The organism is Pseudoalteromonas sp. UBA2102, assembly GCF_002331165.1.
GTDB classification, from domain to species: Bacteria; Pseudomonadota; Gammaproteobacteria; order Enterobacterales; family Alteromonadaceae; genus Pseudoalteromonas; species Pseudoalteromonas atlantica.
Genome location: NZ_DCYU01000001.1, coordinates 1 through 43,701 on the forward strand (window position 1 = coordinate 1; position 43,701 = coordinate 43,701).

The 43,701-nt window shown below is 40.3% G+C and carries 36 protein-coding genes and 1 pseudogene; 20 read left to right on the top strand and 17 right to left on the bottom strand.

Annotated features, from left to right (window positions below):
- From B2R65_RS00005 to hisG, 6 genes are all read right to left on the bottom strand, one after another.
- The coding region (locus tag B2R65_RS00005; protein ID WP_286739836.1) for a HisA/HisF-related TIM barrel protein at positions 1-497 on the bottom strand (497 nt) is incomplete at its 3' end.
- 33 nt (positions 498-530) lie between these two features.
- Complete coding sequence (hisH, locus tag B2R65_RS00010; RefSeq protein ID WP_286739837.1) at positions 531-1,121, bottom strand: imidazole glycerol phosphate synthase subunit HisH; 591 nt, start codon at positions 1,119-1,121, stop codon at positions 531-533.
- Positions 1,118-2,179 carry a bifunctional histidinol-phosphatase/imidazoleglycerol-phosphate dehydratase HisB gene (gene hisB, locus B2R65_RS00015; RefSeq protein ID WP_024031732.1) on the bottom strand — a complete coding sequence of 354 codons (1,062 nt, stop codon included), beginning with the start codon at positions 2,177-2,179 and terminating at the stop codon, positions 1,118-1,120. The genes hisH and hisB overlap by 4 nt, the downstream gene beginning before the upstream one ends.
- Positions 2,176-3,285 (bottom strand): histidinol-phosphate transaminase, encoded by a 1,110-nt coding sequence (hisC, locus tag B2R65_RS00020; RefSeq protein ID WP_286739846.1) that lies wholly within the window; start codon positions 3,283-3,285, stop codon positions 2,176-2,178. The genes hisB and hisC overlap by 4 nt, the downstream gene beginning before the upstream one ends.
- Entirely contained in the window at positions 3,275-4,576 is a 1,302-nt protein-coding gene (gene hisD / locus B2R65_RS00025; protein ID WP_286739848.1) for a histidinol dehydrogenase, read from the bottom strand. The genes hisC and hisD overlap by 11 nt, the downstream gene beginning before the upstream one ends.
- Positions 4,577-4,581: 5 nt before the next feature.
- Positions 4,582-5,481 carry an ATP phosphoribosyltransferase gene (gene hisG, locus B2R65_RS00030; RefSeq protein WP_004586378.1) on the bottom strand — a complete coding sequence of 300 codons (900 nt, stop codon included), beginning with the start codon at positions 5,479-5,481 and terminating at the stop codon, positions 4,582-4,584.
- Positions 5,482-5,916: 435 nt separating this feature from the next.
- Here hisG and B2R65_RS00035 point away from each other — a divergent pair, with 435 nt between their 5' ends.
- Positions 5,917-6,165 carry a hypothetical protein gene (locus tag B2R65_RS00035; RefSeq protein WP_004586377.1) on the top strand — a complete coding sequence of 83 codons (249 nt, stop codon included), beginning with the start codon at positions 5,917-5,919 and terminating at the stop codon, positions 6,163-6,165.
- A 58-nt stretch (positions 6,166-6,223) separates the two neighbouring features.
- Here the strand turns inward: B2R65_RS00035 and B2R65_RS00040 are convergent, their stop codons facing one another.
- Together B2R65_RS00040 and B2R65_RS00045 are read right to left on the bottom strand one after the other, a co-directional pair.
- Entirely contained in the window at positions 6,224-8,161 is a 1,938-nt protein-coding gene (locus B2R65_RS00040; protein WP_286739869.1) for a cytochrome c/FTR1 family iron permease, read from the bottom strand.
- A 133-nt stretch (positions 8,162-8,294) separates the two neighbouring features.
- Positions 8,295-9,578, bottom strand: coding sequence for a cation:proton antiporter (locus B2R65_RS00045; RefSeq protein WP_256846251.1), 1,284 nt, complete (start codon positions 9,576-9,578; stop codon positions 8,295-8,297).
- Between the two features lie 493 nt (positions 9,579-10,071).
- Here B2R65_RS00045 and B2R65_RS00050 point away from each other — a divergent pair, with 493 nt between their 5' ends.
- From B2R65_RS00050 to B2R65_RS00070, 5 genes are all read left to right on the top strand, one after another.
- A complete protein-coding gene (locus tag B2R65_RS00050) occupies positions 10,072-12,252 on the top strand; it encodes a M4 family metallopeptidase (RefSeq protein WP_286739873.1) in 2,181 nt (726 codons plus the stop codon).
- Between the two features lie 74 nt (positions 12,253-12,326).
- The gene (locus tag B2R65_RS00055) at positions 12,327-14,180 is read left to right on the top strand and encodes a M20/M25/M40 family metallo-hydrolase (RefSeq protein WP_286739875.1); all 1,854 of its coding nucleotides are present in this window, start codon (positions 12,327-12,329) and stop codon (positions 14,178-14,180) included.
- Positions 14,181-14,278: 98 nt separating this feature from the next.
- Positions 14,279-16,195 carry a DNA repair helicase YoaA gene (locus tag B2R65_RS00060; protein ID WP_029772969.1) on the top strand — a complete coding sequence of 639 codons (1,917 nt, stop codon included), beginning with the start codon at positions 14,279-14,281 and terminating at the stop codon, positions 16,193-16,195.
- A 9-nt stretch (positions 16,196-16,204) separates the two neighbouring features.
- Positions 16,205-16,909 carry a tRNA (adenosine(37)-N6)-threonylcarbamoyltransferase complex dimerization subunit type 1 TsaB gene (tsaB, locus tag B2R65_RS00065; RefSeq protein WP_154944697.1) on the top strand — a complete coding sequence of 235 codons (705 nt, stop codon included), beginning with the start codon at positions 16,205-16,207 and terminating at the stop codon, positions 16,907-16,909.
- Between the two features lie 68 nt (positions 16,910-16,977).
- Positions 16,978-17,307 (top strand): hypothetical protein, encoded by a 330-nt coding sequence (locus B2R65_RS00070; RefSeq protein WP_286739881.1) that lies wholly within the window; start codon positions 16,978-16,980, stop codon positions 17,305-17,307.
- A gap of 64 nt (positions 17,308-17,371) precedes the next feature.
- Here B2R65_RS00070 and B2R65_RS00075 read toward each other — a convergent pair whose 3' ends face one another.
- The gene (locus B2R65_RS00075; protein WP_286739883.1) at positions 17,372-18,661 is read right to left on the bottom strand and encodes an alkaline phosphatase; all 1,290 of its coding nucleotides are present in this window, start codon (positions 18,659-18,661) and stop codon (positions 17,372-17,374) included.
- 580 nt (positions 18,662-19,241) lie between these two features.
- Between B2R65_RS00075 and B2R65_RS00080 the strand changes: the two genes are divergently transcribed.
- The 3 genes from B2R65_RS00080 (at position 19,242) to rnd (ending at position 23,043) form a co-directional block, all read left to right on the top strand.
- Positions 19,242-20,093, top strand: coding sequence for an alpha/beta hydrolase (locus tag B2R65_RS00080; RefSeq protein WP_286739886.1), 852 nt, complete (start codon positions 19,242-19,244; stop codon positions 20,091-20,093).
- 115 nt (positions 20,094-20,208) lie between these two features.
- Entirely contained in the window at positions 20,209-21,861 is a 1,653-nt protein-coding gene (fadD, locus tag B2R65_RS00085) for a long-chain-fatty-acid--CoA ligase FadD (RefSeq protein WP_004586367.1), read from the top strand.
- A gap of 51 nt (positions 21,862-21,912) precedes the next feature.
- Positions 21,913-23,043, top strand: coding sequence for a ribonuclease D (gene rnd / locus B2R65_RS00090; RefSeq protein ID WP_286739891.1), 1,131 nt, complete (start codon positions 21,913-21,915; stop codon positions 23,041-23,043).
- A gap of 190 nt (positions 23,044-23,233) precedes the next feature.
- Here the strand turns inward: rnd and B2R65_RS00095 are convergent, their stop codons facing one another.
- Positions 23,234-24,919, bottom strand: a complete 1,686-nt coding sequence (locus B2R65_RS00095; protein WP_286739894.1) for an RluA family pseudouridine synthase — start codon at positions 24,917-24,919, stop codon at positions 23,234-23,236.
- A 70-nt stretch (positions 24,920-24,989) separates the two neighbouring features.
- Positions 24,990-25,886, bottom strand: a complete 897-nt coding sequence (locus B2R65_RS00100) for a LysR family transcriptional regulator (protein WP_286739897.1) — start codon at positions 25,884-25,886, stop codon at positions 24,990-24,992.
- A 134-nt stretch (positions 25,887-26,020) separates the two neighbouring features.
- Between B2R65_RS00100 and B2R65_RS00105 the strand changes: the two genes are divergently transcribed.
- Complete coding sequence (locus tag B2R65_RS00105; protein WP_286739900.1) at positions 26,021-26,743, top strand: outer membrane protein; 723 nt, start codon at positions 26,021-26,023, stop codon at positions 26,741-26,743.
- A gap of 85 nt (positions 26,744-26,828) precedes the next feature.
- On the opposite strand, the gene minE is transcribed toward B2R65_RS00105, so the two are convergent.
- From minE to minC, 3 genes are read right to left on the bottom strand one after another with little or no spacing between them, the layout of a single operon-like run.
- The gene (minE, locus tag B2R65_RS00110) at positions 26,829-27,092 is read right to left on the bottom strand and encodes a cell division topological specificity factor MinE (protein WP_004586362.1); all 264 of its coding nucleotides are present in this window, start codon (positions 27,090-27,092) and stop codon (positions 26,829-26,831) included.
- A 1-nt stretch (position 27,093) separates the two neighbouring features.
- Complete coding sequence (minD, locus tag B2R65_RS00115) at positions 27,094-27,903, bottom strand: septum site-determining protein MinD (RefSeq protein ID WP_024031716.1); 810 nt, start codon at positions 27,901-27,903, stop codon at positions 27,094-27,096.
- 5 nt (positions 27,904-27,908) lie between these two features.
- Positions 27,909-28,616 (bottom strand): septum site-determining protein MinC, encoded by a 708-nt coding sequence (gene minC / locus B2R65_RS00120; RefSeq protein WP_004586360.1) that lies wholly within the window; start codon positions 28,614-28,616, stop codon positions 27,909-27,911.
- Between the two features lie 155 nt (positions 28,617-28,771).
- On the opposite strand from minC, the gene B2R65_RS00125 reads away from it, so the two are divergent.
- Together B2R65_RS00125 and B2R65_RS00130 are read left to right on the top strand one after the other, a co-directional pair.
- Positions 28,772-29,059 carry a YcgL domain-containing protein gene (locus B2R65_RS00125; RefSeq protein ID WP_286739915.1) on the top strand — a complete coding sequence of 96 codons (288 nt, stop codon included), beginning with the start codon at positions 28,772-28,774 and terminating at the stop codon, positions 29,057-29,059.
- Positions 29,052-30,068: a lytic murein transglycosylase gene (locus B2R65_RS00130; RefSeq protein ID WP_286739916.1), complete on the top strand. Its 1,017-nt coding sequence runs from the start codon at positions 29,052-29,054 to the stop codon at positions 30,066-30,068. The genes B2R65_RS00125 and B2R65_RS00130 overlap by 8 nt, the downstream gene beginning before the upstream one ends.
- A 53-nt stretch (positions 30,069-30,121) precedes the next feature.
- Here the strand turns inward: B2R65_RS00130 and B2R65_RS00135 are convergent, their stop codons facing one another.
- From B2R65_RS00135 to B2R65_RS00145, 3 genes are all read right to left on the bottom strand, one after another.
- Complete coding sequence (locus tag B2R65_RS00135; RefSeq protein WP_004586357.1) at positions 30,122-30,673, bottom strand: GbsR/MarR family transcriptional regulator; 552 nt, start codon at positions 30,671-30,673, stop codon at positions 30,122-30,124.
- 154 nt (positions 30,674-30,827) lie between these two features.
- Positions 30,828-33,245: a TonB-dependent receptor gene (locus B2R65_RS00140; RefSeq protein ID WP_286739918.1), complete on the bottom strand. Its 2,418-nt coding sequence runs from the start codon at positions 33,243-33,245 to the stop codon at positions 30,828-30,830.
- A gap of 210 nt (positions 33,246-33,455) precedes the next feature.
- On the bottom strand, positions 33,456-34,727 hold the full coding sequence (locus tag B2R65_RS00145; RefSeq protein WP_286739919.1) for a Xaa-Pro dipeptidase: 1,272 nt from the start codon (positions 34,725-34,727) through the stop codon (positions 33,456-33,458).
- 152 nt (positions 34,728-34,879) lie between these two features.
- Here B2R65_RS00145 and B2R65_RS00150 point away from each other — a divergent pair, with 152 nt between their 5' ends.
- The 8 genes and pseudogenes from B2R65_RS00150 to B2R65_RS00185 all read left to right on the top strand — a co-directional run.
- Entirely contained in the window at positions 34,880-36,721 is a 1,842-nt protein-coding gene (locus B2R65_RS00150; RefSeq protein ID WP_286739921.1) for a DUF885 domain-containing protein, read from the top strand.
- Positions 36,722-36,816: 95 nt separating this feature from the next.
- Positions 36,817-37,329: a YcgN family cysteine cluster protein gene (locus tag B2R65_RS00155; protein ID WP_286739923.1), complete on the top strand. Its 513-nt coding sequence runs from the start codon at positions 36,817-36,819 to the stop codon at positions 37,327-37,329.
- The gene (locus B2R65_RS00160; RefSeq protein ID WP_286739924.1) at positions 37,329-37,841 is read left to right on the top strand and encodes an RNA methyltransferase; all 513 of its coding nucleotides are present in this window, start codon (positions 37,329-37,331) and stop codon (positions 37,839-37,841) included. The genes B2R65_RS00155 and B2R65_RS00160 overlap by 1 nt, the downstream gene beginning before the upstream one ends.
- Before the next feature lie 90 nt (positions 37,842-37,931).
- On the top strand, positions 37,932-38,819 hold the full coding sequence (locus tag B2R65_RS00165; protein WP_273603512.1) for a substrate-binding periplasmic protein: 888 nt from the start codon (positions 37,932-37,934) through the stop codon (positions 38,817-38,819).
- 84 nt (positions 38,820-38,903) lie between these two features.
- The gene (locus B2R65_RS00170; RefSeq protein ID WP_055254170.1) at positions 38,904-40,157 is read left to right on the top strand and encodes a sugar MFS transporter; all 1,254 of its coding nucleotides are present in this window, start codon (positions 38,904-38,906) and stop codon (positions 40,155-40,157) included.
- Positions 40,158-40,404: 247 nt separating this feature from the next.
- Positions 40,405-42,294: a methyl-accepting chemotaxis protein gene (locus B2R65_RS00175; RefSeq protein ID WP_286739928.1), complete on the top strand. Its 1,890-nt coding sequence runs from the start codon at positions 40,405-40,407 to the stop codon at positions 42,292-42,294.
- Between the two features lie 3 nt (positions 42,295-42,297).
- On the top strand, positions 42,298-43,395 hold the full coding sequence (locus B2R65_RS00180) for a GGDEF domain-containing protein (RefSeq protein WP_286739930.1): 1,098 nt from the start codon (positions 42,298-42,300) through the stop codon (positions 43,393-43,395).
- A pseudogene (locus B2R65_RS00185) lies at positions 43,392-43,701 on the top strand (DsbA family protein); the annotation flags it as partial. The gene B2R65_RS00180 and the pseudogene B2R65_RS00185, both read left to right, overlap by 4 nt.

Consider the following 43,701-nt stretch of genomic DNA (forward strand, 5'->3'; position numbering starts at 1 on the left):
TCAATAACGCCCAAGCTTACATAAAAATCTACAAGCTCAAGTAAACCAAACTCAGATTCACTTAACCAACCATGGGTTGCAGGTGCCCAGCCCGTGGCTGTTTTATTTACATCAAGGGCAATAACAAAGTGCTCGGCGCCAAATTGTTCAATCCAGGCTTTTACTTGCTCGCGTTTTTCTACCGCCATAGAACCAATAACAACTTGGTTAGCACCGGCTTTTAGCCAATCGCTTACATCTTGCTCTGAGCGAATACCGCCGCCCACTTGATACGGTACGTTAAGCGCTTTCGTTGCAGCTTGGATATGTTGCCACTGTTTTTTACTTGGATCGCGTGCGCCTTCTAAATCTACAAGGTGCAATTTACCTGCGCCGCTGTCGGCGTATTCTTTTAACCGTGCGCCAAGCTCAAAAGGGTAAAACTGAGCGGTGTCGTACTTACCTTGGTATAAACGAACAATTTGATTTTGTAATACGTCTAATGCTGGAATAATCACAAATAATCTCTTTATTGTTGGTTAATGGGCCGTTTATAACTGCCAATCAACAAAATTTTGTAATAAACGTGTGCCTACTTTTGCACTGCGCTCTGGGTGAAATTGCATGCCAGCGTAGTTGTCTTTTGCAACAATGGCTGAAAAGGTTTGGCCGTATTCGCCGCTTACAAGTGTTGCATCGTTTACGGTGTGCGCAAAGCTATGTACAAAGTACACTTGCTCGTCTTGTGTTAACCCTTTAGTAAGTGCATGCTCTTTATTAATGCTTAAGTTATTCCAACCCATATGCGGCGACGTTAAACTGCCAACATCAAGGGCTTTTACTTGGCCTGGTATTTTACCTAAGCATTGTACGTTACCTTCTTCGGTGCTTTCGCACAGTAACTGCATACCTAAGCAAATACCCATAAGAGGGCGCTGGTATTCGTTTATAGCTTGTTGCCAGCCGTTATCTACAAGGCGTTTCATGGCAACAGATGCATGTCCAACGCCTGGTAATATTGCACGCTCAAAACCAGCTAATTGCTCTGGTGAGGTAATGACTGTTGGCATTTGACCTAAACGTTCAAAGGCAAAACGAACTGAATTTATATTGGCACACCCGGTATTAATTATGGCAATCATAAACATCCCTTAGAGCTGGCTGTTTGTTGGGTCGTGTCTTGTGCTACTGCCATACGAAGGGCACGTGAAAACGCTTTAAATAAGCCTTCTACTTGGTGATGACAGTTACCGTCGCTCACCGATAAAATAAGGCTAATAGCGGCATTATCGCTTAAGCTTTTGAAAAAGTGCTCAACCATTTGTACGTCTAAATCGCCGGCTTTTTCGCGGCTAAAGTTAGCGTTTAATACAAATGAAGCGCGGCCCGATAAATCAATTTGTGCCTCTGCTTTACACTCATCCATAGGTAGCGCAAAACCATAGCGCGCTATTTGCGATTTAGTACCCAGCGCTTGTTTAAGCGCAACACCTAGGGCAATACCAATGTCTTCAACAAGGTGGTGCTCGTCTATGTGTAAATCGCCTTTCGCTTTAATATTTAGACCAATGTTGGCGTGGGTGCGAATTTGATCAAGCATATGATCAAAAAAGCCAAGGCCTGTTTCAATGCTACCGTTTTTAGTTTGATCTAGGTTTATGGCTACATCAATTTGGGTTTCTTTGGTGTTACGCGTAACACGGCCTTCGCGATTGGCAGTTGTAAGCTTTGTAACAATGGCAGGCCAGCTACCATCATACAAAATGCCTTCACAACATAAGTTTTGAGCAAGGCCAATATCGGTCTGGCGATCGCCAATCACGTATGAGCGAGCTAAATCAACTTTGCCAGAGCGCATAAGCTCAGTTAATAAACCTGTTTTAGGTTTACGGCAATCACAGTTTTGCTCGTCAAAGTGTGGACAAATCAATACTTCATCAAAGCTAATGCCTTGGCTTTGCAGTATGTCCATCATTTTATCTTGTGCTATATCAAAGTCAGCAGTCGGGAAGCTGTCTGTGCCTAAGCCATCTTGGTTAGATACCATTACTAAGCGGTACCCTGCGGCTTGTAACTGTAATAATGCCGGGATAACACCAGGTAAAAACGCTAATTTTTCTAGGCTGTCTACCTGTTTGTCGGTGATTGGCTCTTCAATTATGGTGCCGTCACGGTCAATAAATAAATAGGGGTTACTCATGATACTTCTTGTCCTGATAAAAGAGGTGAGGTTGCTGGCTTATCAAGGCCATCTAACCAAATTTTTACTTGCTCAAGTTCTTGCTCATTACCAATGGAGATACGAAGCCAATCGTCTTCACCGTATAGGGTAAACGCGCGCATCACTAAACCTTGTTCAAGTGCTACTTTAAAGTAGTTTTTGTCGGCTAATTTTAAGGTAACAAAGTTACCTTCACCAGTGAGAATTTTTAATGCAGCTGGGGATGCGTTTAACCACTGTACAAGCTTAGCTTTTAAACTATTTAAAATAGTCACTTGTCGGCGCATTGATGTAATTGCATCAGGCGCTATGGCTTGTGCTGCAATACTTGCTACCACACCCGATATCGGATACGGCGCAATCACTTTACGAATAGGGGCAAGTAAACTTTCTTGTGCAAGTGTAAAACCGGTTCTTAACCCTGCAAGCGCAAACGCTTTAGATAAAGTGCGCAGTACCACTACATTACTATATTCGTTAATCAGCGCTGTAGCACTTTGCTCTGGGCAAAACTCAATATAGGCTTCATCAACAATAACTAAGGCTTTACCGGCAAGCGCTGTTGCCAGTGCTTTTACTTTTTCAAGGGGGGTTATGCTACCGGTTGGGTTATTTGGATTACAAATAAACACCAATTTTGAGCTGTCCACTGCCTCAACTATTTCATCAACACTGCCATCAAGTAATAACGCTTGGGTTAAGCCATTGATTGCAACGTTGTGCGTATCAGCGGTTACTTTGTACATACCGTAGGTTGGCAAAAATAACGCAATGCTATCTTTTGCAGGTTCGCAGTAGGTACGTACCAAAAGCTCAATGCCTTCATCGGCGCCGCGCGTCATTAATACGTTTTCGCTTTCAAGCTCTGCATACGCAGCATAGCGGTCAATAACCAATTGCGGTTGTGGATCTGGGTAGCGATTTAAATCTTCAATACTCAGTTCAATATTTTTAGCGTACGGGCTTTCATTGGCATTTAACCACGTTGACCCTGTTAGCTTTTCACTTTTAGCAGAGCTGTAGGCAGCAAGGGCTGCAATATTTTGTGGTAATAAGCTAGTCGCTTGTGCGCTCTCATTGCTCATTTTTAATTGCCTCTAAACGAATTGAAACCGCATTTGCGTGTGCATCAAGGCCTTCTGCATCTGCTAGTGGCAAAATAGCTTTTGACAGCTGTGTTAGGCCAATTTTACTTATAGTTTGTACAGTGTAAGTGCGGAAAAAATCAAGCAAGTTTAAGCTTGAATAGGTTGCACTGTAACCGTAGGTAGGTAACACGTGGTTAGTACCCGATGCGTAATCGCCCGCTGATTCTGGCGTGTAGTCGCCAACAAATACCGAGCCTGCATTTTTTACTTTATCTAAGTAAGGTGTTGAATCTGCTAATTGCAAAATTAAGTGCTCAGGGCCATATTGCGCTGATACGTCAAATGCTTGCTCAACAGAGTCGACTAAAATAAGTGATGAATTAGCCAAAGCTTGCTCGGCTGTATCTTTGCGGCTTAATTTAGCAAGCTGGAGTGTAAGTGCCTGCTGCGTTTGCTCAATGATACTTTCGCTGTTACACAATAAAATTACTTGCGAGTCTGCGCCGTGCTCAGCTTGCGAGAGTAAATCTGCGGCTATAAATTCTGGATTTGCACGCTCATCTGCAATCACTAATACTTCAGAGGGGCCTGCAGGCATATCGATTGCCATACCAGGAATTGTTTGCGCAACAAGCTGTTTGGCCATCGTTACAAAGCTATTACCTGGGCCAAAAATTTTGTTCACTTTAGGCACTGATTCGGTGCCGTAGGCCATTGCGGCTATAGCACCTGCGCCACCACTTTCAATTAAAGTTGTAATGCCACATAACTTAGCTGCATATAATATCGCAGGGTTAATGCTTTCATCACCTTGCACAGGTGTTGCAAGTACGACGGTTTTTGCACCACTTAATTGTGCAAGTACACCTTGCATAATAACCGATGATGGCAGTGGAGCACTGCCACCTGGTACATAAATACCCACAGCTTCGATGGCCTGATATTTCAGTTCACATTCAACGCCAGGTTGGGTTGATAACTTAATATCTTTAGGCAATTGCGCTTCGTGAAAACGTTTAACGTTTGCATAAGCGGTGTCAATTGCGTATTTAAGCTCTGCGCTTAGTGCCTGCTCTGATGCGTTTATTTCATCAAGCGGTACACGTAAACGAGGGTTAGCTCTATTATCAAACTTTTTAGCCATATCAAGTAAGGCTTTATCACCTTGCTCTTTCACATCGCTCATAATTGTTTGGCATATAGCTTCAACCTTTGCGCTGGCAGAAACCGCAGGGCGCATTAGCGCCGCTGCTTGTACTTGTGAAGATTCCTCATTCCAACGAAGCATGGTACTTACTCCATCATTTTTTCAATTGGCATTACTAAAATAGAGTTAGCGCCTAGGGCTTTAAGCTGCTCCATTGTTTCCCAAAATAATGTTTCGCTGCTTACCATGTGTAGCGCTACGTACTCTTCGTTACCAGCAAGTGCAAGTAGAGTAGGTTGGCCAGAGCCTGGTAAAATTTCGCAAATTTCATCAAGTTTAGTTTTTGGCGCGTGTAGCATAATGTATTTGCTTTCTTTAGCCTGTTTAACACCACGAAGGCGCGGCATAAGCTTATTGATTAGTGCTAGTTTGTCTTCATCTTGCAGGTCTTTATTTTGAATTAAACACGCGTTTGATTCTAAAATTGTATCACCTTGAATCAAGCCGTTCGCTTCAAGCGTTGCACCGGTAGAAACTAAATCACAAATTGCATCTGAAAGACCGGCACGTGGGGCTACTTCTACTGAGCCTGTAAGCATTACAGTGCTTGCATTAATGCCTTCGCGCTTTAACCACTGCGTTAAAATTTCTGGGTAGGTTGTTGCAATACGTTTGCCTTCAAACCAGCTTTTATCACGTGGGCCAAGCTCTTGTGGCCATGCAAGTGCAAGGCGGCAGTAACCAAAGTCTAGTTTTGCTAGTTTGCTAACTTCGCTTGGTACACCTTGGCGTTCGCGTTCGGCTTGTACTTCTACTAGTACGTTTTCGCCAACAATACCTAAATCACAAACACCGTCCATTACTAAGCCCGGAATATCGTCATCGCGCACACGAAGTACGTCAATTGGCATATTGGTTGAGTGTGCAATTAAGCGTTGCTCACGTAGGTTTAATTTAACACCTAGTTGCTTTAGTAAATCTTGACAATCTTTAGACAGGCGACCGCCTTTTTGGATGGCGATACGTAGACGATTTGTGTTACTCATTATTCATTTTCCTTTAATTTAAAAACTAAAAACCCCGAGGGGAACCTCAGGGCGAAAATGAATCAATGTGTTTTGAATCGCCAGAGGTTCCTTTTAGGAATAACCTCTCAGCGAAAGACCTGACAGGTTATTCCGGTGAATGGTGGTGATGATGTACTGTTGTCAGGTTTAAGCGCATTTTTGTATCCTATTTTGCTTACCGCTATTTAGTGAGCGTTAAGCTTTAATCTGTTTCAATAAATTTCGCATTCATAAAAACATAAACCGTCTAGCTAAGGCAAGTTTTTTTTTACCAAATTAAAGCATATCTTATAACTGCCGATAATATTGAGAGCTAAACAGTATTTTTAGTTGTTTTAATGTTTAAATTGTAGGCAAATTGGGCTTTGTTGGTCAATTTATCTAATTTTTAATAAACAAGTTAAGGAGGGGAGTATGGATATAATGATCCCTTTTTTAGGGAAAATTTCACGGTTAGAGCTTGAGCCTAAAAGTACATTTCATATTGCAGGTGTGCAAAATATGCCGCAAGCGCAAAAAATTAAGCTTGAAAATGAAAAAAAGCAGACGCTCAACAAAAAAAGATTAGCGCAGGCGCAGGGCAAGAAAAGTGCAAGTGCAGCTAATGAAAAAGCAATTACTGTAGATGACGAAGGGAATAAACATTTAGATACGTGGGCATGAGCTAAACCCTTAATAGTAAAAAGCCACGTACAACTTTTTACTATTAAGGATGTGTTTGCTAGCGTTTTTTAGCTTTAATAATGTAAAAGCTAAATATAACAGCTACGGTAAGTTGCGCTATAAAGCCTTGCCACGTAGATTTTAAACCCAGTAGTGCAATATCAAAGTTTATCGGCATTACACTAATCGCGACTAAATCAGCCTCTTGTAATGCAATGACAGCTTTACCCATTAATACAAAGGCAAGTGCAAATACTAAATACGTTGTATACGCAAAAAACTTAGCAATAGGTAACTTAATCGAATATTTAACTAACACCCATGCAATAAGCGCTAATAAAACCACACCCAATGCAAAGCCCATCGCAACCGATGAATACTGTGCTTGCGAGCTTTGCGTTAATAACGACTGATAAAATAATACCGTCTCGAACACTTCACGATATACCGCTATAAACGAGAGGCCCGCGAGCCCCCACAGTGTGCCAGACTCTAATCGCGTATTAATATTTTGCTGAATATATGCCTGCCACTGCTGAGCACTGGTTTTACTGTGCATCCACACCCCAACATATAGCAAAATAATAGCTGCAAATAGGGCGCCTATACCTTCCATAACTTCGCGGCTTGCACCACTTATTTGTATTAATGTTTGCGCTACTGCCCATGTTAAGCCTCCTGCTATGAGGGCCAATACCCAGCCAATATGAACGTATTTAAGCGCATCCTGGCGTTTGGTTTTTATAAGTAAGGTCATTAGCGCAATAACAACTAATAGTGCCTCTAGGCCTTCGCGCAGCAAAATAACTAAACTGGCTGATAGCAAGGCGCCATCGCTGAGTGTGGTGTCATTAAGTAGGTTGTTTGCTTTTGTTAATTGTGCAAGTACAGCATTAACTTGCGCACTGACAAGCTCGGTGTTTTTTTCATTTTTGAATGTGTTACGTAAGTTCATCAATTGTACTTCAATGCTTTTACGCAAGCTTTCATCGTATGCATTTAAGTTATTTTCTATCAGCTCAAAGCCATCTAAATAGGCACTGATAGCCAGTTCGCTGGCTTTTGCATATTCACCATTAGCATGTGCATTTTGCGCTGCAATAAGTTGCGAGCGTGCAACGCTAAGTGGCTGAGCTTTGTTTTTAAATAAGTGTTCTGGATTACCGCGTAGCCACTTAATAAATTGAACTTGGGTAGGGGATTGATTTTGTGAAAGCTGCGCAGGGTTAAGATTAATGATGTCTGAAGTGCTGATTGTCTGGTTATTGTGTTGCGGCTTCGTTATATCTTGAAAAGCTAAACTGCCTACATAAAAGGCGAGTGACCAACGTTGTTGCTCATTAAATTGGCTAAAAGCAACCATTGGCGTATCGTCTATGCCATTGGATACAGCTTCATATAATCCCATAATTGTGCGATTTGTGGCTCGCTCTTTATCCGTAAAGTTGGTGGGCTGTGGTATTAAACCTTTAGCAAGTGGTCCATCACCTTGTCCATTTATGCCATGGCATATAGAGCAGTTTTCTGCAAAAAGTGCCTTTGTTTGTTTTAGGGGTAATAAAGATGAAGGTAAAGAAAGCTGCGGCATAAATTCAAGCAAAGACTCCCTAAGCTTTGAGCTCGCAGCACGAACACTTTGTACACTTTGTTTATTTATAATGGCGTTATGTAAGGCGCCAGCTTGTATTTTTATATGCCTGTATTGATTATTAGCACTGCTTAACTGAGTGGCTAGCGTGCTTATTAAATTTGCAAACTCAGACATTTCTTGAAATTCGTCTTTACTAAGTACCTCGCCTTTTTGCACCGCGCCAACGTAATCAACCCCTACGTACTCTGCAAGTTGTGATATTTGCTTAATTTTAGCTTGCTCAGAAGGCGTTGAGGCAAAAGTAGAAAAACATAAAAAAGTGAGTAAGAACAAAGGAAAGAGAAAAACGTGGCGACGTGTAATGCGATAAAATAACGAAAAAACACTTGTATACTTACTGGACATAGTTAGCTCTATAAAAAACATTTAAAATTAAAACTATTTTTATTACGCTTAAAATAAATAAAACCGTGCTAAAAATAATCCCCCATAAATAACTAACCCGCAGTGAATAGACTGCGGGTTTAATAAAGAAAACTTAGTGATTTTGCTCGGCTGATTTAATACTACTTTGAATGAGAGGAGAGATAGTTAAACCTTGCACAATAATAGAAAATATAACCACAACATAGGTCACAATAACGATTAAATCATGCAGATCACTGCCTGATATAAATACTTGATCACGAGGAATAGCTGCAGCCATAGCTAATGCTAAACCGCCACGTAAACCACCCCAAGTTAAAATTTTAACGCTGTGTTTGTCGTAGTTTTTAAAGCGCTTAAATATTACAAATGGCGCACCAACACTAATAAAACGTGCTAATAAAATAGCAGGGATCATAACAAGGCCTAAGCCAATTTCACCCATTGTTACTGGCATAGTGACAATCAGCATACCAATAATCAAAAATAACAAAGCGTTTAAAAAGCTGTCGGTGGCGTGCCAAAAGTCTTTAATATAGCGCGTGTTTTCAGGCCCTGTGCGCTCGGTTGCTTTTGCACGAGTAATATTACCTAAAATAATACCACTGGTTACCATGGCAAGCGCACCAGATATTTCCCATACATTGGCAGCGGCAAAACCCGCAGTTGGAATGGTTAAGGTTATTAATAGGCGTATATTTACATCTTTACAGTTAATTATTAAAAAGTGACCCACAAGGGCCATTGCTAAGCCAAACACGATCCCGCCTATGGCATCAACAAAAAACAGCTCTGCAATGTCGGCTGGGTTGGCATCGGTGCCAAAAAATGCAACAGAAAACAGCGTAGTAAAAATTACCAAACCAATACCATCGTTAAATAAAGACTCGCCTTCTACCTGTACCGAAATACCTTCAGGGGCGCGTAATTGTTTAATAATTGCCAGTACAGCAATTGGATCGGTTGGGCTTATTAAGGCGCCAAAAAGTAAACAATAAATAAAAGGGACGGGCCAGCCAAGAGCGGCAAAAATATAAAAACTTAAATAGCCAATTAAAAAAGTAGAGACTACGGTAGAGAACAAAACTAAAGCGGTTATTTCCCATCGTTGTTTACGCAGTGCCAACAGGTTAATTTCTAAAGCACCTGCAAATAACAAAAATCCAAGCATGCCTTTTAAAAGCAATTCATTAAAATTAATACTGGCTACAATTTGCGTCATCTCTAATGCAGTTGTATCGCCTAATAACTTAACTGAAATAATTAATAACAACGATATAACAACCGAGCCCGTTGTTATAGCAATCGTTGTTTGCATTTTAAGAACATACTGGTTTGCATAAGCAATAAAAATTGCGATAGCAGAGAGAAAACAAATGAGATACCAAGCATTCATTGGCTAACCTTAAATTTTTTTTAGAGAACAAAAAAGAGCGAATTAAACGAGCCGTATATTACTCCTGTGACTAGGCTGTGTCACAGTATTTATGGGGCTTTTAGCACTTATTTTATGTCTTTAGGAGACATATAGTTAATGCAAATTTACTGGTGTTATTGCTTGTAATGAAGAGATTAACATGAGGTTGCTTAGGCAACGTAATGGCTGATTAATGCCGTTAATTTAATAAAGTAAACGCGGCTATTTTGCGGGTGTAATAGTGTAAATATATGTATACAATTTGTATCTGTTTAAGGTTTTACTGATTTTGTGTGTTTTTTAACCTACTGTAATTTCTGTTGTTCTTACGTTTCCTAATACTTTACTTGTAAATTAAATGTTTAATTTTCATAACTCAAATTTGTAACATAAGCTTGATCCTCAATCGGGTACAAGTAGTTCCGGTTAATACAAATCCACTACAAACTAAATATTTTGACGGAGCGTAAACGTGAATTTATCAAAAATCACATTAGCAACTTTTGCTGCTTTAACCTTGGTTCAAGCAACAGATGCAGTAGCTGCGAACAAGAAATACCTAAATCAACAAACGGCTTTAAATAACATGATGCAATCAAATTCGGCATCCATTTTATTTACTAGCCCTAAAGACTTGATTGGGTTAAGTGTAAGGAACGAGTTAGTTGTATTAAAAGAGTTTATAAGTAATAACGGTGAAGTAACTCGCCGTTATCAGCAAACATATCAAGGTTTACCAGTAATTGGTGACACTTTAAGCCTTACATTTAAAAATGGCATGCTTAAAAAAGCCCATGGCGCTGCGGTGTACGATATTGAAGGCGATATAAACGATGTAAGCGCTAAATTATCTGTAAAACAAGCCATGCTTCAAAGCCAAAATGTAGGCATAGCTGCAAAAACTAAAGGCTTAAAAAAACACAATGAGAAATCAAGGTTAGCGATTTGGGTTGATCAACAAAGTAAGGCGCATTTGGTGTATGAAGTATCGTATGTAACCTACGGCAAATCGCCATCACGTCCTTATCAAATAATCGATGCTAATACCGGTGAGGTTTTGCTCAGCTACGATAACTTACAACATGCTGATGCTACGGGACCAGGGGGGAATCTCAAAACAGGTAAATACATTTACGGTACTGACTTTAGCAACCTAGATGTGTCTCAATCTGGTAACACCTGTGTTATGGATAATGCCAATGTAAGAACTATAAATCTCAATGGCGGCACAAGTGGCTCTGCTGCCCATTCATTTACTTGCCCTGAGAATACAGTAAAAGAGATAAATGGGGCTTATTCGCCGCTTAACGATGCTCATTATTTTGGTAACGTTATTTTTAATATGTATAACGACTGGGTGGGGTCGCCACCGCTAAGTTTTCAGTTAAAAATGCGCGTACATTATTCAAGTAATTATGAAAATGCATTTTGGGATGGCAGCGCAATGACCTTTGGCGATGGGCAAAGCACTTTTTACCCACTCGTAAGCCTTGATGTATCGGCGCATGAGGTAAGCCATGGCTTTACCGAACAGAATTCTGGCTTAATTTACAGCGGTAAGTCGGGTGGCTTAAATGAAGCTTTTTCTGATATGGCTGGTGAAGCGGCTGAGTATTACATGAAAGGCACTAACGATTGGTTAGTCGGGCAAGATATTTTTAAAGGCAATGGCGCGCTTCGCTATATGAATAACCCATCACAGGATGGACGCTCTATAGATAATCAAGGTAGTTATACCTCTGGCATGGATGTGCACTATAGCTCGGGTGTATTTAACAAAGCATTTTATAACCTTGCTACTACATCCGGCTGGGATACTAAAAAAGCATTTGTAGTCATGGCACGTGCGAATCAGCTTTATTGGAGTGCGAGTACAAATTGGGATTTAGCTGGTAACGGCGTTATGGACGCTGCGTGTGACTTAAATTACAACCCAAGCGATGTACAAGCTGCATTGGCGGCAGTGGGAGTTAGTTCAAACCTAAGTGCAGGGAGCGATTGCTCGAGCACGCCTGTGCCTACGGATGAGGCGTTAACAAATAAAGTGGCACGTACGGGGATCAGCGGCTCTGCAAAAGCGCAGATGTTTTTTACACTCGATGTACCAGCGGGGGCAACAGATCTTGAGTTTAATACCGCTGGTGGCTCGGGCGATGCAGATTTATATGTAATGTTTGGAAGTAAACCAACACTGAATACGTATGACTGTAAAAGTACCACCTCTTCAAGCACCGAAAACTGCAGTATTTCGAACGTTCAAGCAGGCACCTACTATGTAATGGTAGAAGCATGGAATGCTATAGCTGATGTATCGCTTACTGGGAGTTTTAACAATTCAACAGGAGGTGTCACACCGATTAACATAACCGAGTCTAATATTAGTGTTTCAACTAATAGCTGGGCTCGGTTTACTCAAGACTTAGGAGCGGGCTATAGTAATTTAACCGTTACTATTTCTGGTGGAAGTGGCGATGCCGATCTTTATGTAAATTATGGTTCAGCGTCGAGTACGTCAACTTATTTGTGTAGACCTTATAAAAATGGCAACAGTGAAACGTGTTCGTTTGATAACCCACAATCAGGTACATGGTACCTAGATTTAAGAGGGTACAGTAATGCAAGCGGAGTAACACTGAGTGTGTCTGCTAATTAAACATTGATACCAGGGGCCTAGTGCCCCTTTTTTAATTTTATGGATACCAGTATTGCCAATTATAAGGAATACCAATGAAACCTTTTAAACTACTAAGTGCACTGAGCTTATTTACTACAATGGGCGTTGTAGCACAAAGTGAAACAAACAAAGTGTGGGTAAGCATAGATTCAACTGCAGCGGCACATTATGAGTATACCCAGCATGGATTAGTACAAAGATTGCCCTTTGCACAGCGCTCAACAAGTGCGCTTGAAAATATAGACTTGGTAAATATACCTGCTGATCAGGTAAATAATCTAAGCGAATTTATGCACCACAATTATAATCGGTGCGGTGGGTTTGTGGCACATGATTCATGGCAAGAGGCGAGCAGTTACGCAACACAATTAGCCGCGGCGCATACTATACAAAATACATTAGCATTTAGTTATTCTATTGATAACGAACAAACAGTACAAAATTTAATGTCATCAATTAGCACCGTTAACCTCGATAGCACTGTTAACTCTTTAACCAGTTTTAATAATCGTTATTACACCTCACAAACAGGGATAGATGCTGCAAATTGGTTAAACACATATTGGCAACAAATAGCGCAAAGTCGCAGTGATATTAGCATTGCAAATTACCCGCATAATTGGGCGCAATCGTCGGTTATAGTGACAATTGAAGGCAATGAAAAAGCAGATGAAATTGTTATTATTGGCGGCCACCTTGATTCGATAAATCAGTCAAACCCAAGCAATGGACGTTCACCCGGTGCTGATGATAACGCCTCAGGCATTGCTGTGCTATCAGAGGCGCTGCGCGCGATTGTACAAACTAATTACAAACCACAGCGTACGATTCAAATTATGGCGTTTGCAGCGGAAGAGGTCGGCCTTAGAGGTTCAAGTGATATTGCAAGCAGCTACCAATCGCAGGGTAAAAATGTAGTGGGCATGGTGCAGTTTGATATGACAGGCAATAATGGCAGCCTTGAAGATATAGTTATGATGACTGATTACACTAACAATGCACAAAATCAGTTTTTAGCAGCGCTTTTAGATACCTACTTACCGCAATTAAATTATGGATTTGATCAGTGTGGTTATGGTTGTTCTGATCATGCGTCATGGTATCAGCAAGGGTTTGCAGCCTCTATGCCTTTTGAATCAAAAATGGGCGATATAAACCCGCTTATTCACACCCAAAACGATAACCAGTTTGATGCTCAACATGCCAGTAAATTCGCCAAGTTGGCAGTAAGTTATGTTGCCGAAATGGCAAAAAATGCCGGCGATACTTTGCCTCCTACTAATAACCAATTAACCAATGGGCAAACACTTAGTGGGATCACAGGGGTTGCAAAAGAGCAGTTTATTTACACATTAGCTGTGCCACAAAGTGCGAGCAATTTAAATTTTATTACGACTGGGGGCACAGGCGATGCAGACTTATATGTACGCTACAATCAAGCACCTACGCTGAACGATTATGATTGTAAAAGCACTACCTCAAGTAGTAATGAACGTTGCGATATTAATCCCTCTAGTGAAGGAGTTTACTATGTGATGGTACACGCATGGAATGCGATAGAAAATGTATCCCTAACCGGAAGTTACAATGAAGGGGGGAGTATTGAGCCTATCAATCGGAGCATTACAAACATAAATGTTTCTGCTGGGAGCTGGCAGCGCTTTAGCCAAAGTTTAAATACGCAGTACGCATCATTAGATATAACAATGTCTGGTGGCAGTGGCGATGCTGATTTATATGTAAACTTTGGCACTCCTTCTAGTGATTCTGAGTACTTGTGCAGGCCATATAAAAATGGCAATAGCGAAACCTGTTCGTTTTCTGCGCCACAAACAGGTAATTGGTATATCGATTTAAAAGGGTATAGCAATGCCAGCAATGTCACGTTATCTATAAATGCACAATAACGTGTAAAGGGGTGTGAGCCCCTTTGCAAAATTCTAATTTCAATTGGCTTGCCCTTATAGCCAGGCTTACGTAAAATCTCGCTATTATTTTTTGTAAAGTGACTGGTATTATCAAACAGCTGTTTAGTGCAACCGGGCCGTTAGCGTTATCTTTAGATGGATACACGCCTCGCCAACCTCAAATTGATATGGCCGTTGCCGTTAACGATGCATTAAAAAATAGCACGCAGTTAGTGGTTGAAGCGGGCACTGGTACAGGTAAAACGTTTGCCTATTTAGCGCCTGCCCTTAAATCTAAAGGTAAAACAATTATCTCTACAGGCTCTAAGGCCTTGCAAGAGCAGTTATACCACCGCGATTTACCTCAGCTAGTAAAAGCACTTAATGCATCTAAAAAAACCGCATTGTTAAAAGGGCGCGCTAATTATCTGTGCACTTATAGGCTAAACCAACATGTAGCCCATGTACCAACAGACGATCCTGATGTAATGCATCAACTTGCTATGGTTGCAAAATTTGCCAGTGAAACACACTCGGGTGATTTAGCCGATTGTATTGGTATTGAAGAAGACGCCAAGGTACTGCCCTATGTTAATTCGACAGCCGATAATTGTTTAGGCAAAGAGTGTCCAGACTTTCAATCATGTTATATACGCAAAGCGCGTTTAAATGCAGCCGAAGCGGATGTAGTGGTTATAAACCATCATTTATTTTTTGCTGATATGGCAGTAAAAGACTCCGGTTTTGCCGAACTTATGCCCACCGCCGACGCTTATATTTTTGACGAAGCACACCAGCTTAGCGAAATTGCTAGTGACTACTTTGGTGAAAGTATTAGCACTAAAAAGCTGGTGGATTTAATTAACGATTTACGCGCTATTTACCGTGCAGAAATTCCCGATATGCTGCAGCTTGGAAAAAGCCTTAATAAGCTAGAAACCAGTGTGGCTGATTTACGTTTACAGTTTGGTGTAGATGGTAGCCGAGGAGATTGGCGCGAAAAGCTCAGCGATAAATTAATTTGCGCAGCGCTGCATCGGGTAATTAGCGATTTAGACTTTGTTTATCAGGTATTAAAACTGTGCCTAGAGCGCAGTGATAAAATAGAGCACCCGTTTGAGCGCACTTTAGCGTTTAAAGGTCAGTTAGAGCGTGTTTTTGATACCGCACAAACGGGCTTTAGCTATTGGTACGAAACCACGCGGCGCTATTTAACGGTTAATATTACGCCACTTAATGTCTCTGCTAAATTTGCTCAAATGATGAAAGACACCGGTGCAGGGTTTGTATTTACCTCAGCCACGTTATCGGTTGATAATAAGCTTGATCACTTTAATGCAAGTTTAGGTATTACTCCTGCGCAAAGTATGATGGTTGATAGCCCCTTTGATTATCCTAATCAGGCGCTTTTATGCTTACCACGATATTTGCCTGAATCGCACGCAGAGAACATGCCTCATGCAATTATAAAATTAACCCTAGAGCTGATTAAATCGGCTAAAGGGCGTTGCTTTGTGCTGTTTACAAGTTACCGAATGATGCATTTGGTGGCTGAGGGGTTAACCACACAAATGGACTACCCAGTTTATATGCAAGGGCAAATGTCTAAGCGTATAATACTGGAAAAATTTACGCGCCATGGTAATGCGGTATTGTTAGGTACTGCCTCGTTCTGGGAAGGGGTTGATGTACGTGGTAGCACGCTAAGCTGTGTTATTATTGACAAGTTACCTTTTGCAGCACCGGATGACCCATTACTGCAAGCCAAAATGCAAGATTGCCAAATGCAAGGCAAAGACCCGTTTGCTCATATACAGTTACCGCAAGCTGTTATAGCGCTCAAGCAGGGCGTGGGGCGTTTAATACGAGATAACAAAGATAAAGGCGTGCTGGTTATTTGCGACAACCGATTAGTAACGCGCCAATATGGCCAAGTATTTTTAAAAAGCTTACCGCCGATGCGCCGCACGCGAAGCTTAGAAGATGCAAACACATTTTTAAAACACATTAACTAGAGTACTAAAATGATTAAAAGTAATATTCTTGCCCTAGACGCCTCAACCGAAGCGTTATCTATAGTTTTACACTTTGAGGGGCAAACATTTCATCATTTTGAAGAATGCCCACAGCAACATAGTCAAAAAATACTCCCTTTAGTTGATGAGCTTCTTAATAAAGCACAGTGTAAATTAAAAGACTTAGACGTTATTGGCTTTGGCCAAGGGCCAGGTAGCTTTACCGGTGTACGCATTAGTGTTGCTATTGCACAAGGGTTAGCTTATTCAGCCAATTTACCATTAGTGGGCGTATCAACCTTGGCAATTATGGCCCAGCAAGCGTACGAACAAACGCAGGCACCAGTAGTGTATTCAGCTATAGATGCGCGCATGGGAGAAATTTATTTTGCCCAATACCAGGTAAATAATGCACGCATGGAGTTGGTAAATGAAGAGTGTGTTATAAAACCAGAGTTATTAAGCAAAGAGCATATAAACAGTGAAGAGTTACACGCGATTGCCGTTGGCACGGGATTTAAAAGTTACCCTGATGCACTTAAAAACGTTAGCGATATAACCATAAATACAGCCATTACTTTGCCAGATGCTCGTTATATGCTTAGCCATGTAGACACGGCCTTTTTGAAGGGCGAGGTTGTTAAAGCAAGCGATGCGCAACCTAAATATGTGCGCGATACAGTAACATGGAAAAAACTACCGGGTCGCGAATAAGCACAAGAGTTGCAAATTGAGTGTTTTTAAATCATAATTTTTAATATGTTTGTTGTTGGAAGTTATCTATGACTTTGCCAATTGGCGCTGGTTTTTTTACGGGAGATATTCCTGCAAAGGTTACCTCTACAAAAATTATACCCTCTAAACCACAAGGTTTAGCGGATGATAGCGCCAGTCAAAAAACAAACACAGATTATGTAAAAACTAGTAAAGCGGGTGTAGAGCTTGCTAATCAATACTTTAGTCAAAGCACTAGTAACGCAAAGTACAGCCAAACTATTTATGACCAACCAAGCGCAATGGTGAGTAAAGCAATTTCAACATATACAGAATTTGCAAATTTAGAGCGTCGCGCCGAAGTACAAGATTTAATAGGCGTCGATATATACGCTTAGCCCCCGTAATAGTAAAAAATAAAAAGCCCGAACACTGGTTCGGGCTTTTTGCGTAAGCTTATGGCTACTGTCTAATAAAGCCAATTAGTTTATCGGCAATATCTGTATTATTTTGAGCACCGTTAAAGTGTTCACTGCCTTTACCGTAGGCAAATACTTGTACATCTACAGCGGTGTGTCCGCCTGTTGTCCAACCAGTAAAGCTGGCATCACTAATAATACTTTTAATGGCTAAATTAAGCGCTGTTTCGTCCATTTTTTTCGCTTGTTCAAGTTTTACTTTATTAGCCGGTGTATATTCAATACCTGTGTTGGCGCGCCAAATAGGCTCTAGGTCATCAGCAGCGAGTAATTGCTTTGTTAGCTCAACGGCTGTTGCTTTAACGCCTTTAATAACTTCTGTATCCCACTTATATTGTCCGTGCGCACCGAGGGTTAACCCACCAGTTGAATGATCTGCAGTAACCACTAATAAAGTATCAGGGTTTTTATCAATATAGGCTTTTGCTTTTTCAATCGACTGTGCAAAGTCATCCATTTCGGCCATGGCACAGGCTACATCGTTAGCATGTCCACACCAATCAATTTGGCTGCCTTCAATCATGACAAAAAAGCCGTCGTTATTTTGGCCGTCGAGTAAATCAAATGCTTTAGCTGTTAGTTGCGTTAAGTGGTTTGAATTAGCATCAAGCGCAAACGGCAGGCCCATTGGGGCGTATAAGCCAAGTGCCGGTACTTGTGTGATCTGACCAAGGTTTTTTATATCATCGCTATATTGATAACCAGCTGCTTTAAATTCATCAACGAGGTTACGGTCTTCTCTAATAAAATACTGCGTACCGCCCCCTAGCATTAAATCAACAGGGAGTTTACCGGCAATTTTGTTATCTATGTACTCATTAGCAATCGCATCGTAATTTCGACGTGATTCGTTATGTGTAGCAAAACTAGCTGGGGTGGCATGGTTAATTTGCGAGGTAGCCACTAATGCTGTTGTCATACCGCGTTCTTTTGCTATTTCTAACATGGTTTTAACGGGCTTTTTGTCTGTATCGACTGCAATAGCACCATTATAACTTTTATGGCCGCTACTCAGTGCGGTTGCACCTGCAGCACTGTCGGTAACATAAGTGTGATCGTCAGGGTAAGTACGCGCCATGCCTGTTAAAATAGTATCAAATACGGTTGTTTCAATCTGCTTGGTGGTTGGATCATCTTTAAAATAACGATAAGCGGTTGTATAGGCAGGACCCATCCCGTCACCAATCATATAAATTACATTTTTAGGTGCATCGCTTGCATAAACACTGGTAGATGCACATAAAAGCGCTAATAAGCTAAGTTGGTTCTTCATTTTTATCCCTATGAATGTGCTGTTTAAATGGCACCACAATTGTATATGGTTACGGCGTGTTGAATTTGCAGCATAAATACCAAACATGCGCTGCCCAAAAATTCTTTCTAAGGCGATTAAATTTTTTGCTAGGTTTTTACTCAGCCCACAAGGTTACAAACCTCGTACCAGGATTTAACCGCCCGTAGATTGAACAAGTTTCAATCCACAAAGTTCAATACGCCCTCGTATAATAATGAAATGAAGTAAGAATAAAAAGCAAAGTATATAAACAGGTTTGGCTAATTGTCACTAAAACAATACAGCCATTTTTTTAGCTTATGTTAATTATAGTGTAATGAATATAGTGGTATACATTACCTACCTGAAGAGTATTTAAGCTCTGTTTGTAATTATTTATTGAATTAATGAAACTTAAAATATTTTAAGTTGTTGAAATTAAATACATAATTAAAATTCAAAAGTTAACCTTACAAATAAAGTGGTCTTTATAAATATAAAAAATATAAAAACTTTTGGTATTAGAGGTCTGACAACTAGTATGTTATAAATAATGTCGCACGTTAAAAAGAGGTGTCTGTTGCAGCCATTTGAAATAAAAACAAGAAATATAACATTGCGTGGCTTACAAAAAGGCACTGGCGATGAGCTGGTTATAGCCTTGCATGGGTGGCTAGATAACAGTAATAGTTTTACACCTATGCTAGATAAAGTTAATCCGCAGCATACTTGGTATTGTGTTGACTTTGCTGGGCATGGGCTATCTGATTGGCGTGCACAGGACGCTCATTATTATTTTGTTGATTATATTGACGATGTCTACCAACTTATAAAGAGCTTAGGGGCAAAAAAGGTACATTTAGTCGGCCATTCAATGGGCGCAATGGTGGCTGGTTTATTTGCAAGTTGTTTTAGTGAGTATGTACATTCAGTTACCTTTATTGAAGGGATTGGCTGTGTTACAACCCCCAGTGATGAAGTATGTGAGCAATTAAAAGGGGCGATACTGAACAGAGAGCGCGCCTACAATAAAAAAAAGCGCGTTTATAAATCGCAATCAGCGATTATCGAAGCGCGTGCAAATACAACAGATTTAAATAACGAACTGATCACCTTATTGATGAGTCGTAATATTAAGCAAAGTGAACTAGGGTATGAGTTAACAACAGACCCTAAGCTTAAAAATCACTCAGGTTTTAGGTTTGATGAAGCGCAATGTATTGGTGCAATAAAACAATTAATTGCACCAAGCCAATTAATTTTAGGTAACCAAGGCTATTCGTTTGTAAAACAAAATTTGGCCAAGTATATTAGCTATTACAACAACTTGAAGGTAATTAATGTAGATGGCGGGCATCATTGCCATATGCAAAGCAGTGGGTTATGTTTTGAGCATATTCAAGCCTTTATGCTGCAAAATGGTGCATGTTAATTGTAAATTAGCGCCAAATGTGGGATTATTCCTGCATTAGAGTATTTGCTCAATTGTTAAAGTGCCTTACTTAGATTAAGGTTAATAAAAATATAATTATAAACAGGGGCTAAGAGTGGAAAAAATCTGGCTTAAGCGCTACCCAGAAGGTATGCCTGAAACAATCGATCCTGAGCATTACAACTCGTTACTCGAAGTGTTCGAAAAAAGTTTTACCGATTACAAAGATTTACCTGCATTTACGAATATGGGTAAAACATTATCGTATGATGAAATAGATACAGCGACACAACGTGTTGCCTCGTATATTCAAAATGATTTAGGTCTTAAAAAAGGCGACAAAGTTGCCGTAATGATGCCTAACTTATTACAAACGCCTATCGCTATTTTAGGTATTTTACGTGCAGGGTGTGTGGTGGTTAACGTAAACCCACTTTACACAGTACGAGAGCTTGAGCATCAATTAAAAGACTCTGACGCGTCAGCTATTTTTATATTGGCTAACTTTGCAGACACGCTTGAAAAAGCACTTGCAAAAACGGATGTAAAACACATTGTTGTTACCCAAGTGGGCGACATGGTGGGTGGTATTAAAAAGCATATCGTTAATTTTGTGGTTAAATACATAAAAAAAATGGTACCTAGCTACAGCCTACCAAATACAATTAAGTTTTCAGATGTGTTAGCAGGTGACCCTGCAAAGTATACGCGCCCAGAAATGAGCTTATCTGATCTGGCCTTTTTACAATACACAGGTGGTACAACCGGCGTATCTAAAGGGGCGATGTTAAGTCATGGCAACATGGTTGGTAACCTTGAGCAAGTATCGGGCTGTTTAGATAAAGTATTAGACCGTGGTACTGAAGTTGTTGTTACTGCATTACCGCTTTATCATATATTTGCGTTAACGGCTAATTGCTTAACGTTTATGAAATACGGTGGTTTGAATGTATTAATTACAAACCCACGTGATATGCCAGCATTTGTTAAAGAGCTTAATCAGCATAAATTTACTGCTATTACCGGTGTAAATACCCTGTTTAACGGGTTACTTAATACGCCAGGGTTTGCAGAGCTTGATTTTAGTCATTTAAAAATGTCATTAGGTGGCGGCATGGCGGTACAACGTCCTGTAGCCGAAAAGTGGCAAAAAGTGACTAACTCTAAATTGATGGAAGGTTACGGTTTAACTGAGTGTGCACCGCTTGTAACTGTAAGCCCGTACGATTTAGAAGCTTATAATGGTTCTATTGGTTTACCTGCTCCTAATACCGAAATTAAGCTAATGCTTGAAAACGGAGAAGAAGCGGCAAAAGGTGAACCCGGTGAGCTATGGGTTAAAGGCCCACAAGTTATGCTAGGTTACTATAACCGCCCAGATGCAACTGCAGAATGTTTGCAAGATGGCTGGTTTGCTACCGGCGATATTGCCACATACGACGATGAAGGCTTCTTCTATATTGTTGACCGCAAAAAAGACATGATCATTGTATCGGGCTTTAATGTGTTCCCAAATGAGATAGAAGAAGTGGTTGCCATGCACGACGGCGTACTAGAAGTAGCGGCTATTGGTATTCCGCACGATGTAAGTGGCGAACAAGTTAAAGTTTTTGTTGTTAAAAAAGACCCTTCTTTAACTGAAAAAGATATAATAAATCACTGTCGTGATAATTTAACTAATTATAAGGTGCCTAAACTCGTTGAGTTTAAGGATGAGTTACCTAAAACAAATGTAGGTAAAATTCTCAGAAGAGCCCTAAAAGATTAGTAAACTATAATAAAGCCGGCATTAGCCGGCTTTTTTATTGTAGGAGATTAAGTGCAATACCAATTGATCGAAACACAAAATCAACTCAATACCTTTGTTGAGCAAATAAAAAACAAGCCTATTTTAGCCATAGACACAGAGTTTATGCGCCGCCGTACTTTGTACCCTGAAGTTGCACTTATTCAAGTATATGATGGCGAGCATCTCGCCCTTATAGATCCACTTGCCGAACTCTCGTTATTTGAATTTTGGCAAATATTACAAGATCCATCAGTACTGAAAGTGTTGCATTCACCTTCAGAAGATATTGAAGTATTTCAAAAGTATGCAGGCTTTGTACCTGCTCCATTGTTTGATACACAATTTGCTCTTCAGCTTTTAGGCGAAGGCAACTGTATGGGCTTTGCGCTAATGGTAAAAGAGCTATTAGGCATAGAAATAGACAAAAGTGAATCGCGAACTAATTGGCTACAGCGCCCATTAACTAAAAAGCAGCTCGATTATGCAGCCGCTGATACGTTTCATTTACTGCCTTGTTTTGAACTAATAATTGAGCGTATAAATAAAGCTGAGTTATTTGATATTGTCATAAATGAGAGCGAGTTAATTGCAAATAAACGCGCCTTTCAAACCCCAGATGAGCTGCTTTACAAAGATATAAAAAACGCATGGCAACTAAAACCGCACGAGCTCGCGGTATTAAAAGAATTAGCTGTATGGCGTCGTAATAAAGCTATTCGTAAAAATTTAGCGCTTAACTTTGTGCTTAAAGAGCACAACATGACGGAAATTGCTAAACGTGGGCCTTCGAGCTTAAATACGCTAAGACAAATTCCGGGTGTTGAGTCGATGGAAGTAAACCGCTCTGGAGTCGAAATACTAAAGTGTATTGAAAAGGCCAAAGCACTCCCGGTTGATGAGCATCCGCCTGTGCTTAAACGTTTAATTGATTTTCCGGCTTATAAAAAAGTAGCTAAAGATATTAAACAAAAAATTACGAAAGTAGCAAAAGAGCAGGGTATACCAGAGGATGTAATGGCCTCTAAGAAGCAAATTAATCAGCTTATTAGCTGGAATTGGAAACTCACCAATGAGCAAAAGGTAAATCATATTAAACCTGATTTACTTAATTCTTGGCGCTACAGTTTTGTTAAAGACGCACTTAAAGAGTGGGATAATTAAACCCACTTTTTAAGCTAACAGGCTATGTTATACCAATTCGCAATAATATTTAATCATTTTTAGGGGCTAAACGTGTCGCTATCTGCGTTAAAAAATTCTCATTTAGAACAACTAAATAGCGAATTTTTTGCCTTGCTATCAACACGTTTTTTCATCCTCAAAATAGATCACTTAATTATGCGAATTGGTATTAAAAATCGGGCGCTACGCAGAACGTTAAACGCTTATGTGTAATGGGGTGATCTAGCGCCAAATACTCGGCATGTAAGTGTAACCTGTTGGCTTTTTTACCGTAATGTGTGTCACCAATAATAGGCATATTCAGCCCTAAGTGATGAGCGCAGTGTACCCTTAATTGGTGAGTGCGGCCCGTTTTAGGGTAGAGCTGTAGGCGTGTAATATTGTCTTTACGTTCAAGCACCTGCCATGTAGTAAGTGCGGGTTTGCCGTTTTTATAACAAACAAGCTGGCGTGGCTTATCGTCAAAATCAAGTCGCAATGGCAGCTCTATCTTGCCACTGTCCTTAGGCACAATACCATCAACCAGCGCAATGTAACGTTTATCAATAGTGCGGGCAATAAATTGCTTTTGTAGTGCTTTGTGGGCTCGTTTATTGAGCGCCACCACTAATAAACCTGATGTAGACATATCTAGTCTGTGCACAATTAACGGGCCTGTAGCGTGTGGAAATTGCGTTTGAATACGTAAATACACAGAATCTTCAATATTGACACCTGGTACAGATAAAAACTCACTGGGCTTGTTTACAATAACAATATCATCGTCTTGATAGACTATCGGCAGCGTTTTACCTTCAGCAGGGTTAACGAGTAGCGGGTTATCTTCTATGTTGAGGCCTTTTAACATGTGCGATAAAATAGGTTGGCACTTACTGTAGCAAGAGGGGTAATAGTTTTTATGTTGGCGTATTGCCGATTTAGGTGCGGGCCCCCACCAAAACTCAGCCATAGCCACTGGCTTTAAATTATTAAGATAAGCGTATTGTAATAGCTTGGGCGCAGCGCAATCTCCAGCACCTGATGGCGGAGTATGCTCTGGCAATGCTGCAAATATGGCATTGAGATCTTTAACTTCATGCTCTGCATTTAAAAACTGGTACTGCGCAAACACTTGCTTTTGTAGGTTTTTAGATAAAACTTTACGGCGTTTTTTTAACTGTTTTATTTCGTCGTGTAGGGCATTAAGCGCCTGCTGTTGCTGAGTTATTTTGTCGTGCCAGTGATCTTTTATGCTTTGATAGTATTTTTTATCTTCTATGCTTTGTTTGGCCAATTCATTCAAGTTTGCTTGTTGCTCAGGCGTTATCGCTTGGCTTTGCTCAATTGCAAGTGCACTGCGCGCCTTTTTACGTGTTTTTCTATTGGCTTGCATTACGCTTTGTTGAGCGTGTAACTGCCGATCAAACGCGGCTTTATCGGCATTTAATGACGCTGTTAATTTATTCAATGTACTTGCATTTTCTAGGGCGTGTATTTGCGCATTTATGTCGTTAATTATTTTACTTTCTTTTAAATAACTCACATCTTCCAGTGCCATTGTAGATGCATTAGGCACGCATTTTATATCGGTATTTAAATTTTCAAGCTGGCCTGAATACGCCGCTAAAAAGCCAAGTTGTTGTTGCTGGTTTTGTACAACCAGTACACCAAACATTTTGCCATCATTCGTTGCTGTATTACTGCTGTCATTTTCGTTATACGGTAAATGCGTTTCAAGTTGCTGCTGCAATTGTGTTGCGGCTAAAACAGATAACGGATGAGGCTGGTAGTAAAACGGAAACGTAAATTTATCTGGAAGCGCTATAGAATCTACAGAGCAATCAAATAAAGTAAAACAAGAAGCGTGATTTAACATAGCAAAGTAATAGCAGGCATAAAGCAAAGTAATGGGCCCATAATAACATATTCACTTAAGGGGTACTTGCTTAATCCTCTGCGGTTATTAAACCGCGCTTAGCTAAAAAGCGCACTAATAATAGTGTTAGGTTTTCTCTGCGTGCATTATTTGGGCATACCGCATAGTAACCAAGCGGCTTGAGTTGCCAGTTAGGTAAAATGTGAATGAACTCATCTCGTGCTAATTGTTTTTTTACTAGGTTTTCGGGCAATATGCCAAGGCCCAAGTTTTCAGATACAAAGTGACTTATTGCAAGCGCACTATTTACATTTACGCGCGACTTTTCACAAATACACACCACTTCGCCATTTGGGGATGTAAAATCTACAGTGCTGCCGCGCATACTAAAATGAACCCAATCCCACTGTTTTAAATCGTTTGGGTGCGTAGGGGGTTGATGCTTACTCGCGTACTTACTTGAGGCAACTAAAAAGCGTTTACTCTCTCCAATTTTACGCGCCATGAGTGAGCTGTCTTCTAGCCAGCCAACTCGAATACTTAAATCGAGTCCTTCATCCATTATATTTATTACTTGGTCTGTGTAATTAAGAGACAAGTTCACTTTTGGGTAGGTTTGCACAAATTCTGCTATCGCGGCTGAAATTTCGGAGCTTGCTAAAAAGGCGGGCAGCGATATTTTTAAAGACCCTATAGGCTCATCACCCACAGAGTTAATTTCGTTCAAACCTGCCTCTGCGTGTTTTGTTATGTTTTCTACGTGGGCGTAAAATTTTTCACCTTCAGGGGTAAGCGACAATTTACGGGTTGTTCTATGTAATAAAGTGACGCCTAAAAACTGTTCTAAGTCAGAAACACTATGGCTAACACGTGAAGGTGCTATGCCAAGCTCCTTAGCTGCAATACGAAATGAACCGCCAGCAACCACTTTGGCAAAAATAGCCATGTGTCGTAAATAGTTAATCATTGTTCTGAAAGTCGGAATTGTATTGTGCCGTTATTGTATCTATTCGCTTGTGTATCTAAAAGTTATATTAGCTGCGGATTCAACATTAGCCTTACAGCCCAATAATTTGGTTGTTAAAAAGATCAGGAATGACAATGAACACATTACAAAAAACTATAGTTGCAGCAATTGCTTTAGCGTGTACCGCGCCTACTTTAGCTAGTGCAGAGGGGTTTTATGGAACTGCACATGTAGGCTATAGTTCGCAAGCAAATGACTCTCAAGCCATTGGTAACAATATTGCCGTAGATGCCGATTTTCCATCTGAATTTGATGCCGGTGAGGGCAGTGTAGGCAGTATTGGTTTAGGTTATCAGTTCAATCCTCAATTTAGAGTAGAGGCGCGTATTAGCTATCATGATACTGACTATAGCGATACAAAAGTTGGCGTGGGTGCACGCGAAGGTGAGCAGTATGTATTAAAGGGGGATTTAAAAACTACCACTTATACAATTGAAGGCTTTTACGATTTTGATAACAGTACCGCGTTTACGCCTTATATTAAAGTGGGGTTAGGGGTTGCCGATAACAGCTATTCTGCAAAATTAGGTGGTGCAGGCATTAGCGCCTTTGATGCATTCGATGGAAATGTTGATGGCTATTACGATGCGTATGCTGATGACGATTCAACCGAATTTACATGGAATATTGGTGCAGGGGTTAACTATCAAATAACTAAAACTATGTCGTTATACACTGAGTATCAATACATTGAATTTGGTGACGTGCAAACGGGGCAAGATGCATTTACCGATGGCTTTAAAATTGACAGTGCAGCAAGCCATGAGTTTTTACTTGGTTTACGTGTAAACTTTTAAATTTAAAACACAAAATATTGCACCACATACGTGTAGTAAGTGTGTAAAGCAAAAAGCGGCATTTAAAATGCCGCTTTTAGTTGTGCTACTTTTTTTCTTCGTCAGGTAATGTCACGTTGAGCTCAAGTACCGCTAAATCATCTTCGTTTTGATCAAACTGTACCTGCACTGCATCAGTGTTTACATTTACGTACTTACGGATCACATCTAAAATATCTTGTTTTAATTGTGGTAAGTAATCCGGTGTTCCGCGTTGCGAACGCTCGTGCGCGACAATGATCTGCAATCGCTCTTTTGCTAATGACGCGCTATTTTTCTTTTCTGAGCGGAAGTAGTCAAGTAAAGACACATTAACCTCCAAAAATCCGTTTAAATAAGCCTTTTTTCTCAACATCTAAGAAGCGAAAATCGACTGTTTCACCGAGTAAGCGATTGATTGCATCAGCGTATGCTTGCCCTGCATCTGAATCACCATCAAGTATTACTGGTTGGCCTGAATTAGACGCACTTAATACCGCTTGCGACTCAGGGATAACACCAAGTAAAGGAATCGATAGAATATCTTTAACATCTTCTACCGATAACATTTCACCTTTTTCAACTCGCTCAGGGTTGTAGCGTGTTAATAATAGGTGTTCTTTAATATTTTCTAGGCCTTCTTCAGCACGTTTCGATTTGCTGTGTAAAATACCTAAAATTCTGTCTGAATCTCGAACCGAAGATACTTCAGGGTTTGTTGTTACAATTGCTTCATCAGCAAAGTACATCGCCATCATTGCGCCGGCTTCAATACCTGCAGGTGAATCACACACAATGTAGTCAAAGTCTTCTTTTAGTTCGTTTAAAACGCGCTCTACGCCTTCGCGGGTAAGGGCGTCTTTATCACGTGTTTGTGATGCGGGTAGTAAAAATAATTTTTCAACGCGTTTATCTTTAATAAGCGCTTGATTTAGGTTGGCTTCGCCGTTTATTACGTTTACAAAATCGTATACTACGCGGCGCTCACACCCCATAATTAAATCTAGATTACGTAAGCCAATATCAAAATCGATAATAACTGTTTTATAGCCTTTTAAAGCTAAACCGGTGCCTATTGCAGCACTTGATGTTGTTTTACCAACACCGCCTTTACCAGAGGTAACGACAATTACTTTTGCCATGAGATTTATCCTTTAACCAAAGCTGAAATTTCTAATGATTCGTTTTTTTGTTGTATTTGTACTGCATTGCCCCAGTGCTCACCTTGTAATGAGTCGCTGATCCAGTAATTGCCATCAATTGAAACCAATTCGGCTTCGAGCTTTTGGCAATAAATGCAGGCGTCTTTAATCCCTTTTGCACCTGCAATAGCACGCCCGCGTAAGGTGCCATAAATATGCACATTACCATCGGCTATTACTTCTGCACCATGGCTAACTGCACCAAGTACAATTAAGTCTCTGTCTTTTGCATAAACTTGCTGCCCTGAGCGTACCGTGCCATTAATTACTTGCGCAGGTAGGTACACGTTTTTTTCAACAATAGAGGTATTAGGCGCCTCTTGTTTAACGGGTGCACTTTTAGCATCTTGCGAGTAATTTAGTACAGAAAGGCCAGCGGCTTTAGCTTGCGTGTGTTGCTCATCTGAGCCATTACAAACACCTACAGCATTAAAGCTCATACGCTCAATGAGAGATTTTAAATGTACAAAATCAAGTGAGCTGTTTTTAATTTCTTCTAAATTAACAACAATAGGCGCTCCTTCAAAAAAACGAGGAGCTTGGGCTATTTTTACATACAACTGTTCTGCTAGAAGGGCGATATCAGTGCTATAAAGATGCAATACTGACAACGTGAAAAGGTTCCCTTTTAGCTCAAAAATTTGTTCCGACATACACGCTCAATTGATTTGTCTGATTAGAAATTAATTTTAGATAAACGTAGGCTGAATAAGGCCTTTAATGAAATTTCTAATCTAATTTTTCTAACTTATTATTACTCTCATGTTATAGTGTGCGGCAATGTTAAGCAAGATTAAATAGGGCCATTATGCTCACTGCGGTATATAAAAGTAAGAAAAAAGCGGATACCTTCTTATTTGTTGAAAAAAGAGATGATTTTAGTAAAGTGCCTGAACCTTTACTGGCTATGTTTGGTCAACCTATTTATGTAATGATTATCAATTTAGCAAAGCGTGATCATTTAGGTGGTTCCGACCTTGAAACAGTAAAAGCTGCCTTAGCTGACCCAGACAAGGGTTACTATTTGCAAATTCCACCGCCGGAAGAAAATTTACTTAGCCAATTACGAAAAGAAAACGGAGTTGATAGTGATTAAAAAGTTAGCCGTAATTTTATGCTCAGTGTGTTTAAGTGGCTCTGTAGTTGCTAAAACGCAGGCCGAATTTCAAACTTATTTAAGTGACTTAAAACAAGAGGCCATTGCTAAAGGGTACGATAGCAAGTTAATAGATGATGCATTTGCGACTGCCTCATACAAAGAAAAAGTTGTATCGGCTGATAAAAACCAGCCAGAGGTTAAAGAAACTCTCGAAACCTACTTACCAAAACGTGTACCGCAATGGAAAATTGATCGTGCACGTAAACTCTACGCAGAAAATAAAGATGTACTTGAACAAGTTGCAAAAGAGTTTGGCGTACAAGCACGCTTTATAGTGGCATTATGGGGCCTTGAAAGTAACTTTGGCACAATACAAGGTGGCCATAATGTTATTTCATCGCTAGTGACGCTTGCCTTTGATGGTCGTCGTGAAGCACTTTATAAGCGCCAGCTTTGGGCAGCATTAGATATTTTAAAGTCAGGCCATATTTCGCTTGATAAATTTAAAGGCTCTTGGGCTGGTGCAATGGGGCAAACTCAGTTTATGCCTACCTCATTTAACGCCTACGCTGTTGATTACAATAACGACGGCCGTAAAGATATTTGGACCACAAAAGAGGATGCATTTGCATCGATTGCCAATTATTTAAAACAAGAAGGTTGGAATGACTCACTAACTTGGGGTCGCCAGGTAAAATTACCTGAAAATTTTGACAGTAAATACGTGCTAAAACGTGGCACTAAAACACGTAAGCAGTGGTTAGAATATTGGAACGACTCAGAGCGCTCGCTTGCAGACTGGCAGGCTCTGGGTGTGCGTAAAGCTGACGGCTCTGACTTACCTAATGTTGATGTACGCGCTGCACTGGTAATGCCAGATGACATTAATGGGCGTATGTACTTAGCGTACGATAATTACAAAGTGTTTATGCACTGGAACCGCTCATATTACTTTGCCACCAGCGTGGGCTATCTATCAGATAGAATTGGGTATCCAAAAATATAATTTATACGCTGTTGTATAATAAAAAAAAGCCGCTATGCGGCTTTTTTATTTGTTTAATCATGTTCTTTTTTAAATATTTTATCTTTTAAATCGATAACCTTGCCAATTCCTGAACCAAGCTTCATTAACTTATTAAGTTGCTCTGGGCTTAAGCGTTGTAATTCTGAAGACCACTTAGTAACCGTTTCGAGTAAGTTGTGGATTTCGCCCATTTGCTTTTGTGCATAGCGCTCTTCTTCGTTGTTTGCTTCGTCTAAAAGGTTATCACGCAGCAAACTTAGGGTAGGATCTATTTCACGCTTTTTACGCTCTTCAAATACGCGATTAGCCATATCCCAAATTTCACCCGCTGGGGCGTAATATTCTTTACGATCACCAGGGATATGATGCACTTTAATTAATTGCCATGACTGGAGCTCTTTAATTCCCATGCTTACATTGCCACGCGAGATACTTAGCGCGTCGGCAATCTCATTTGCGGTCATGGGCTCTTTGGTGATGATCAGCAAACCGCACATTTGGCCAATCGTACGATTGAAACCCCAACGGCTGCCCATTTCACCACAGTGCATAACAAAGGCTAAGTTTTTTTCAGATAGACTCATAGCTTTTTAAGTTTCAGTAAATTCAGAAAGTAATGCTAGCACGCTTATAAATTATAGCAACGTTTAGCCTGGTATCTTTTGTAGAGTATTAAATCAAGATTAGGTTTAATTTACTCCTACTTTTAGTAGGAGTAAATTAATTGCTTAGGCAGGGTTAAAGTGTGTAGCTAAAGCTGAGCTTAGCGTTGCGCTCTTCGCCTGGCATACCACCTAAAAACATGGCTTTAGAGTAGTACTTTTTATTAAACAAATTGTTTAAATTAAGCTGCATGTGCCACTTATCAGTGGTGTACGAAACTGCTGCGTCGTACACCGTATAGCTTGGTACATAGCCATCAGGAATACTAAACGAGCTAGAGTTAGTGCTTCTGTTATCAACAAAGGTAATACCGCCACTTATGTTAACAGCCTCAGGTAGGTTAAACATATCTGCGTAGTAGGTAACCCACGTACTTGCCGTTACATACGGTACGCCTTTTTGGCGTGTATCGTAACTGCTGCTATTTGGATTAGATTTATCGCGGGCATCTTGGTATACGCCGTTTACATTTACTTTCCATTGCTCGTTTAAGTGCGCATTTAAATCGAGTTCAACGCCTTTGGTTTGCTCTTCACCATCGTAGTAGCTCTCTACTACATCAGGCTCAGACACACCTGCTTCATACAGTGGGTTTGTGTATTCAAGGTTTGTACGCGCGCTTTCAAATACCACCAGTGATGCTAAAAGCTGATCATCAAATGCTTTAAATCTAAAGCCTAAATCGTTACTGATAGACTCAGAGTCTTCACGGTCGGCCTCTGTACCTGCTACTGAGCCTAATACACTGTAGGCAGTACGGCCTTTAGCGTGGTTAATAAACACGGAAAAGTTTTCAGTGGGTTGATAGGTTGCGCCTAAGTTATAAGTTAAGCCACTGTCTGATGTGTTTGCTTCAGGCGTTGGCTCAGCGCGGCTTGAGCTATAACGCTCATCTACACCATAGTGCTCATATGTTTGCTTAATGCGATTATAAGCAACACCAACTCGAGTTGTAAGCTGCTCAGTAATATAGCCTACGTGCTGAATACCTAAGCCCCACGCTTGTACTTTTTTATTGTAGTCACTGGTTTTTAGCGGGTCGTAGTCATCAAAACTACCTGTTGGCCAATTTGGCGAGCGCATATCATAAATATATGGCAGCGTGCCTTGATACAGTACATTTCCTTCGCTGTCGTAAATAACTTTGTCTGCATCGTAAATAGAATACTGTTTAAAGCGAATGTCTCTGTCTTCGTAGTTTGCATTAACAAGTAATTCGTTATCCACGTCGCCTAACATAAAGTCATAGCGTAAATCTAAGAAATACTGCCATGACTTTTCATCAGCTTCTACTTGGCGGTATTCTTGGCGTCGCGCTGCAAACGGGTAAAGCACACCTTCTTCAACTAACGGGGCACGCGGGTCGTTATTTATAATGCCATCGCGTGTTGAATACACATAATTAAACGCACCAGTTTGACGAGCAAAGCTTGATGTGTAGTTACGGTACTGTAACTGCTGATTTAAAAATAAATCATCTGTAATAAAGTAATTATGGGTTAGCTTAAAGCGAAGCTCTTCACCTTCATTATCATCCGCCATAGGAGAGATAATACCGTTAGTACCAAAATCATACGGGGTAAGGCCATCGGTTGATGAAAGCGAATCTGCCAATTGTGTTTGTTGAGCCGCAGTTAATTGAACACCATTACCAGATGGGTCATTTACTAAATCTGCGCCAGTTACTTCACCTGCAGTTAAACCATTGGCGGTTTCTGCATTATAAATTCGAATAGGGTGGCCAATAGAATCTACTGCAATTGAGTCTTTAATATAGGCAGCAGAGAGCATGATATCTTGCTTGTCACTTAGTATGTATTTAAGCGAGGTATAAATTTCGTCGCGGTCTTCTTTTAAATCACGAAAGCCATCGCTTGAGGCTGTTTTAGCCATTACGCGATACGCTAGGTCATCGGTAATCGCATTGGTGCTATCAAAGGCAAGTGAATAACTATCCCACTGGCCAAGCTCGGCAGATATTTTATGTTTTTCTTCAAACTCAGGTTTTTTTTCTATCAGATTTATAACACCACCAGCACTGCCTATACCATATAAACCGGTAGCAGGGCCTTTAAGTACTTCAACCGACTCAACATTAGTGAGTGAACGAGTTGGGTTAAATGTATTACCTAAGCCTGCACCGCCATACATACCATCGTAAGTGTAATTAGCATCAAGACCACGAATGACTAAATTGTCGCCTATACCGTAGTTATTACCAGCTTGAGTTAAACCACTTGCATTACGTACAAGCTCTTGTAGGCTGTCTACACCTTGTGACTCTATAAGTTCACGGTCAATAATAACAACCGGTGCCGGTGTTTCCATTAACGACATGTCTGATTTAGTTGCAAGGCCTGAGCTCATTACTACTTGGTTTTGCTTTTCGTAAACGCTGATGCGCTCAATGTCTTTTTCAGCCGTTGTTGCAGCAACCGCTAATGATGCGTTTAAACACGCAAGTGTAACAAGAGAGTATTTGAACTTTTTCATATTGATAATTATTCGCATTCCATAAAGTGTGCGAATAGTAATAGTTATTATTCGTTAAGTGAATAAAAAATTCTAAAAAAGTGAAAATAATTGCGTAGTAGGTGAGTTGTTGTTCTAAAAAGCAAATTTAAGGTTAAATTAATGCGGTAAATAAAAAAGCATGAAAGTGTAAGCTTTCATGCTTTTGTAAAATAATACATTAATTAATGACTATTTTTTATAAACAACGCCTGCTTTCATAACAAAAGGAATGCGCTCAAGCACAGAGATATTTTTAAGTGGATTACCTTTTACAGCAATAATGTCGGCTGCAAACCCTGTTTTTAGCTGACCCAGTTTACTATCCATTTTTAATAGCTTTGCACTGTTAATGGTGGCAGCCTGTATTGCTTGTAGTTCGCTCATGCCAAATTTAACCATACGGTTAAATTGTTTGGCGTTATCGCCATGAGGGTAAATAGCAGCATCGGTACCAAATACCATATTTACACCGGCTTTTACTGCGCGGTTAAAGCTGTCGCGCTGCTTTTTAGACACTTGACGTTCTTTATTGAGGTTTTCTTCATCTACCCCATTTTGCTCACCATAGCTCAGTGTGTATTCTGTATTATAAATGTCCATTGATAACCACGTGCCATGTTTTTTAGCAAGTGCGATGGCTTCATCATCTAAAAAGCTGGCATGTTCAATACTATCTACGCCGGCTTTTATAGCTGTTTTAATACCACTTGTGCCATGTGCGTGAGCGGCTACAGGTAAATCACGCATGTGGGCTTCATCTACAATTGCTTTCATTTCTTCAAATGAATACTGCTGTACACCCACTTTTGTACCTTTAGAAAAAACGCCCCCCGTGGCGCAAAACTTAATGGCATTAGCGCCATACTTTATGTTTTCTCGTACTTTTACACGTGCAGCCCATGGGCCATCGGCTACCCCTGTTGAAGTGTATTTTAGCTCTGGTGGTAAACGGTTATTATCGCAATGTCCGCCTGTGATCCCAAGCGAAGGGCCAGCTGCCCAAATACGCGGGCCTACAATATCTCCGGCGTTAATACCATCACGCACTGCAATCACGCTATAGCCCTCGGCTCCTACATTTCTGAGGGTAGTAAAACCAGCAAGCAATGTTTTTTTAGCAAAGTGCGCGGCTTTAATGGCCATGCGCGGTACCGACTGACTTAAACGCTCACTTCGAGATACCGTAGGGTCGCTGGTCAAATGTACATGCATATCCATAAGGCCCGGCATTAAAGTGAGCTCGGGTAAATCAATATGCTGATCGTTTTTGCTCATGCTCGGCTTTTTGTTTTGTGTAACATCTGTGATCACCCCATTATCAATGGTGATCAGCGGCGATTGAATAACCTCGCCTGTTTGAACATCTACCATGGCTTTAGCAGATATATAAGTAAGGGCTTGCGCGTTAAAGCTTCCTAAACACATAAGTGCAACGGAGGCGCTGAGTAGCTTTTTATTCATTGTTTTTTCTTCTGGTGGCGTTTTAATTAATTGAAATGTAACAACCTAATATAAAAGTGTAAATATAATAGGTTAATCGCCACTTATCGTAATTTCTTTATTAACGCAGGTTAAATGCGCATAATCGACTGACGATACTAAAAAGGATTACCATGAAATCAATTAAATTAGCCTTAGTTGCCAGTGGCGTTATGTTTGCTTTAAGTGGCTGTATGAACATACAAACCAGTAATAACACTGGCAATAGTGCACAGCTAAACACGTCAAGCGCACCTGCAGCTATTGTTTCAGAGCTCTCTTATGAGCAGCAATTAGATGTACTTGTAGCACAGTACTACAACGAGTTACTCAGCTTTAAACCTATTAATGCAACTTATAGTGGTCGCAGTGAATTTAATGATAAGTTTACCCCCGCTATTACCCAAAAGAATAGGGCAAAAAAAGCCGCGTTTTACAAAAAGTATCAACAACGTTTAACACTTATTGATAAGTCGCAGTTAACAGGGCAAGCGTTACTCAGCTATGAAATATTACAAAGAGACCTAGCACTTAATTTAGAGGGAATGCAATTTCCAAGCTATATGCTGCCTATTAACCAAATGGCGGGAGCGCATAATACCTTTGCAGGTTTTGGCTCGGGGCAAAGTGCGCAGCCATTTAATACCGTAGAAGATTACAATAATTTTATAAAACGAAGCGAAGGCTTTATTTCCTGGCTCAGCAGTGTAGAGCGCGCGATGGCGAAGGGGATCAAAGCGGGCATTACCTTACCAAAACCATTAGCTAAAAAGCTTCAGCCACAATTTGCCGCGCATGTAGTTAAAAATGCAGAGGATTCGTTATTTTGGGGGCCAATTAAAAACTTACCAGCCTCATTTACTACACAGCAAAAGCAGCAAATAACGGCGCAATATAAAGCACTTATTATGCAGCAATTAGTGCCTGCATATAAAAGTATGAGCGACTTTTTAGCCAATCAATACATTCCTCAAAGCCGAGAAACGGTAGGCTATAGCAACTTGCCTAATGGTAAAGCTTGGTATGAATATCAAATTAAAAAAAATACCACGTTGAGCCTTTCTGCAGATGAAATACATGAGATTGGTTTAAGTGAAGTTTCGCGTATTTTAAGTCAGATGAAAAAAGTAAAACACGAGGTAGGTTTTAACGGCACTTTGGATGAATTTTTTCAGCACTTACGTGATTCGGACCAATTTTATTACGATACGCCAGAGGCATTAATTGCAGCGTATGAAGATATAAAACAAAAAATAGATGCGCGCGTACCTTTACTGTTCGATGTTGCGCCTAAAGCCCCTTATGTTGTAAAAGCGGTTGAACCTTACCGAGCCCAATCTGCAGCGGGTGCATCTTATGCAGCGCCGGCACCTGATGGCTCTCGACCAGGTATTTTTTACATCAATACTTATAACCTTAAAGCGCAGCCAAAATTTTTATTAGAAACGCTCTCTATACACGAAGCCGCGCCAGGCCATCACTTTCAAATTGCTTTACAGCAAGAAATTAATGGCCTACCAGATTTTAGAAAATTTGGTGGCTACACGGTATTTGCAGAGGGCTGGGCTTTGTACGCAGAAAGCTTAGGAAAAGAGCTGGGCTTATTTGCCGACCCTTATATGTGGTACGGGCGTTTGGCCGATGAGCAACTTAGAGCAATGCGCTTAGTGCTTGATACAGGCTTTCATGCAAAAGGCTGGACTCGACAGCAAGGTATCGATTACATGCTGGCAAATTCGTCAATGGCTAAAAGCGATGTGATAGCAGAAGTTGAGCGTTATATTGCATGGCCTGGCCAAGCACTGTCGTACAAATTGGGGCAATTTAAAATTCAACAATTACGTGACTACTCTAAAAAAGAGTTAGGTGATAAGTTTGATATTAAAGCGTTTCATACGCAAATATTGATTGATGGCGCCTTGCCGATGCCTATTTTAGAGGAAAAAATTAAACGTTGGGTTGCTGCCAGTAAATAGCAAAATGCGCAAAGCCCGTACAAATAAAGGCACGGGCTTTGCGCACGCTGTAGCAATACGTTAGAATGCGCGCTCTTTAGGGGCGCGAGTAAATTATGTTTGATCAAGAGTTAGCAAATACACAGTTTTGGCTTAAAAAAATCTTAGCCGATATGAACCAAAACGAATGGGAAGCGATTTGTGATGGTTGCGGAAAATGCTGTTTAAATACCTTTATTGATAGTGAAGATGAAGACGAATTTACCGCCACCGATCAACTACGTGAAGGTGAAGAGCTTATTTTCACCAACATTGTTTGCCAATACCTTGATAACAATACCTGTGGTTGTAGCGAGTACGAAAACCGCCAAACGCTGGTCCCTTCTTGCGTTAAACTGACCAAAGCCAACCTTAAAGATATCTTTTTTATGCCGCAAAGCTGTAGTTATCGCCGTCTCTACGAGGGGCGAGGTTTAGCTTCTTGGCATCCGCTATTAAATCAGGGTGACAAAACCCAAATGCATGCGCTTGGTATTTCTGTTAAAGATAAAACCGTAAAAGACTGTGACGTAAAGCTCGATGACTTTGATTTATACATTGCTGAGTGGCCAACAAAGGATTGCGATTAATGAGCGAGTTTAAGGCTGTAATAGGTTTAATTAACCCAAAAAGCCCGACAAATGTTGGCGGCGTTTTACGTGCCGCGGGTTGCTATGACGCTAAACAAGTATTTTTTACCGGTAGTCGCTACTTAAATGCTAAAAAGTTTCATACCGATACTAAAAATGTTGTTGAACGTATTGCACTTACCGGCACTGATAACTTACTCAGTGTAAAACCTGAAGGCGCAAAGGTTGTGGTTATTGAGCTGATTGAAGGCGCCACGGCGTTACCTGATTTTAAACACCCTGAAAACGCATTTTATGTATTTGGGCCAGAAGACGGCTCAGTACCAAAAGAGATTTTAAAATGGTGCGATGAAGTGGTTTACGTGCCTACAATTGGTTGTATGAACCTTGCTGCCACCTGCAATGTGGTACTTTACGACCGTTTAGCCAAACTTGGTGGGGTAGAGAGCTGTGACTCAACTATTATTAATTCTCGCGATACCAATAATAAAATGAAGTGGGTAAAAGCTTAAGCACCCACTGCTGTAATTTTAATTAAAATTTCTTTTACTTTATGTACTAAGTTCTACACTTTAGGAACATATTGTAAATGAAATTTAATTATGCGTTTATTTTTAATCCTCATACTCTTTTCATCTTATTGTTTTGCTGAGGTTCCTGTGACCTACATGCAAGATGATACTCGTCACACTGTAATAGGTGAGCGCTATAAATCGGGTTACCTATTTAGCACGCCAAACAGCAATCAAACAATTCATGTGGTTACATTAGACTGGCCGCCTTACATAGGTAATAAGCTGTGTAACAAAGGCTGGGTATATCAATTTAGTACGGCGATTCTACATAGCGCTGGTTATAGTGCTTATATAGAGTTTGTTCCTTGGGCGAGAGCTGTTCGTTCTGTAGAGCTAGGTAAAGCCGATGTGTTAATGCCAGAGTATTATATTGAAGACACCGCGCCATCTGATTACATAGAAGGTAAAACACGCCGTAAGCTTTTAGGGCTTTCTAATTCGTTTGAAGGCGGTAACATAGGTTTTTTAAAACGCAAAGGCGAGCCCGACAGGTTTAATGGCAATTTAAAGTCGCTTAAAGGCTCGCGTATTGGTGTTGTAAGAGGGTATCAAAATACCCCTGAGTTTGATGCCATGATGGATAACAACGAATTTATCATCATTAATGCCGTTGATGATTTACAGCTGGTAAAGTTACTTGCGGCAAAGCGTGTAGATTTAATTATAGGCGACCCCGCTGTGTTACTTTACTCGGTAAAATATGCCGCTTTACCCGATAGCGAAAAACAGACCCTACTTAGTGCTATTGAACCAGAAAGCAAGGCAATTCAATATAACCCTTTATATTTTGCGATAAGTAAAAAAACACCAAACTGGCTCACTGTATTAGAAGATATTAATACTGCTTTATACAAATTTAAAAATAGCGGCGAAACCCAAAGGATGAAACAGGCCTTATTAAATGAATGTGATTAATTGTAACGTTCCAATTATTTTGTACTTATAATGTGTCGCAAACGTGTAAAATCATTTTCAACTTGTTAATGGAGTGAAAATGACGTGAGTGAAATAAATACCAATCAATCATTTGCGGTCAAAGAGCAACAAAATAAAAATTACCTGTTACCGCTGACTGCAATGACCACACTGTTTTTTTTATGGGGTTTTATTACCGTTTTAAACGACGTACTAATCCCTCGTCTGAAAGGCGTTTTTGACCTAACTTACTTTGAAGCAATGCTCGTACAGTTTTGCTTTTTTGGCGCCTATTTTATTGTCTCTATTCCCGCTGGAATTTTGGTTAAACAATTAGGTTATAAAAAAGGCATACTAACCGGCCTAGTGGTTGCCTCAATTGGCTGTATGTTGTTCTACCCTGCGGTGGTGGTGCATGAATACTGGTTGTTTTTAGGTGCTTTATTTGTACTGGCTGCTGGTGTAACTGTTTTGCAGGTTTCTGCGAACCCGTATGTAGCTGCTTTAGGGCCAGAAAAAACCGCCTCATCTAGGCTAAATTTAGCGCAAGCACTTAATGCCTTAGGGACAACAGTAGGCCCGTATGTTGGGGGTATCCTGTTTTTTGGTACCGCAGGTACATTAGCAGCAAGTGCTGCTACTGCTGAATCTGTAAAAGTACCTTATTTAATGTTAGCAGCGGCCTTACTTATTATTGCTATCGTATTTGCCTTTATTAAGCTTCCTGAAATAGAGGGCCATAAAGAAGAAAATAACCCGGTTAATGAAACTCGCTCACTAACACAGGCACCTCATTTAACAATGGGCGTATTTGCTATATTTTGTTATGTCGGTGGTGAAGTAGCTATAGGTAGTTTTTTAGTTAACTTTTTTGGTGAAGCACATATAGCTGGGCTTGAAGAGCACGCTGCTGCTGCACTGATCAGCTACTATTGGGGCGGAGCAATGGTTGGCCGCTTTATTGGCTCTGCTGCTCTACAAAAAATAGCGCCATCTAAAGCATTGGCATTTAATGCCTGCATGGTAATTGCCTTGTTACTTGTGACTATATTTACGCAGGGCAATGTAGCCCTGTACGCGGTACTGGCCATTGGTTTATTTAACTCAATTATGTTCCCGACTATATTTTCTGTAGCGATAGAGCGCTTAGGCTCATTAACCAGTAAAGGCTCTGGCTGGTTGTGTTTGGCAATAGTAGGGGGTGCCTTGGTGCCGTTATTACAAGGTTACATTGCTGATGTTGTTAATATTCAGCAAAGCTTTTTTGTTCCGCTAGTGTGTTATGTATTTATTGCTTGGTATGGCTTAAACGTGGTTCGTTTAGCTAAAAAGTGGTAAATACCCCCCCGATGAAAGAGCGACTGAATACGTATTCAGTCGCTTTTTTATTAGCATTTTATAGGAACGTTCCAAGTGCGGGTTTGTTTTTTAAAAAGCAGTGGTTTTACAACTGTATAGTGAATAGAGGTGGTTCTTTATTCTTATTTTAAGTACATAACCTGCTTATATACCTCATTAACGACGACATACCTTTAAATTTTTGCTAAAAATATAATTAATAACAAAAAAATAAAAAAGGGCAGTCATGCTTAACTCACTTAAATTCACCTCAAAAGTGACTATTGCAGCATCTATGGTACTGGTTATTGTACTGGGTTTATTTGCTATAAATAATTACATCGCCATGCGTAACCAAACGCAACAGCAGCTCGATTTAGTCCTTAAGCAAAATTCAGAATCTACCTCACAAAACATTGCAAGCTGGCTTAACGCTAAACTCACCATAGTAAAATCGATTGCGCAAACTCATAAAAACAGTGATCCAAAACAGTTAACCCTTGCCCAGCTTAATACTGCTAAATACGCTGGTGGCTTTAAAAATACGTATATAGGTAAACCAAGTGGTTTATTTATACTTAACGATCAAAGCATTTTATTACCTTCTGATTTTGATGCCACCTCGCGCCCTTGGTATAAGTTAGTTGAAAATAAAAGCTATACCGCATTTACCACCCCGTATATTGATGTAACCACCAACGAGCTGACTATATCTGCCGTTGTGCCCATTCAAAGCAATGGCCGCTTTAGTGGTGTAGCGGGTGCAGATATAGACATGCACACAGTAACTGAAATAATTAACGATATTGATTTTTTAGGGTTAGGGTATGCTTTTTTAGTAGATAAAAATGGCCAAGTGCTGAGCCATCCTAATAGCGAACTTAATTTAAAAAACACCGCCGAATTATTTGGCCAACCTACCGCGCTTAATAGCGAATTTACACAATATGATATAGCGGGTGAGCCGCAGTTGATATCGTTTACTAAAATACGTGGCATAGACAATGTTGACTGGTATTTAGGTGTCGTTATTGATAAAAACCAAGCCTATGCAGAGGTGTCTCGTTTTGGTATTAACGCGCTTATTTATATGTTAGTGGGAATTGTGGCCATTATTGTGTTTATGCAATTTTTACTGCGTTACTTAATGCAACCTATGGCGCGCCTAAATGATGCACTAGAAGATATTGCAAAAGGCGAAGGCGATTTAACCAAACGTTTAAAGGTTGAAAACAATGATGAATTTGGCCAAATTAGTCACTCGTTTAACATTTTTATTGAAAAAATTCAGCACTCTATTGAACACGTTAAATTAACGACTGAACAACTCGATAGCGTAATAGCCAGCGTGGTGTCGCAAACACATTCTTCACTAGCCATGCACCATGACCAAACAAAACGTACTGATAGTGTGGCCATGGCGGTTAGTAATTTTTCGCAATCGGCTATGGCTATTGCTAATAACGCCAGTGACGCTTCTGTAATAGCTAAAAATGCAGATGAGCATTCAACACAAAACCAGCAAACCTTATTGCACAGCGTTAATAGTATTCATCAGTTATCAGCCAATATGGAACAAGCGCAACACACTATTAATAGCCTTAACGCGCATACAATTAGTATTGGGCAAGTGCTTGAGGTGATAAAAGGTGTGAGCGAGCAAACCAACTTACTTGCATTAAATGCGGCAATTGAAGCTGCAAGAGCAGGCGAGGCTGGGCGCGGTTTTGCTGTTGTGGCTGATGAGGTACGCCAATTAGCACATCGTACTCAGCAATCAACCCAAGAGATTGAAGATACCGTAGGGCAACTACAAAGAGGCTCAAACCAAGCGGTAGAGCTGATGAAAACAAGCATTCAAGACAGTGAAAAAAGCGTAGAGCACGCTGAAGGTGTGAGCGTGTTAATGGGCCAAATAATAGAGTCAATAAAACAAATTAGCAGTGCTAATCATAGTGTTGCCAATGCCACTGTTGAGCAAAACGACCTTGTTAAAGTGCTCGACGCAGACATTACAAGCATGAGTGAGTTATCGGTACAAAGCCAAGAAAATTTAAAAAACACCCTCAATGAATGTACTAAACTTAAACAACAATTTAGTGATTTAGAGCAAATGGTTCAAAAGTTTAGAGTTTAAAATATGCCAAAAAAATCGGTTACAGGACAAAGTTGGTTAAGCCTTATTAACATAGATAAGGTGTATAGCTCGGATAAACAGCGCCAAGCATTTTCACTATTCACCATGATAGCCATTGCTATTATTGTTATCTCTATGTTGGTGGTGTTTAACTACACGGTGTATTCGCCTATTCTTACCACGTCGTTAATAGCGGTTAATATTACGCTTATTAGCGGCACTTTTTATTTTATAAAAACAGCCAAGCTGGAAATGGTTGCACTTATAAGTATGTGTATAGTGTTTATTATGTGTGTGGCCCTTACGTATACCGGCGGAAAAGAAAATACCGCGCTTTATTGGCTAATGTTTTACCCTGTAGTGTGTTTTGCCTCTTTAGGTGTAAAGCATGGCTGCAGGCTTGGCTTAGGCTTATTACTGTGCTGCAGTGTTATTTTATACGGGCCTGATTTTGGGCAAGTTAACTATGGCGGTATTGAAAAGTCTCGGTTTTTAGCCTCTTTTACACTGGTGTTTATTTTTTCGTTTATAGGTGAATATTTCAGGCATAAAAGTCACCTGGCAATTGCTGATATAACCCTTGCGCAAACGCAAGATGCCTATACAGATCAGTTAACGGGTGGCGCTAACAGGCGTTTCATTACCGCTCACTTTTTAAAATTAGCTGCTAAAACGCCCGAAAACTACCTGCCGTTTTCTATTTTATTACTTGATTTAGATAATTTTAAACGACTAAACGACACCTATGGTCATGATTTTGGCGATACAGTGTTGATAGAATTTACCAAATTACTTGATTCACAATTTCCAAGCTCCGCAGTTAAAGCCCGTTATGGAGGCGAAGAGTTTGTGGTGATTTTACCTAAAGAGACAGCCCCAGTGGCTACAAAATTAGCCGATGATTTTAGACAATGTGTCGCAAAACAAGCTATCTTAACCAGCGATAATAAACGGGTATTTATTACCTGTAGTATTGGTGTGGCACAGGTTGATAATGTGGATCATTACAGCCGTGCACTGAAACAAGCAGATGAATACCTGTACCTAGCTAAAGAGCAAGGGCGTAACAAAGTTGTATCAAATCACACAGGAACACTATGACTCAAACTAAACTTATATATGTACACGACCCTATGTGCAGTTGGTGCTGGGGATATAAACCGACGTGGTTAAAACTAAAAGCCGCATTAGCTTCGCAGCTGACTATAGAATACAAAGTAGGGGGGCTTGCTCCAGACAGCCAAGAGCCCATGCCAGAAAATATGCGCGCCATGCTCCAAAGCACGTGGCATAAAATTAGTGCGATGTTGGGCACACAGTTTAATTTTGATTTTTGGCAGGTTTGTCAACCAAGGCGCTCTACTTACCCAGCCTGCAGAGCGGCGATTATTGCCAGAGCTCATAATA

Excerpts from the sequence above, each read along its gene's own strand:
- B2R65_RS00100 (WP_286739897.1), bottom strand. The coding sequence starts at position 25,886 with ATGATTAACTATTTACGACACATGGCTATTTTTGCCAAAGTGGTTGCT.
- B2R65_RS00165 (WP_273603512.1), top strand. The coding sequence starts at position 37,932 with ATGCGTTTATTTTTAATCCTCATACTCTTTTCATCTTATTGTTTTGCT.
- hisG (WP_004586378.1), bottom strand. The coding sequence starts at position 5,481 with ATGAGTAACACAAATCGTCTACGTATCGCCATCCAAAAAGGCGGTCGC.
- minC (WP_004586360.1), bottom strand. The coding sequence starts at position 28,616 with ATGTCGGAACAAATTTTTGAGCTAAAAGGGAACCTTTTCACGTTGTCA.
- B2R65_RS00075 (WP_286739883.1), bottom strand. The coding sequence starts at position 18,661 with ATGAAGAACCAACTTAGCTTATTAGCGCTTTTATGTGCATCTACCAGT.
- hisC (WP_286739846.1), bottom strand. The coding sequence starts at position 3,285 with ATGAGCAATGAGAGCGCACAAGCGACTAGCTTATTACCACAAAATATT.
- B2R65_RS00095 (WP_286739894.1), bottom strand. The coding sequence starts at position 24,919 with ATGTTAAATCACGCTTCTTGTTTTACTTTATTTGATTGCTCTGTAGAT.
- B2R65_RS00045 (WP_256846251.1), bottom strand. The coding sequence starts at position 9,578 with ATGAATGCTTGGTATCTCATTTGTTTTCTCTCTGCTATCGCAATTTTT.
- B2R65_RS00040 (WP_286739869.1), bottom strand. The coding sequence starts at position 8,161 with ATGTCCAGTAAGTATACAAGTGTTTTTTCGTTATTTTATCGCATTACA.
- tsaB (WP_154944697.1), top strand. The coding sequence starts at position 16,205 with ATGATTAAAAGTAATATTCTTGCCCTAGACGCCTCAACCGAAGCGTTA.
- hisB (WP_024031732.1), bottom strand. The coding sequence starts at position 2,179 with ATGAGTAACCCCTATTTATTTATTGACCGTGACGGCACCATAATTGAA.
- B2R65_RS00180 (WP_286739930.1), top strand. The coding sequence starts at position 42,298 with ATGCCAAAAAAATCGGTTACAGGACAAAGTTGGTTAAGCCTTATTAAC.
- B2R65_RS00055 (WP_286739875.1), top strand. The coding sequence starts at position 12,327 with ATGAAACCTTTTAAACTACTAAGTGCACTGAGCTTATTTACTACAATG.
- hisH (WP_286739837.1), bottom strand. The coding sequence starts at position 1,121 with ATGATTGCCATAATTAATACCGGGTGTGCCAATATAAATTCAGTTCGT.
- B2R65_RS00140 (WP_286739918.1), bottom strand. The coding sequence starts at position 33,245 with ATGAAAAAGTTCAAATACTCTCTTGTTACACTTGCGTGTTTAAACGCA.
- B2R65_RS00125 (WP_286739915.1), top strand. The coding sequence starts at position 28,772 with ATGCTCACTGCGGTATATAAAAGTAAGAAAAAAGCGGATACCTTCTTA.
- B2R65_RS00150 (WP_286739921.1), top strand. The coding sequence starts at position 34,880 with ATGAAATCAATTAAATTAGCCTTAGTTGCCAGTGGCGTTATGTTTGCT.
- B2R65_RS00155 (WP_286739923.1), top strand. The coding sequence starts at position 36,817 with ATGTTTGATCAAGAGTTAGCAAATACACAGTTTTGGCTTAAAAAAATC.
- B2R65_RS00160 (WP_286739924.1), top strand. The coding sequence starts at position 37,329 with ATGAGCGAGTTTAAGGCTGTAATAGGTTTAATTAACCCAAAAAGCCCG.
- minD (WP_024031716.1), bottom strand. The coding sequence starts at position 27,903 with ATGGCAAAAGTAATTGTCGTTACCTCTGGTAAAGGCGGTGTTGGTAAA.
- B2R65_RS00135 (WP_004586357.1), bottom strand. The coding sequence starts at position 30,673 with ATGAGTCTATCTGAAAAAAACTTAGCCTTTGTTATGCACTGTGGTGAA.
- B2R65_RS00145 (WP_286739919.1), bottom strand. The coding sequence starts at position 34,727 with ATGAATAAAAAGCTACTCAGCGCCTCCGTTGCACTTATGTGTTTAGGA.
- B2R65_RS00035 (WP_004586377.1), top strand. The coding sequence starts at position 5,917 with ATGGATATAATGATCCCTTTTTTAGGGAAAATTTCACGGTTAGAGCTT.
- hisD (WP_286739848.1), bottom strand. The coding sequence starts at position 4,576 with ATGCTTCGTTGGAATGAGGAATCTTCACAAGTACAAGCAGCGGCGCTA.
- B2R65_RS00175 (WP_286739928.1), top strand. The coding sequence starts at position 40,405 with ATGCTTAACTCACTTAAATTCACCTCAAAAGTGACTATTGCAGCATCT.
- B2R65_RS00070 (WP_286739881.1), top strand. The coding sequence starts at position 16,978 with ATGACTTTGCCAATTGGCGCTGGTTTTTTTACGGGAGATATTCCTGCA.
- B2R65_RS00105 (WP_286739900.1), top strand. The coding sequence starts at position 26,021 with ATGAACACATTACAAAAAACTATAGTTGCAGCAATTGCTTTAGCGTGT.